We start from the raw sequence: 57,671 nt of genomic DNA, 5'->3' as shown, positions 1-57,671 counted from the left end.
ACGGATTTCAGGAAATTTTTCGCCACTTCGGTTTCCGTATCGAAATAACTGCGCACCCAGGCGGCAACGGTTTCCAAGGATTGTTTGTATAATTCGTTTTGTTGACGCGGCACGGCAAGAATGGCGATTTGCAACCGCAGACGGATATTTTCACGCAGATAAATATCCTGATTCGGCGCCAGCAACGCCTGCGTCATTTTATCCGTGCGCGGCGAAATGCGAATGAAATGGTTTAAGAAAGAAGTGGCGGTTCTTTGCAGATTGTTTTTCCAGTCCGTCACATCGTCGGAAACCTGTTCGTCCTGCGCCTGCGCGTCATCGCCGAAATTCACGTTCATCGCCACCAGTTCGTCTACGGAATTCGCCAGTTGCGATAAACGTTGCATGACCGCATTTTGATCCACGCTGTCTACGGATAACAATTGTTTTAAATCCGTATTAATGGCGGCGCGCACGGTTTTTGCTTCGGGTTCGGAAACTTTAGCCAGCACTTCGTCGGAAATTTTCAGCAAGGCGATGCTGGTTTCCACATCATTATCCAGCAGCAGTTTGCGTAATGCGTTGTTAAGCAGGAAATCCGCTTCGGACAGTAACCATTCGCTCGGCTGGGCGTTCATATTGCTTGCCGCGTTTGTCACCTGCGTTTGCAAGGCGGATAACGCCGTTTCCTTATCCGATAGCGAGCGTTCCAGAACGGCCAGTTTTTCATCGGTTGTTTTCAGCCCGTTCACCAGTTTGGTTAACTGCTCGTTATCCTGTGCGATATTCGGCAGAGTATTTGAAGCGTTCTCAGCCGCCGTTTTTTCGATTTGGCTTTCAAGTGCGGTCAATTTTTGGTTAATTTTTTCCACTTCCTGTTGACCGAAATAATAACCGGCGCCTCCGACGCCCAAAGCCACAAGCAAAGCCAGAAAAGCTAAGCCGGCACCGCCTTTCTTCACCACGACGGTTTCTGTTTTAGGCGCGTCCGTTTTGGGTGTGCCGTTGGATGAAGTATTCATTTTTTCCTTTTCCGCCCCTTGTTCACTTTTTGACCGCTCGGTTTTGGCATACTCTTTTTTCGCTAAAATCGGCTCGTCCGCCTTGATTTCTGCGGTTGGGATGTCTTTTTTGTCGCTCATCGTGTTTCCTTATTTTTCTGCTAATTCCGCTAACATTTTCACCAATGTTGCATTATCCGCTTTTGGTGCAATCAAAATTTGCCGTTTTTGCCAACCGGCCCGTTCGGCTGATTTGGCCACCCGCCAACTTGAAGTGACTAGTCGGCACTGCGTCAGCCAATCCCGTTCGCCGGCCGGCACAAAATCCGTTAAACGGGTTAAAATGTCACCGCTGGTTGCGATAATCGTGTTAATCCCGGAACGCTGACATAAATTCGTTTGTTCTATGGGATCATATTCTACGGGAACGCGTTGATAACATTCGACAATCTCAACCTGAGCCCCGCGTATCGCGGCTTGGGCGGGAAACAGTTCCCGGCCGCCGTTGCCGCGCAGAATCAGCACGGTTTTTCCCGTTAATTGCCGCATTTGCGGCAATGCCAGTAACCCTTCGCTATTTTCGTGTGCGTAGGGATAATGCACGGCTTGTTCGCTTTGTTCGCAAAAATATTCCGCCGAACTTTGCCCGACGGCAAAATAAGTTAAATCCTGACGCCAGCGGAATCCCGTATTACGCAGCGTTTCGGCGGCAAATTCCACCGCATTCGGCGAGACGGCGAAAACGAAATCGCCGGCTTTTAGCTGAGTCAGTTTATTCGGTAATTCGTTGAGTTCCCGACCGGCCGAAATGCGGAACAGCGGCATGTGCAACGCCGCTACGCCCGCTTTATTCAGCGCTTCCGTTAATTGTTCGCCGCGAGTGTCGGGGCGTGTGACCAAAACCGCCATAATTTAACCGTTGCTTAGTTTAATCGTTATACACGTCCGCCAGAATCTTGTCCGCGCCCTGGGCTAATAATTGTTCCGCGATTCGCACGCCTAAAACTTCGGCATTTTTGACCGCACTTTTCCCTTCGGCGCGAATGATTTTTGAGCCGTCCAACGCGCCGACTAATGCGCGCAAATGCAATTCGTCGCCGTTCAGCACGGCGTAACCGCCGATAGGCACCTGACAACCGCCCTGCAGACGATTATTCATCGCCCGTTCCGCTAAAACGCAAGCGGTGGTTTCCGCATCCGCCAGCGGCGCCAATAATTTTTGTACGCGCTCATCGCCGGTGCGACATTCGATGCCTACGGCGCCTTGTCCGGCCGCCGGCAGCGAAATTTCCGTTTCAATAAAGGAAGCAATCCGTTCGCGCATGCCTAAACGAATCAAGCCCGCCGACGCTAGAATAACGGCGTCATAATCGCCTTTATCCAGTTTGCTCAAGCGCGTCCCCACGTTGCCGCGCAGAGATTGAACCTTTAAATCCGGTCGCAGCGTTTTCAACTGACATTGGCGGCGTAAACTCGAGGTGCCCACGATCGCGCCGGGCGGTAGTTCGTGTAAAGAACGATAACGGTTCGATACGAACGCATCGCGCGGATCTTCGCGTTTACAGATAACGCTTAATCCCAAACCGGCGGGAAATTCCATCGGCACGTCTTTCATGGAATGCACGGCGATATCCGCTTCACCGTTTAATAAAGCGTTTTCCAGCTCTTTTACAAACAACCCTTTACCGCCGATTTTTGCCAGCGGCGTGTCTAAAATGACATCGCCTTTGGTGATCATCGGCACTAACTCAACGGTTAAATCGGGATAAATTTCAGTTAAACGATCTTTCACAAAATTTGCCTGCCACAGCGCCAACGGGCTTTGACGGGTCGCAATTTTTAATTTTTCCTGGCGCATCATATCCGGATCTTATTTGGTCATAAACTGTGGTTATCCTAACATAAAATTCGGGCGAATTGTTCAACATCTTGTTTGCGATCTTTATCCGATATATAGGAAAAATAAATCGGGGCGAGTTTGCTGTTCCAACAAAAGGCAGGCGGCGGCGAAGAGAACGGCAAAATTCGCGATGTTCAAAGACGGCGCTCAAATCGTACATATCATCGGCGCCATCATTGACAGCGCACAACAAGGAAAATGGGTCGTGGTGAAATAATTTTCGCTACGATAGCAATATAAAGTGCGGTCAAAAAAATCAATGTTTTTTTAACCGCACTTTCCTTGATTTTCGTCAAGGGATAAATTTGCTAATTCTGAGAAAAGTGCTAGAGTATTGCCGACTCCTCATTTACACAGGTAAGCTTTATTGAAGTACGATCTTGAGTTTGCCAGGAAGCAGGTTGCTGATTTGGAACGGTTTCGCTTCTTTCGGGCGTTATCCGGAACAACGGACGAATTCCGTTACGTTTTTCAGCTCATCGCTTTGCTTCTGCACGCCAATCATCCGAATTTGCCCGGGTTCGTCGCCAACGCGCCCACGGGAATCGCTGACTTCAAATTAACCGATTATCAGCGCCATTATTTACACGAGCTGCTGGCGCAATCGCCCGACGTTCAATTCTCTCAGATTTTTGACCGCACTTCCCACGCTATCGACGGCGTTTATGTGATGGGCAGCATTGCTTCCATCGCGCAAACTTCTTCGTCGGATTTGGATATTTGGGTGTGCCTGCGAAACGGCTTGAAAGCTCGCGAGCGGAAAAAATTGCAGCAAAAAGCGACCGCACTTCAGAACTGGGCGAAGCAGTTTGAAGTGGATGTCAATCTGTTTTTGATGGATCAAAACCGCTTCCGTAATTTTCAGTCGTCCGGCGTGATGACGGAAGAAAATTGCGGCTCGGCGCAATATATGCTGTTACTGGACGAATTTTACCGTTCGGCAATCCGGCTGGCCGGCAAGCCGCTATTGTGGCTGCATTTGCTGGTGGAAGACGAGAAAAACTACGAATCGGAAGTGGAAGATTTAGTCCGCCGCGGCGAAATCGATCCGCAGGAATGGGTGGATTTCGGCGGGTTGAGCAAATTTTCCGCCAATGAATATTTCGGCGCCGGTTTGTGGCAGCTGTATAAAGGGATTGATGCGCCTTACAAATCGGTGATCAAGATCCTGTTATTGGAAGAATATTCCTGGGAATATCCGAACACGCGGCTGATTGCCTCGGATTTCAAATTCCATTTATTGATGGATCACACCGAAGATCATCATTTTGACCCTTATCTTGAAATGCTCGAGCGGGTGACGAATTATTTAACCTACCGTAAGGATTTCAAACGGTTGGAAGACGTGCGCCGTTGTTTTTATCTGAAATCGACGGAAGACTGGTGGTATCATAGCGAATCCAACTGGCGGATGGAGCTGATTAACCGGTTGGCGCAGGATTGGGGTTGGTCGAAAGAAACGATTCAGGATTTGAATCTGCGCCCGTTCTGGAAAATCAAACGAGTGAAACAATCTTACGGCAAATTAATGCAAATGCTGATGATCAGTTATCGCAATCTGATCGATTTTGCCCGCAAACACCACGTGGATGCCAATATCGTGCCGCAGGATATCAGCATTCTTACCCGGAAAATCTATACCGCTTTTGAAGAACTGCCGGGCAAAGTTTTACTGATTAATCCGCAGATTTCCACGGATTTGTCGGAGCCTTATCTTACATTCGTTGAAGTCACCGCAACGGATCGCCCGGTGAAAAAAGGTTGGTACATGCTGAATCAGGCGCCCGAAATTTCGGGATTCAGCCATCCGCGTTACACGGAATACAGCGCAACCCTGCACAAACTGGTGGCGTCGGTGTATTTCAACGGACTGCTTACGCCGAACACTCAGTTATACATTCAAAGCCCGAACGTCAGCTTATCGACGTTACAGGAATTTATTACCAATCTGGCGGAAACCCTGCCCGTTCGCGTACCGCCGCCGACCAATGACGATTTACATCATCCTTGTGAAATTCGTCAGTTAATGGTGGCGATTAATCTCAGCTGCGATCCGACCAAACAACTGACGGACAGTAAAACGCCGATTCAACAAAGCGACTTGTTCAGCTTCGGCACAGAACAGCAGAATCTGGTGGGTTCCATCGATTTTATTTATCGTAATTTGTGGAATGAAATCCGCACTCTGCATTTTGAAGGACCGAATGCGATTCTGATGGCGTTAAAAGTGTTATCCAACAAAATTCATCACGGTTCGACCGCACTTGCCGATATTGCAGTGTACAGTTACAGCCGGCATTACCGGCGTTCTCTGGCCAATATTGTGACCGCTCTAATCAAAAAATGTATCGACATCCAATTGGGCATCAACCAACCTTCAAACACCCAAAGCATGTTGCGGGTGGCGGGGAAAAACTGGCAGTTCTTTTTTGAAGAACGCGGCATTAGCCTGCAGGAATTACCGGAAAGTCAGGTTCTGCCGGAAAATAATCTGGATGAGGAATTGCAGGCGGAAATCAATGAAAACGACAACGTTTTGCCTGTTCAGAGCGAACAGAATCCGCCGGAGAAATTACAATATCCGGCGGAAATCGACAGTTTTGCCAGTGAAGGTTTTTTACAATTTTTCTTTGAAGACAATAACGATGACACCTTCAATGTGTACATCCTGGACGAAAAGAATCACATCGAAATTTATCATCGTTGTGACGGTGAAAAAGAACAAAAAATCAACGAAATCAATCACATTTATACTAATGCGGATTCTTCCGGCAACAATCCGTACGGGATTATCCAACGGAATTTTAATTATCCGCAGTTTTACCGGATTATTCACAACCGCTATTATGAAGGCAGTAATCCGCCGGTTCATATCGTACCGTTCCAACGCCAGGCAAAATATACGTAATGCCGGCTTTCCGGAGAAACCCGCGTTTTATTCGCAACGTTTGGAAGGTTTGTTTCGCTTAGCGTAAAGTGCGGTCAAAAAACGTCGCTTTTTTTATGCGTAATCGCCAGTGCGATTACTTATGGCTTCGCCACCGTTGGCAAAGCCAACGTTCAAAAAGCGTTGCTTTTTGTGACCGCAGTTTACGGAAATCTCCCGGTCGCGGGGCGGTTCGCTAGATCATCACCACAGATTGGTCTATAATTCATCAAATTACAGGAAACGGGTACCGAAGATGACAGAAAAAACGAAAGTGCTATTGATTGACGATCATCCGTTAATGCGTCGCGGAATCAAGCAACTTATTGAATTAGATGAGATTTTTGAAGTAATCGGCGACGCGGGAAACGGCAACGACGGAATCAGTTTAGCCCTGCAGCTTGACCCCGATTTAATCGTGTTGGATCTCAATATGAAAGGGTTGTCGGGACTGGATACGCTGAAAGCGTTGCGCAACGAAGGCGTAGACGCGCGTATCGTGATTCTCACCGTATCCGACGCTAAAAACGATATTTTCGCGTTAGTCGACGCCGGCGCCGACGGTTATTTACTGAAAGATACGGAGCCGGATGTTCTGCTTGCTCAGTTAAAACGCATTGCCGGCGGCGAAGTGGTGCTAAGCGACAGCATCAAAGATTTGCTGCTTGAGCGTCATTCCAGCAAAGATCCGATTTATTCCCTCACCGATCGTGAAATGGACGTGTTGCAGCAAATCGCCACCGGTTTATCCAACAAACAAATTGCCGGCAAATTATTTATTTCGGAAGAAACGGTGAAAGTCCATATTCGCAATCTGTTGCGCAAATTAAATGTCCATTCGCGGGTTGCCGCCACCGTGCTTTACTTGGAGCACAAGGGCAATTAATTCCTCTTTGGCAAAAAGCACATTGAGAAATGTGCTTTTTTCTTGCCTGAAATAAAGAAAAAACTTGGATTTCACCGTAATTTGACGATAAAAGTGCGGGCAAAAAAAGCGACGTTTTTTGAACCCGGCTTTTGCGCCCGGTTTCTAAGCAAACAAATCCTTCGAATAAACCGCCGAGAATTTTATCCTCAAGGAGAAATATCATCAGGTTGCGCTCGAAACGGCGTAACTTGAACAACCCGCATTCAACCATTAGAATAGGTCGCAGTCGCATTGTTATCATCGGAATATTTATGACGTTTTTTACTCGTTTTGCCGCCTTTATTGCGGGTTTGACCGTTTTTTTGTGTCCGCACGCCGTGCTGGCCGAAGAGCCGGACACCGCAATCGACACGGAAACTCCCGCTACGGAAGACTCCGCCGAAGTTCCGGCGGCGGAAGAGACGGCATCCGCCGCGAAAGTGGATGTTCGGGTAGACGGTATTCGGGATTCCCGCTTAAGCGAAAACGTGCGCATTTATCTCGACGCCATGGATAAAAACGAGGCGGACGGTTCGGAGCGTCATCAATATTTGTTACGGGAAAATATCGCCAAAGCCTTACGGGTTTTCGGTTATTACAACAGTAAGATTTATTTCGATTTACAACCCCGGGCGGGTAAAAAGGATTTATTGATTGCCTCCGTGGATGTGGGCGAACCTGTGCGGATTGACGGCACCGATATTGAAATCTCGGGCGAAGCCGCCGAGGACGAAGCTTTTCAGAAATTGAGCCGAAACGTGCCGCAAAAAGGCGCGGTGCTGGAACACGAAGCCTATGACGATTACAAAAGTTCGCTGGAAAAGTTAGCCCGTCAGCGCGGGTATTTCGATGCGGATTTTCCGGTGCACGAATTACAGGTGATGCCTTCGACCAATCAAGGTTGGTGGCATTTGGTGTTTAACAGCGGACAACGTTATCATTACGGTGAGATTTCTTTCCGGGGTTCCCAAATCCGCGAAGATTATTTGCGCAACATCTTAAAAATCAAATCCGGCGATCCTTATCTGATTAACGATGTTTCCGACATGACCAGCGATTATTCGTCCTCCAATTGGTTTCAGTCGGTGCTGGTGAAGCCTACCCTGCACGAGGACAGCAAATTGGTGGATCTCGAAGTTTTGCTGCGTCCGCGGAAAAAAAACAGCATGGAATTGGGAATCGGTTACGGTTCGGATTCCGGTCCGCACACTCAAATCGGTTGGACCCGCCCGTGGATTAACAGTCGCGGACACAGCCTGCGTTCAAATCTGTATCTTTCTTCGCCGAAGCAAAATTTCGAAGCGACTTACAAAATGCCGTTATTAAAAAATCCGCTGAATTATTATTACGAATTTTCCACGGGTTTTGAACACGAAGACGACACCGAAACCGACACAAAATCCACCGCGGCAACCGTTGCCGCCTTGCGCTTCTGGAATCATCCCACGGGCTGGCAGTATTCCACCGGTTTGCGCGCCCGTTACGATAAATTCACCCAAGCGGATGTGAATGAAAACACCTTGTTGATTTATCCTACCGCTACGGTCAGTCGCTCCCGCATCAGCGGCGGCGCTTTCGCCAGACGGGCGGATATAATCAGTGCGACGGTGGATCTCGGGCGTAAAATGTGGGCGTCGGACGTAGATTTCTTCCGCATTCGCGCCAATGCGGGCTGGATTAAAACTTTCGCCACAAATCACCGTTTCTTAACCCGCGGCGATATCGGTTATCTGCATACCAACGAATTTCACCGAATTCCGCCTGCATTGCGGTTCTTCGCCGGCGGCGATCGCAGCGTGCGCGGTTACGGTTACAAAAAAATTGCGCCGAAAGATCAGCGCAACGGTAAATTATTAGGCGGTTCCCGTTTAGTGACGGGCACGCTGGAATATCAATATCAGGTGGTGAAAGACTGGTGGGCGGCCACATTTTTTGACGCCGGCTTCGCCGCCAATACATTCAGCACCGACGAATTGCGTTACGGCGCAGGCGTAGGCGTGCGTTGGGCGTCGCCGGTCGGACCGATAAAATTTGACATCGCCACTCCGGTGCGGGATAAAGATGACAGTAAAAACATCCAATTTTACATAGGTTTGGGCACGGAATTGTAGGACGGATAAATGACAGAACAGGAACAAAAACCGGCGCAAAGTGCGGTCAAAAAACGCGAAGTTTTTACAGCCCGCAAACCGTCCCGCATCCGCAAAATTTTCTGCCGCTCGTTACTTGCGGCGGCCCTGTTGGCAGGATTGATCGTTGCCGGTCTGTCCGCCGTTGTCGGAACCGAAAGCGGCACTAAGTGGGCGTTGGGTCTGGCGGATAAATGGCTGGACGGATTAACCGTCGGCAAAGTAAGCGGTCGGTTACAGCAGGGATTAACGCTTAAAAATGCGGCGTTCAGTACGGACGGCGTGGACGTGCGCGTGCCTTACGCTCATCTTCGACTGGACTTCGGTTGTTTGTGGCGGCGTGAAATTTGCGTGGAGGACATTCAAATCCGCCAAACGCAGGTTGCCGTTAATACCGATTTAATTCCGCCGTCGCAAGAAGAGCCGGAAGCGGAATCCGGTCCGCCGGAACGTCTGAATTTGCCGATTTCCGTCACGGTGAAAAATATCGGCATAGACGAAACCTCCGTGGCGATTGACAATAACCGTTTATCGCTGGCGCATTTCAAAAGTGCGGTCAGTTTAAACGGTAAAAACGGATTAACCCTGGCGCCGACTGTGCTTGAGGGCTTTAGTTTCCGCACAACGACAACGGCGAAAGAACAGGCGGAGCAAGCCAAACGCGAAGCGGATCAGGCGGCGGAAAAGGCTCAACCTATGGACTGGGCGGCGTTGGAACGGACGCTGACACCGGCATTTCTGGGCGAGCTAAACGAAATTATTTTACCTTTCGATATTCATATAACGGATATTGAAGGCAAAGATTGGTCTTACGAAGCCCGCCAGGATGACGTAATCACGCAAAATATCCGAATTCCCGAACTGCGTATCCAGGCGGATGCCACAGGCTACGATGTGGCATTGCAAACCTTTTCTGTCAACAGTTCTCTGGGCACGCTGAACGGTAGCGGCAAGATGCAATTAAACGGTGAAATGCCCGTGGATTTCCGCATTCATTCCGATGTGGAACCGATAATTTCGGATAAACAAACCCTTTTGCCGAAAAGTACTTTGGAGCTGACGTTATCGGGCGCGCTTAAAAATGTCACCGCACTGACATTAAATACCACGGGCGGGTTAAATGCCGCTTTGGTCGGTCAGGTTGAGTTGGCGAAAAACAAAATGCCGTTATCTTTACAGTTAACCGGCGATGCCGCGCAATATCCGTTCAGCGCGACCGACCCGCTAAAACTCAGCCATGTGAATTTACATGTGACGGGCAATCTGCTGGATTATCGCGCCACGCTCAGCGCGCAGGCGGAAGGCATGGGTGTGCCGCATACTCGCTTGGATTTCGCCGGCAGCGGCAAACTGTATGAAGCGACGATTGAAAAATTGCAACTGAACGCATTGGACGGTTCTCTGAATGCTAACGGTAACGCCGCTTGGAAAGACGGCGTAAGCTGGCAAGGCGCGGTGGATTTAAGCAAAATTAATGTGGGAAACTATGTTAAATCCTTTCCTGCCGTATTATCAGGCAAACTGTCCTCCGACGGTCAGGTGAACGGCGAAAACTGGCGAATCAATGTGCCTGAATTGGATATTAACGGTATGGTTAGCAAACGCCCGCTTGCGTTAACGGGGAAACTGACCTCCAGTCAAAGCGAATTGCTGAATTTATCGGATTTACGTCTCACTTACGGTGAGAATAAGATTACCGCTAAAGGTATATTAAGCGAAAAATCCGATTTCAGACTGGATATTAACGCGCCGGATTTGCGCGGTTTGGTGCCGGATCTTTCCGCTTCTCTGAACGGTAAAGTCGCTTTAACCGGGCGAATGACGGCGCCGGATTTAGAAGCGGATTTAACCGGCGGACAAATTCAGTTTCAGGATTTACATCTCGCCGCTCTTAAGGTCAAAAGTAAAATCAATTCCGAGCCGATGGTGCAGGGCAATGCCGATATTGCGCTGGACGGATTCCGTTACGGTGATGGCGTTCGGTTAAATCATGCGACACTGACTATCAAAGGCAATGAAAAAAATCACGAACTGCATTTGCACTCGCAGGGCGAGCCGGTGGCGGCGAATCTTGATTTAGCAGGAAATTTTGACCGCACTTCGCAGGTTTGGAAAGGCGTGATTCATCAGACCGATATTCACTCGCCGGTGGGCGAATTCAAAAATAATCAGTTACATGTGACTTATGATAACAAAGCGGTTAACGCTAATGTTTCCGCTCACTGCTGGACAAATCCCGATATTGAATTGTGCTTCCCGAAAGCTTTCAACGCCGGCAAAACCGGTGATATCGCCTTTGATTTGAAGAAACTCGATTTGAACTTGGTGAATAAATTAACCGGAAATGAGATGCTGAAAGGGCATTTGCGCAGTCAAGGCAACGTGGCGTGGTTTACGGATAAACCGCTGAAATTGGACGTGAAACTGGACGGCAATAACATTAATGTAGCGCAAAAGCTGGATTACCGCACCTTTAAGCTTGGCATTCCCAAACTCAGTCTGACCGCCAAAATGGAAAACAACAATCTGAATGCCGTATCGGATATTCAGTTGCAAAATCAAGGCGGCCTGACCGCCAATCTGGCTATTCAGGATGTGGCGCTAGGGCGGAAATTGGGCGGCGATTTGAATATTCATCGTTTGAATCTGAATTTGGTGAATCAACTGTTATCTAATGGCGAAAATGTGTCCGGCGATGTAAATGCCAATTTGAAATTTGCCGGCAATCTGGATAAGCCGCTGCTTAACGGCGATTTTCGCATTAACCGAATTAATGCGGTGGTGAATGCTATGCCGTTTAGAGTCAATAACGGCGAACTTGCTCTGCAATTCCACGGCAACCGTTCCACCTTAAACGGCTATATTCAAACGCCGGAAAGTCGTTTGGATTTGGACGGCGACGCCGACTGGGCAAGCCTGGAAAACTGGCGCACCAGAGTGCATGCCGAGGCAAAGAATTTTTATCTGAATATTCCTTCTATGGCGAAATTAAAAGTTAGCCCGAACGTGGAAATGAAAGCCGGCCCGACCTTGTTGGAGCTCACCGGTTTAGTAGATATTCCGTGGGGTCGCATTGCTATTGAAAGTCTGCCGGAAAGCGCGGTTTCCGTCAGCAGCGACGAAGTGATTCTGGACGACAGAACTTCGCGCGCCAAATTAACCTATATTCCCGCCGAAACCAAAGATGGCATGGCCATTCGTTCCGATTTGAAAATTCATATCGGCGACGATGTAAACATTAATGCTTACGGATTGAACAGTCAGCTGGAAGGTTTATTAGTGGTGAAGCAGGCGAAAGGCGCGCTGGGTTTGTACGGCGGTATTGATTTAAAACGCGGACGTTACGCGTCTTTCGGGCAGGATTTGCTGATTCGCAAAGGTTTAATCACTTTTTCCGGATTACCGTCACAACCCATGTTAAACATTGAGGCCATTCGTAATCCGGAAGCCATGGAAGATAGTAAAATTACCGCGGGAATTAAAGTTATCGGCCTGGCGGACGCGCCGGAAGTGACGGTATTTTCCGAACCGAGCATGCCGCAAGATCAAGCGTTATCCTACATTTTGACCGGTCGTTCGCTGGAAAACAGCGGGGAAGCCGGTTCGGGCGGATCCATCGGCGCCGCGTTATTGGGCATGGGATTGGCGAAAAGCGGCAAAGTTGTCGGTAATATCGGCGAAACTTTCGGTATTTCCGATTTGAACGTTGGTACGGCCGGCGTGGGTGATAGCTCCAAAGTCGTGGTCAGCGGCAATTTAACCAAAGATTTACAGATAAAATACGGCGTGGGATTATTTGACGGCTTGGCGGAAGTGACATTACGTTATAGACTATTACCGCGACTTTATCTGCAATCCGTTTCGGGCGTGAACCAAGCCTTTGATTTGTTATATCAGTTTGAATTCTAAGGGAATAACATGAACTATGAAAATTTAATGAAAAAAGCGACCGCACTTTCCTTAGAAAACGACAGGCATATCCGTGAAATTGCCGCTATCGATTTGGGCTCGAACAGCTTTCACATGATTATAGCGCGCATTGTGAACGGCTCCATTCAGATTTTATCCCGTCTCAAACAAAAAGTGCAGCTTGCCAAAGGATTGGACAAAAACGGCATCCTCGATCAGGAAGCCATTACCCGCGGCGTGAATTGTTTGGCGTTATTCGGCGAACGGTTGCAGGGATTTAAACCCGAAAACGTCAATGTAGTAGGCACTTACACGTTACGAAGTGCGGTCAATAATGACGAGTTTTTACGCCAGGCAAAAGCGGTTTTTCCTTACCCGATTAACATTATTTCCGGCGAAACCGAAGCGCATATGATTTACGCCGGCGTTTCGCATACCCAACCGGAAAGCGGACGCAAATTCGTGATCGACATCGGCGGCGGTTCTACGGAAATGATTATCGGCGACAACTTTACCCCGATTATCGCCCGCAGCCGCGATATGGGCTGTGTGAGTTTTGCCAAGCACTTTTTCCCGAAGGGTGAAATCACGCCCGAAGCCTTCGAACGGGCGCGCCGCACCGCTTTAGCGCGCATTGCGGATTTGGCGGAATGCTATCAGGCTTTGGGTTGGCAGCATGTATTGGGATCTTCCGGCACCATTAAAACCGTTCATCAGGTTATCGCGGCGAATCTCGATCCCGACGGCGTGATTACGGCGGGACGGCTGGATTTTTTGATTGAGCGCGTGCTGAAATTCGAACGTTTTGACGAATTAAAAATAGCGGGCTTAAATGACGAACGCGCCGATGTTTTCGTGCCCGGACTGGCGATTCTGAGCACCATTTTCGACACTTTCAATATCGTGCAAATGCGTTATTCCGACGGCGCATTGCGTGAAGGCGTGATGTACGGCCTCGATCAGAATTTTCAGGTGATGAACATTCGCCAGCGCACGGCGGAAGGACTGGCGGAACAATTTAACATCGACCGCTTGCAGGCGGAACGGGTGAGTAAATCCGTCGTACAGCTGGCGCAACAGTTCCATGAATGGCAAGCCTCGGAATTTGCCGACGAAATGCAGGAAATCATTCTTTGGGCGGCGTTACTGCACGAAGTGGGCATTGTGATTAATCACAAAAATATGCACCGCCATTCCGCCTATATTCTGGCCAATATGGAATTGCCGGGATTCGATCGGGAGCAGCAGCGTTTGTTGGCGACCTTGGTACGCCATCAGCAAAACGCTTTTCACAGCGATGAAATCGGACAATTCGCCCGCTACACGCCGTTGGACGTGCTGTCGGCGATTCGTTTGCTGCGTTTGGCGATTTTACTGAACAAATCCCGCCAGGCGACGGAAACCGCAGAAAAAATCTCGCTCAAAACCGACCGCACTTTATGGCAGCTGGAATTTGAACCCGCCTATCTAACCCGCAATCCGCTGGTTCGGCAGGATTTGAAACTGGAACAGAAAAATCTTATCGAAATCGGCTTGGAATTAAACGTCCAGTGATTTTGCTCGCCGCAAAAAGTGCGGGAAAAAAATGGCATGTTTTTACAAACCCGAAAAACGTCGGGCATAAAAAAACGTTGAAAAATTTGACCGCACTTTTGTTGTGCGGTCAGCGGTTTTTCGGATTATTTTTCAAAAAAGACTTTTTTCAGCGCCATTTCCAGTCCGCGGAACTCGGCCAAGCCTTTTAAACGGCCGATTGCCGAATAACCCGGATTGGTTTTTTTCTTCAGATCATCAAGCATTTGATGACCGTGATCCGGCCGCATCGGGATTAAACGAGTTTCGCCGTTTGCTTTGCGACGGTATTCTTCCGTCAATAAGGCTTTTACCACATTAAACATGTCCACGTCGCCCTGTAAATGCGAGGCTTCATGGAAGGTTAACGGATTTTCTTCGCGACAGGTAGAACGTAAATGCGCGAAATAAATGCGGTCGCCGAATTTTTCGGTCATTTTGACTAAGTCATTGTCCGCCCGAACGCCGTAAGAGCCGGTACACATAGTGAATCCGTTTGCCGGTAAATCGCAGGTATCTACATACCATTGCATATCTTCAATAGTTGAAACGATTCGCGGTAAACCTAAAATCGGCCGCGGAGGGTCGTCGGGGTGAACCGCCATTTTTATGCCGACTTCCTGTGCCACGGGAATAATTTCATTGAGGAAATAAGCCAGGTGGGTGCGGAATTTTTCCGGTGAAATATCTTTGTAGCGATCCAGTTGACCTTGGAATTCCTCTAAGGTGTAGCCTTCTTCCGCACCGGGTAAACCGGCGATAATGTTGTCGGTCAATTGCTTAATTTCCGCATCCGACATTTTTTCAAAATACGCTTGAGCCTGTTTTTGTTCTTCTGCGGTGTAAATTTGTTCTGCACCGGGACGTTTTAAAATATGCAATTCGAATGCGGCAAAAGCGATTTGATCAAATCGCAGCGCTTTTGAGCCGTCCGGCAATTCGTAAGCCAGATCAGTGCGGGTCCAGTCCAGTACCGGCATAAAGTTGTAACAAACGGTATCAATGCCGCATTGCGCCAGATTGCGTAAGGTTTGCTTATAATTCTCAATCCAGGTTTTGTAGTTGCCCGTTTGGGTTTTAATTTCTTCGTGAACCGGTACGCTTTCCACCACCGACCAGGTTAAGCCGGCGGCCTCGATAATCGCTTTGCGTTTTTCGATTTCTTCCACCGTCCAGATTTGTCCGTTCGGAATGTGATGCAGCGCATTCACAATGCCGGTTGCGCCCGCCTGACGAATATCGGCTAAAGAGACGGGATCGTTCGGTCCGTACCAACGCCATGTTTGTTCCATAAAAACTCCTTACTTAATCATTTAGTTAAAGGCCGACCACCACAGGATTCACGCTAAACAGGAAGCCGTCAAAGTCCGGATCTTCAATGTCGGATAACTCGAATAACTTTTGTTTTACGTTTTCCAAGTGCTGCCACATTGCTTTTTTCGCGAGTGCCGGGTTTTTTCGTTGGATGCCGTTTAAAATATTCTGATGATCCTGAAGCCAGGATTTACGGTATTCCCGATCGCTAATATGGGCGTGTAACCCTTGCCACATGGATGACTTGGCCCGATATTTCCAGAGATCCTTTTGTAATTTAATCAGAATTTCGTTTTGTGTGATTTCGGCGATCGCACTGTGAAATTCCTCATCGGCGGTATAATCTTTGTCGTCTTCGGCTAATTTCATCCGTTCTTTATTTAAGATTTCTTTCAATCTCAAAATATCGTTGCGAGTCGCTTGAATGGCGGCAAATTCCGCGATGCCGCTTTCTAATAACTGTCTTGCCTGTAAAAGCTCAAACGGGCCGACATCTTCATAAGATTCATCCTGATTTTCCGCAGAAGTCAGCGGCATGTTGATAACGTATACGCCCGAACCTTTACGCACTTCCACTAAATTTTCCAATTCAAGCATAATGATAGCTTCGCGAACCACCGTGCGACTAACATTCATTTTTTCTGCAAGATCTCGCTCAGGCGGCAATCTGTCACCAATCCGGTAAAGACCATCAATTAGTTCTTGTTTCAATATTGACCCAATTTTTTTATATGAGCGTAATTCTGCATTTTCAGCCATAATTAAATCTCTTTGATTTCTGCTAAACTTAATTCGGTACCTTTTTTAAATTCCGTTCCATTAACAATTAATTGTCTCGTTTCATTCGTCGGCAAAGTTAATTTTATTACTTGATAAGCCGGTTTCCAATGACCTTGTTTTTGAATATCCAGATAAACCGCCTCTTGCGTACTGCGCAATGTGATGTTTAATTGCAGATATTCGCCATTTTTATATCCGTAGGTCAAACCGTCATCATCATAAATTGACGTTTGAATTTCACCGCTTTGTTTTAACGGATAGATCGCAAGTTCCCGGATTGTATCCGCCTGCGGGTTGCTGTAAGCCATACGTCCGGACATTGGAATCACAGCGCCCGCTTTTACAAATAATGGAATACGTTCCAACGGTGCGCCGACATAAATTGTCTGACCCGCCTGGTAATAAGTTTGACCGTAAAAATCATACCAACCCGCATTATTTTGCGGTAAGTAAACCTCACGCTGACGTTGTCCTTTTTCTACCACGGAAGCGATAAGCAAATCTTTACCGAATAAGTAATCGTCCGTTTCCGCATAAGTATTGGCATCATTTTCGTGATCCAAGAAGGTTGGACGCAACATCGGCTCAAGTTCTTTATGTGACAGCCAGAAAATGTTGTAGATATAAGGCATTAATTTATAACGAAGTTTGATCGTATCACGAATAATATTGGTCACTTCAGGGTACATCCAAGGTTCGTTTACGGTTTTGTCATCATTCCACGAATGGATGGTAAAACGCGGGTGGAAAATTCCGTTTTGAACCCAACGGACGAATAATTCGGGTTCCGGTTTATCGCCTGAAAAACCGCCCACATCATGGCCGACATTGTATAAGCCCGATAAGCTCATGCCTAATCCCATACGAATGTTATAACGCAGAGTGGTCCAGTTTGTACGATTATCTCCCGACCAGGTTTGCACGTAACGGTTCATACCCGAACAACCGGAACGGGAAATCAGATACGGACGTTCGTTCGGCGCAAACTCTTTTTGCGCTTCATAAGAGGCTTTCATCATTAATAGCGGATGTAACGCACGAATTAATTTGATTGGAATTTCTTTCCCGAAACCGACGCATTTCGCATAATCATCCCAAATTTCATATTCGTTATTGTCGTTCCATGTGGATCCGATACCGCGTTCTAAAAGCTGTTCTTTAACGTTATCTTTCCACCATTGAATGGTTGCCGGGTTGGTAAAGTCCAGATGCGAGCCTTCGTCATCCCAGAATACCGAACGCTCGGGTAAATTACTTTCGGAATCCTTAATAAATAAGCCTAGATTTTGCGCTTCCTTATAACGGGGATGATCTTGCAGCATACAAGGTTTGATGTTTGCCGCTAAATGCATGCCCGCTTGGCGGAAATGAGCGGACATTTTCAACGGTTCCGGAATTTTATCGTAGTTCCAGTTAAACACGTAACGTTTGCCGTTAATGGAGGTGTAACCTGATGATAATTGGAAGGAATCACAAGGGATGTCATGTCGTTTGCACAAATCCACGAATTTTTTAAGTTGCTCCTGCGCATCGTCGGCATCCGTATAACTCATGGTGGAACCGCTATAACCCAGCCCCCAGCGCGGACCGAAGATCGTACCGCCGGTTAGTGCGGTGTATTTTTTGGTGACTTCCAGGGTGGTTGGTCCGAGAATAACGTAGTAGTCCATGTCCCCGTCTTCCGCACGATAACTTTTATAAGCAATGTGATAATTATCCAGTTCGTTGCCTAAATCAAACCAGCATTGGGCGAGATTATCGTAATAAATGCCGTAGCTGACATCGTTTTTACGCGTAATATAAAACGGTACGTGTTTATAAAGCGGATCGGTTTTTTCCGCATTGTAGCCCATGGCATCGAGATTGCGCATTTCAAAGCGACGACCTTTGCGATTTAAATCGCCGGCTTTTTCACCTAAACCGTAGCAATTTTCATCAAGGCTGCGGGTGATGAAATGTGCGATTTTATGGTTACTCACGCCAAACTGATAGGCGCCGGTCTTGCGTTCCTGAAATAACGGCAACCAGTGCCCGTTTTTATTGTATTGCCATTCGAGAGCGAGCGGCCGGTGAATGCGGACTTTTAATTTTTCCGTCGTTATCTCGATGACATCGCCATCTGATTTGAATTGATAGCTTGGCAAAGAGAAACCGTCCGTTGAAATACGTTGGCGACCTTCAAACGGCACGTCGTCCCGATTCGGCGAAATCGCCCAAGTGCGGTCTAATTTGAACGAGTTTTTTTGAGTAAACGCGACACGAATGACGTCCTGTTCCAACACGTAAAGGTGCAGCACATAATCACGTTCGCATTGAATATCAACGCGATTGCCTTCTTGTTTTAAAAACGTCGCTTGTTTTAATGTTTTCATTTAAATCCGTCCTTTAATAACCGAGTAATGTTTGCGGCAACCACAAGCTTAATTGCGGCACAAATGTCACAATAAACAGCGTTAAAATTAATACGGCATAAAACGGAAGTAACGGTTTGATGACTTTATCAATTTTCACTCCCGCCACCGAGCAGCCCACGAATAAGGTGGAGCCTACGGGCGGCGTACAAATACCAATGGATAAATTAAATGTCATTAAGATGCCGAAATGCACGGGATCCATGCCTAATTCCGTCACAATCGGTAAGAAAATCGGTGTAAAAATCAATAACGCAGGCGTCATATCCATAAAGGTACCGACGATGAGTAAAATGACATTGATAATCAAGAGGATGACGATTGGGTTGTCTGAAATGTTGAGCAACGCATCACTAATTGTGTAAGGAATATCCGCATTCGCCATTGCCCAGGACATGCCCATTGACGCACCGATTAATAACAACACGATAGAGGTTGTCACCATTGCGTCTAAAATGATTGAGGGCAATTCTTTCAGGCTGATTTCACGGTAAATACACATTGAAAGAATCAAGGTATAAATTACCGCAATCGCCGAAGCTTCGGTTGCGGTGAAAATACCCGCGATGATACCGCCGATAATCACAATCACGAGACCTAAGCTTGGTAAGGCGTCAAGGGTTTTGGTCGTGACTTCTTTAAAAGTCGGTTTCGGCGAAACCGGGTATTTATTTTTCTTCGCAATAAAATAGGCGATAAGCATAATGCCTAAACCCATTAAAATCCCGGGAATATAACCTGCTAAAAACAATGCGCCGATTGATGTACCGCCGGAAATCAATGAGTAAACAATGAAGGTATTGCTTGGCGGAATTAATAAACCGGTCGGTGAAGAAGTGATGTTAACCGCTGCGGAAAATGCCGGATCATAACCTTCTTTCTTTTGCAACGGCGCCATTGTTCCGCCCACGGCTGCCGCCGCCGCAACGGCTGAGCCGGAAATAGAACCAAACATCATATTCGCAAGCACGTTCACATGTGCCAGAGAACCCGGTAAACGACCACCGAGAACTTTTGCAAATTCAATTAAACGTAACGCAATTCCGCCGCGATTCATAATATTACCCGCCAAAATGAAAAACGGAATCGCAAGCAGTGAGAAGCTATCTAAACCGGACGCCATTTTTTGCGAGATTACCGCAATTGCCGATTCCACAGGTAGAGCGAGCAAAATAGTTAAAAATGATGATACGCCGATAGCGAAAGAAATTGGTACACCAATAGCAAGAAAAAAGAAGAAACTCCCCGCTAATGTGAGAATTGTTGTCCATTCCATATGAGGCTCCTTTAATTCTGACCGGAAAGTTGACGGATATCAGCAATTAAATCTCTTGCTAAGAAAATCAACATAAAAAAACCGCTGACGGGAAGCGCGAGATAAACCAACCCCATTTGAATTCCCAATACGGGAGAAATTTGCCCGGCCTCTATTGTATCTAAAACGAGTTTCATGCCGCCGTAACACATAATGACAACAACAAAGAAGATACTAACCGAATTAATAATGAACCGGAGTAACGCCTGTTTTTTAGGGGACGTTTCAAATTTCATTAATAATAAATCGATAGCCAAATGTTTCTTTTTTCCTAAACCGTAAGCGGCACCGACCAGTCCGACCCAAATAAATAAGAAACGGGCCGTTTCATCGGTAAATGCACTTGGCGCATTCAAAATATAACGAGAAAACACTTGCCAAACTACGGAAATGACAAGACCTATACATAATACGACGCAAAAAGTTGCGAGTATTCGGTTAAGTAAAGATATGAACGTTGTCATATAGTCTCCTTAACAATATCAATGAAGAGTCAAACCAAATGTCTTATGAAAAGTTTATTTATGATAAATTGGTAAACCAAATATACAGGTAATAGCTGCTGAAATGTACTGTTTTTTTATGAATTTTATTCAATTTGTGATGTGTATCACAAATTTAAATAAATTTGGTAGAGCGGTTTGTTGTTTTGGTCTAATATCTTTTGCGGCAATGGAGTTGTGAGCTATATCATTGCTAAGATTTTGAATCTTTTTCGAACGGAGAACATTTTATGTTAATTAAGAAACATGCAATTACCTTAGCTCTTGGCGGCTTGCTCGTCGCAACGATGTCCTTTTCTGTTACGGCAAAAACAACACTTAAACTTAGTCATAATAATGATAAAACGCACCCGGTACATATTTCTATGCAGGCTATGGCGGATGAAGTTAAAAAGGCGACGGATGGTGAAGTGGTCATTCGCATTTATCCAAACAGTCAATTGGGCAATCAACGTGAATCCATGGAATTGATCCAGTCGGGTTCTCTTGATATGGCGAAATCAAATGCAAGTGAATTGGAAGCATTCCAACCGCTTTACGGTGCGTTTAATGTTCCGTATTTATTCAAAGATAGCGCGCATTATTACAAAGTATTACAGGATCCTGAAATCGGCGGAAAAATTTTAGATTCCACAAAAGGCAAGGGATTTATCGGTTTAACTTATTATGATGCGGGTTCTCGCAGTTTTTATGCGAAAAAACCAATTAAAACTCCGGCGGATTTAAAAGGCTTAAAAGTTCGGGTACAACCAAGCCCAAGTGCGTTGGAAATGATGAAATTAATGGGTGCATCAGCAACTCCGTTAGCGTTTGGCGAACTTTATACCGCCCTTCAGCAAGGTGTCGTAGATGCGGCGGAAAACAATCCGACCGCTTTAACATTAATGCGTCATGGCGAGGTGGCGAAGTTTTATAGTGAAGATGAGCACACGATTATTCCTGATGTTCTGCTAATCAGCGAGAAATCCTGGGCCAAATTAACGCCGGAACAGCAAAAAATTGTGAAAGAAGCGGCGGATCATTCCATGATGACTCATAAGGATCTTTGGGCTAAAGCTACTCAGGAAGAAATTCAAAAAGCAAAAGATACGATGGGAGTCGAGTTCGTTAAAGTGGATAAACAACCCTTTGTCGATGCGGTAAAACCTATGCATGATAAAGCGCTTTCGGATCCGGTTATCGGCCCGATGGTACAAAAAATTGATGAAGCGCGATAATCATGAGTTATTAGGGCATGATTATCATGCCCTTTAATTTTAAATTATGGAGAAAGACGATATGACATTGGCAAAAAATCATAATTTTAAAGATAAAGTGGTAGTTATTACGGGAGCCGGCGGCGTGCTTTGCGCTTATTTTGCGAAAGAAATTGCCAAAACCGGTGCGAAAGTGGCGTTACTCGATATTAACCTTGAATCGGCACAAAAATTTGCCGCTGAAATCAGCGCGCAGGGATATATTGCAAAAGCCTATAAAACAAACGTATTGGAATTAGACAGTATTAAACAAACCCGCGATGCCATCGCCGCCGATTTCGGAACCTGCGATATTCTGATTAACGGCGCCGGCGGCAATAATCCGAAAGCCACGACAGATAATGAATTTCATGAATTGGATTTGCCGCCAGCGACCAAGTCGTTCTTTGATCTGGATAAAGCCGGTATTGAGTTTGTGTTTAATTTAAATTATTTAGGTACCTTGCTGCCGATACAGGTATTTGCCAAAGATATGGTGGGCAAAAAGGGAGCAAATATTATTAATATTTCCAGCATGAATGCTTACACACCGTTAACCAAAATTCCTGCTTATTCCGGCGCTAAAGCCGCGATCAGCAATTTTACTCAATGGCTTGCCGTTCACTTTTCTCATGTGGGAATTCGTTGTAATGCCATTGCGCCGGGATTTTTAGTGAGTAACCAGAATCGCGCATTATTATTTGACGCCGAAGGAAAACCAACTGCGCGTGCGCATAAAATTCTCACCAATACGCCGATGGGACGTTTTGGTGAAGCCAGTGAATTAATGGGCGGCATTCTGTTTTTAATGGATGAAGAATACGCCAGTTTTATCAACGGCGTCATATTACCGATTGACGGCGGTTTTTCCGCTTACAGCGGCGTTTAAGGAGTTCCCCGTGAAACAATTTATGGATGAGGATTTTTTGCTGTCCAATGATGTGGCGCGCACGCTCTATCACGACTATGCGAAAGATCAGCCTATTTTCGATTATCACTGCCATTTACCGCCGAAAGAAATTGCGGAGAATCGACAATTCAAAGATTTGACCGAAATCTGGTTAGCCGGCGACCATTATAAATGGCGCGCCATGCGTTCGGCGGGGTTTGACGAGAACCTGATTACGGGTAATGCTTCCGCTTATGAAAAATACCTGGTCTGGGCAAAAACCGTACCGCTTTGTATCGGTAATCCGATTTACCACTGGACCCATCTGGAGCTTCGCCGTCCTTTCGGGATCACGAATACCTTATTTAATCCGCAAAGTGCGGGCAAAATTTGGCAAGAATGTAACGAATTATTACGGCAACCCGAATTTTCCGCCCGCGGTATTATGAAACGGATGAATGTCAAATTTTCCGGAACGACGGACGATCCTATCGACAGCCTTGAATATCACAAAGCGCTTCAAGAAGACACCACTTTCGATATTGAGGTTGCGCCGAGCTGGCGTCCGGACAAAGCGGTTAAAATCGAATTAGACCAATTTAATGATTACATCAATCGGCTGGAACAGGTTTCCGATACGGAAATTCGCAGTTTTAACAGTTTGAAAAAAGCGTTATGGAAACGCTTGGAACATTTTGATCAACACGGTTGCAAATCCGCCGATCACGGTATAGAAATCGTGCGCTTCGCTCCCGTTCCCGACGAAAAAGAACTGGATCGCATTTTGCAATTACGCCGCAATGAACGCCCGCTGACCGAACTGGAAATTAGTCAATATTCGACCGCACTTTTCGTTTGGTTTGCTCAAGAATATTGCAAACGCAACTGGGTTATGCAAATGCATATCGGCGCATTGCGTAATAACAACACGCGAATGTTCAAATTGCTCGGCGCGGATGCGGGATTCGATTCCATAGCCGACCGCACTTTTGCGGAACCGCTTGCGCGATTATTGGATTCTATGGATCAAAACAACGAATTGCCGAAAACAATTTTGTATTGCTTAAATCCTCGCGATAATGAAATGATTGCCACCATGATTGGCAATTTCCAAACCGGAGGGATTGCGGGCAAAATTCAGTTCGGTTCGGGTTGGTGGTTTAATGATCAGAAAGACGGCATGAAACGCCAGTTACAACAGCTTTCTCAATTGGGATTATTAAGCCAATTTGTCGGTATGCTAACGGATTCGCGCAGCTTCCTGTCTTATACCCGTCACGAATATTTTCGTCGCATTCTTTGTGAAATGATCGGTAAATGGGTGGTTAACGGCGAAGCGCCGAACGATATGAACCTACTCGGCAATATGGTTAAAGATATCTGTTATAACAACGCAAACAGTTATTTCAAATAAATTAGTATAAATTTCAAAGTTTGTGATCACGCTCACGTTTTCACAAACTTTTTTTTGTTAATATGTTTGCATGTAATACTTGTATACTAGAATGTTTAAACATGAAAAGGAACGTGACTATGAAAAAAAGAACCTTCTTGAAAACATTATTAGCGAGTGTGGTGCTGTTTTCACTTTCTGCCTGCGACGACAAAGGTGGCAGTTCATCAGTTAAAATTGTGAAAGTTTCTTCTGTTGTTGCCCCAACCCACCCTTCGACCATTGCGTTAAAAGAAGTTTTTAAACCTATGATTGAAAGTAAAACCAATGGTAAATATCAAATCGATATTTATGATTCCGGACAATTAGGCGATGAAAAACAATCCTTTGACTATACCCGTCAAGGCATTGTGGATATGTCTGTGTTAGGGACAGTTATGTGGTCCGAAGTACCGAAAATGTCCGTACCGGATTTTCCGTTTTTATTCCGGGACGTGGCGCATGCCCGTAAGATTTATCAAGGCGATATCGGTCAGGAAATTGCCAGTAGTTTTGAAGAATCACAACCTATTAAATTTTTAGCTTGGATGCCGAATGGTGCTCGTGTCTTTTCTTCCAGTAAGCCGTTATCGAATCCGGAACAATTTAAAGGACAGAAAATGCGGATGCCGAATAACCCTATTCACGTCAAAGTAGCGGAATTGTTAGGTGCGAATGTAGCGATTATGGGATTAGGGGAAGTATTCACTGCTCTTGAACAAGGTGTAGTAGACGGTCAGGACAATCCTTTATCTACTTTTGTTCAACAAGGTTTTTATTCCGTTAACAAAAATATCTATGAAACCAATCATATGGTTTCTTCTTTGGAATTATTAGCGAACGCTAATTTCTGGAATGGCTTAAGTGATGAAGAGAAAACCATTTTTAATGAAGCGGCGAAAGCGACTTCGGATAAAAGCTGGGATCTTTATCAGGAAAGTATCGACGCAGATAAAAAATTAGTGCAGGAAAAAGGCGGCACAATTATCGTTCCGACGGAAGCGGACAAAAAAGTGTTAGTGGAAAAAATGCAGCCGCTTTATGACGATCTGTATAAAAAATACGATTGGGCGGAAGCTTTAGTCAATAAAGTGAGAGATGCTCAATAACCATCAGACGGAGTATTGAAGTATGAAAACTTTTATCGATAAATTGTTCAACGGCATTCAAATATTGCTAGGCGTGATGCTCGCCGTAATGATTGCCCTTGTGTTTTTTAACGTCATACTTCGATTCTTTTTCAATTCCGGTTTGGTCTGGTCAGAAGAAGTATCGAGATATGTCTTTGTTTACGTGATTTATCTCGGCGCGATTGTGGCGATGAAGGAAAATGCCCACTTAGGGGTAGATACGTTCATTAAAAAAGCACCGGAAAAATTGAAATGGCTGCTTTTCGTTCTGGGACGGTTCATCATTATTGTGGTTATGGCTATCTTGTTTAAAGGCAGCCTTGCCATGGTGATTCAATCTCATACGGCGAAAGCGGCAGCAACGGGTTTGCCTTTATCTGTTGTGTACGGAATCGGGTTATTGACAGGCGCAGCAATTATTTTAATTGCGTTACTGAATATTATTGATGTGATTAGAAATCCTAAATCTGTTCACCAAGCCGCATTAATGAGTGAATCAGATTCAGATTAGGAGAAAAATATGACCATTCTTATTTTCTTAGCCAGCCTCGTAGGCGGCATTATTATCGGCGTGCCGATCGCATTCTCATTGCTGTTTTCAGGCATGATGCTGATGTTTTATCTCGGTGGTTTTAATTCACAGATTTTATCGCAAAACCTATTTAACGGAGCCGATAGCTTCTCTATGATGGCAATTCCGTTTTTCGTAGTGGCCGGCGACTTAATGAATCGTGGTGGGTTAACTAATAAAATTGTTGATGCGGCGACCGCACTTGTAGGACATATTCGTGGCGGTTTGGGTTATGTAGCGATTGTCGCCATTCTGTTGTTCGCTAGTTTGGTGGGAAGTGCGGTGGCGTCTACTGCCGCTTTGGGGGCGATTTTAATTCCGATGATGGCAACTATCGGTTATAACCGTGATCGTGCCACCGCATTAATTGCTGCAGGTAATATTTTATCGCCGATAATGCCTCCATCTGTACCGATGATCATCTTTGGTGTTACAGCTGGTGTATCTGTGACAGATTTGTTTATGGGTGGCATTGCTCCCGCAGTTTATATCACTCTTATCCTTTGTGTCATTTGGGCTATTGTTTCCCGAAAAGATTCTGCCGTACCGTTACCGAAAAGATCATTTAGAGAAGTTGTGCGAGCAACTCGTGAAGCGGTTTGGGCCATTCTGATGCCTGTAGGTCTATTACTCGGTCTGCGTAGTGGTATTTTTACACCGACTGAAGCAGGGGTTGTGGCTGTTGTTTACGCACTAGTTATCGGCTTACTTGTATATCGTGAATTAACGTTCCAATCCATTAAAGAGTGTTTCATTTCTTCTGCTAAAGCCAGTGCGGCAATTATGTTCCTTGCCGCTGCTGCAATGGTATCTTCTTGGTTAATGACCATCGGTAACATTCCGCGCATTGTAACGGATTTACTTCATCCGTTTATCGGTTCATCGATTTTATTAATGCTGGTAATTGCCGGTTTGGTACTACTGGTCGGGACATCAATGGACGTAGTACCGACTATTCTGATTTTAACACCGGTGTTAATGCCAGCTGTGAAACAGGCGGGGATTAATCCGGTCTATTTCGGTGTGGTCTTTATTATTACCTGTGTCTTCGGCTTGTTAACGCCACCAGTGGGGACTGTATTAAATGTTGCCGCCAGTACAGGCAAAATCAATATAGAACGCATCGTACGTAAAATATGGCCTTTCTTACTTGCGATTATCTTAGTAATTATTATGTTAATCATATTTCCGAGTACATTTCTAGTGCCACTCGAATTTTTTACTAAATAAGGATTAATAAAATGAAAGCAATAAGTGTTTCTAAACCTTTTGAATTAACCGTTGCCGATGTGCCGGCTCCTACTGTAACAAAAGACGATGATGTGATTATTAAAGTGGCTTTCGGTGGAATCTGCGGTTCGGATATCGGAATTTATACCGGCGGTAATTCCCTTGCCAAATATCCTGCTATTATCGGTCACGAATTCGTGGGAACCGTGGTGGAAACAGGCAAAGCCGTGATGCATGTTAAAGTCGGTGATTATGTAGTGAGCGATATTGTTAACAGTTGTGGGCATTGTTATGCCTGCCGCACGGGTCATCATAATGTGTGTAAAAATTTGCAGGTTACAGGCGTTCATTCACAAGGCGGATTTGCTGAATATGCAAAAACCAGAGCAGATAATGTTTATTTGGTTGATACCGATAAAATTCCGCGTAAAACCGCTTGTTTAATCGAACCTTATGCCGTCGGCGTGGAAATTAATACCCGAGCATCTATTGCTGCCGGCGATAAAGTCGTGGTATTCGGTTCCGGACCTGCCGGTTTGGCGGTGATGCAGGTGGCGCGTGCTCGTGGTGCGGAAGTGCTGATTACCGATATTTTCGAAGAACGCCTGCAATTAGCGCGTGAGATGGGTGCTACCAAAGCGATTAACGTGAAAGATGTTGACATGCGCCAAGCGGTCAGCGAGTTTACCGATGACGAAGGCGCGCATGTGGTGGTGGATGCCGTTTGTTCTCCGCAAAGTATTCTTGACGCGTTGGATATTGTTGCTCCGTCCGGTCGTTTTGTGGTGTTGGGAACCGGCGGCACACCGTCAGAAATTCCGCAGGTCGCATTTACCAAAAAAGGCATTAATGTCTTCGGTACCCGTTTAAACAACAAACGCTTCCCGGAAGTGATTCGTTTATTTGAAGAACATAAAGTCACGCCGGAAAAAATGATTACGCATACGTATAAGTTTGAAGATATTGCAAAAGCCTTTGATGTAATCAAAAACGAAAAAAATACAGTGTGCAAAGTATTACTTGAATGGTAATAAAGTGCGGTTAAAAAAGGATTAATTTTATGAAAACAACATTTAGATGGTATGGTTTAGGTAACGATACAATTCCATTGGCGCATATTAAACAAATTCCAAGTATGACGGGTGTAGTGTGGGCATTACACGATATTCCCGCCGGTGAAGTTTGGCCGGAAGAACGTATCGCCGAAGTGAAATCTCAGGTTGAACCTTACGGATTAAGCATTGATGTGGTGGAAAGCGTTAACATTCACGAAAGTATCAAGTTGGGTTCACCGGATCGTGACGTTTATATTGAAAATTACAAAATTACCTTGCGCAGTTTGGGTAAATACGGCGTAAAAGTCGTGTGTTACAACTTTATGCCGGTGTTCGACTGGATCCGTACGGATTTATTTAAAGAAGCGGACGATGGTTCGACCGCACTTTTCTATGAACACGCCCGTATCGACGGTATTGATCCGAAAATATTAGTGAAACAATTTATGGAAAATTCCAAAGATCTCACCTTACCGGGCTGGGAACCTGATCGGTTGAAACATTTGGATAAATTGTTCGATCTTTATAAAGACATGACGGAAGACAAATTAAGAGAAAACTTAAAATATTTCTTAGAACAAATTATTCCGGTCGCAGAAGAAGCGGGGATTCGTATGGCAATTCATCCGGACGATCCGCCGTTCTCCGTATTCGGTTTGCCTCGCATCGTGAAATGTCATGAGGATTTCCAGAAAATCGTGGATATGGTAGACAGTCCGGCAAACGGCATTACCTTATGTTCCGGTGCCTTAGGTCCGAATCTGGAAAATGATTTGCCACAAATGATCCGCACTTTCCATAAACGTATTCCGTTTGCCCATATTCGTAACATCAAAGTGTTTGATAATGGGGATTTCTATGAAACCTCTCATTTAACCCGTGACGGTTCCTTAGATATTGCGGAAATTGTGAAAGCTTATCATGAAGTGGGTTTTGACGGGTATTGGCGCCCGGATCACGGACGTCACATTTGGGATGAAAAATGCCGCCCGGGTTACGGTTTATATGACCGTGCTTTAGGTATTATGTATGTCGAAGGGCTTTGGGACGCATACGAAAAAGGACGCAAATAATGAAACTCTCATATAACGCTTTAAATTCAAAAGAATGGCAGGAAAAGGGGTACCAATTACCCCAATTCAACATTTCCGATGTGGTAAGTAACACAAAACAACAACCGGTTTGGCTTCATTTGGGAGCCGGCAATATTTTCCGCGCCTTTTTAGCCAATTTGCAACAACGTTTGTTGAATCAGGGTGATGCGCAACAAGGGATTATCGTCGCAGAAGGGTTTGATTATGAAATTATTGAGAAAGCCTATCAGCCGTTTGATAATCTTTCCGTGTTTGCCAAGTTAAAAAATGACCATTCGGTCGATAAAATCGTGGTTGCCAGTATTGTAGAAAGTTTGCGCATGGATCCGGCTTTTACACAGGATTTCAACCGGTTGAAAGAGATTTTCCTGTCACCGTCACTGCAGATGGTTAGCTTAACGATTACGGAAAAAGGCTATTTAATCAAAGGGTTGGACGGTAAATATTATCCTGCGGTGAAAGCGGATTTTGAACAGGGACCGGCAAAACCGCAAAGTTATATCGGTAAGATTGTCTCGCTGTTGCATGAACGTTTTGTTGCCGGCGCGTTACCCTTGGCGGTAGTAAGCATGGATAATATGTCTAAAAACGGTGAAAAGCTGCAAAAAGTGATTTTGGAATTTGCCGAACAATGGAAAAAGTGCGGTCATTTATCACAAGATTTTTTAGATTATTTGAATTCGGATAAAATCAGCTTCCCTTGGTCGATGATTGATAAAATTACGCCGCGTCCCGATGCCGAAGTTCAACAACAATTACAAAACGACGGTATTGAAAATCTGGCACCGGTTGTGACGTCGAAAAATACCTACGTCGCACCCTTTGTTAATGCGGAAGAGTTAGAATATCTTGCCGTAGAAGATAACTTTCCGAATGGGCGTCCGAAGTTGGAAAAAGTCGGGGTGATTTTCGCTGATCGCGATACTGTCAATAAAATCGAAACTATGAAAGTAACCACTTGCCTTAATCCGTTACATACCGGTTTGGCAATTTTCGGTTGCTTGCTCGGATTCACCAAAATTTCCACCGAAGTACAAGATGCGGACTTATTGGCGTTAATTCGGAAATTAGGGTACCAAGAAGGTTTACCGGTTGTGACCGATCCGAAATTAATCAATCCGAAACAGTTTCTTGATGAAGTTATTAATATTCGTTTTTCCAACGATTTTATTCCGGATACACCGCAGCGTATTGCGACGGATACATCGCAAAAACTGGCTATTCGCTTCGGCGAAACGATTAAATCCTATGTGAAAGCCGGTAAATCAACGGATAGCCTGGTGGCGATACCTTTGATTTTTGCAGGTTGGTTACGCTATTTATTGGGGGTTAATGACGAAGGTCAGCCTTTTGAAAACAGCCCGGATCCGCGTTTAGCCGAATTAAAAGCAAAACTCGCTAATATAACGTTGGGAAGTGTAGTATCATCTGCAACCTTAAAACCGATTTTATCGGATAAAAGCATTTTCGGTGTGGATCTGTATGAAGTCGGCTTAGCAGGCAGAGTTGAACAATATTTCAACGAGTTATTGGTAGGCGTGGGGGCAGTAAGAACTGGCTTACATAAGTATGTAAATTAGGGTAGTAAAATGATAGAGTCAAAGCTTCGAGAATCCTCTCGGGATTATGCATACCGCGTAATCAGAGAAATGATTGTCAACATGGAGTTAGTTCCCGGAAGCAAAGTCAGTGAAATAGAATTAGCCAATTTATTGGGTATTAGCCGAACTCCCGTGAGAGAAGCATTAATTGATCTTGCTAGAAATGGAGCTGTTACCATACAGCCACAAAAAGGAACGTTTATTTCGTTAATTGATCCCGACCTCGTTGAAGAAGCTCGTTTTTTACGAAAAACCTTAGAGAAAGAAGTGATTTCACTCTTATGTGAAGATTTGTATCAAAAGGAGCTTCACATTTTAGATGAAAGTGTCAGTTTGCAGGAATTTTATCTGAATCAAGGTAATTATGAAAAATTTTTAGAGCTGGATAATGAATTTCATCAATTATTTTTCAAAATTACTAATAAAGATCGAATTTATGCGTTAATGAAGGGATTGAATATTCATTTTGACCGAGCTAGAACTTCTATCTTTAAGAAAAAACCGTCAATAAAAACACTTGAAGAACATAAAACTTTATTGAAAGCTATCCATGATCAGAATAAAGATGCGGCAACCCAGTGTATTGAGCGACATTTATATCAATATGAATTAGATAAGGATAGTTTTGAACAAGAATATAGCCAGTATTTCAATAGAAGAGGTTAACCATGAAACACCTAGCCCTAGTCGGTGAATGTATGATTGAACTGAACGGTGAGCCCTTTGGCGATATGCGCCAGACTTACGGCGGCGATACGCTGAATACGGCGACCTATGCGGCTCGCGTCAGCTTGCCGGAGCAGATTGAAGTCAGTTATATCTCCGCCTTAGGCACGGACAAACTCAGTCAGGGCATGCTGGAACGCTGGCAGGCGGACGGTATCAACACGGATTGCGTGCTGCGCGACAAAAACCGCTCGGCGGGTTTATATTTAATCCAACTGGATAAACAAGGGGAACGCACGTTCCTGTATTGGCGCAACCAATCCGCCGCCCGTTATTTGCTGCAACATCCTGATTATTCGCGGGTTTTATCGGCGTTGAAGCAAGCGGATATGATTTATCTCAGCGGAATCAGCCTGGCAATCCTGCCGGAAACCGACCGCACTTTACTGATTGAGCAACTGCGGAAATTGAAACAATCCGGCGTGGAAATTGCCTTCGACAGCAACTTCCGGCCGAAACTGTGGGACAGCCTTACACAAGCCCGAAACTGTTACCAGGCCTTATTGCCGTTGGTAGATGTGGCCTTAGTGACTTTTGACGACGAAGAAATGCTGTGGGCGGATAAGGATGAACAAGCGACTATCGCCCGTTTATCCGCATTCGGTATTCCGAAAATCATCGTAAAACGGGGCAGTCTTGGGGCGACGGTCTGTGAACAAGGCGAATGCACTTTTGTGCCGACGACGCCCGTCGAAAACGTAGTGGACACCACTTCGGCGGGCGATGCCTTTAATGCCGGTTTTTTAAACGGATATTTGCAAGGTAAACCTTTAACCGATTGCTGCCGACAAGGCAATCAATTGGCGGGCATTGTGATTCGGCACAAAGGTGCGATTATCGACAAATCCGCCACCGAGCATTTACGCCGGACATTTAATTAAGGACAGATTATGACTGACACAGAAATTATCGAAAAACTCGGACAATTGAAAGTCGTGCCGGTGATTGCGGTGGACGACGCGCAGGACATTATTCCCTTGGTTCAAACCTTGATTGACAACGGCTTGCCCGTGGCGGAAATCACCTTTCGTTCGGCGGCGGGAGAAGAAGCCATAGGTTTAGCCCGCCGGCATTTTCCCGATGTGTTAATTGCGGCGGGTACGGTATTAACGCCGGCGCAAGTGGTGGCGGCGAAAAACGCCGGAGCGGATTGCATTGTCACCCCGGGTTTTAACCCGAATATCGTCAAACTCTGCCGGGATTTGGATGTACCCATCATCCCGGGGGTCAATAACCCGACGGCGATTGAAGCGGCGCTGGAACTGGGAATAACGACCGTCAAATTCTTCCCGGCGGAAGCCAGCGGCGGGGTGAAAATGATAAAAGCGCTGCTGGGACCTTACGGCGATTTACAGATTATGCCGACCGGCGGGATTTCGCCAGCGAATATCAACGCGTATTTAGCCGTTCCGAATGTGGTGGCTTGCGGCGGTTCGTGGTTTGTGGACAAAGGATTAATCAAGGCGAAGAACTGGGCCGAAATCGGGCGTTTGGTGCGTGAAGCGGTTGAATTGGTTCGCTAATTCCGTTTCAAAAAACGTTGAAAAATTTGACCGCACTTTTAGCTCTCCAAAAGTTAGATGGGTTAGTTAAATACTGAGCTCTGTATTGGCAGGGCTCAGATTTTTTAAATCCGTTCTTGAATACGCCAAATATTCGTACCGGCCTGTAATTCGGCTATCGACGAATAATGTCGGTGATAAAAACATTCCGCTTTCAAAATCGCAAAAAACTTTCAATCACCGCATTATCGTAGCAATTTATATTAACTCGGCGCGTAATTTTTTCGTGACGTCAACCATGACTTTCAGTTGTTCGAGGGTTTCTTTCCAGCCGCGGGTTTTTAAACCGCAGTCCGGGTTGACCCATAAACGTTCTTTCGGTACCACTTGGAGCGCTTTGCGCAGCAAGTGTTCGATTTCGGCGGCGGTTGGAACGCGCGGGCTGTGGATGTCGTACACGCCCGGGCCGATGTCGTTCGGATATTTGAAATCGCCGAACGCCGTTAATAATTCCATGTCGGAACGGGAGGTTTCAATCGTAATCACATCCGCATCTAAGCCTGCAATGGCCGGTAAAATGTCGTTGAATTCGGAATAACACATATGCGTATGAATTTGCGTGTCATCTTGACAACCCATTGAACTTAAACGGAATGCTTCGCCTGCCCATTGTAAATAAGCGTCCCAATCGGCACGTTTGAGCGGTAAGCCTTCGCGAATTGCCGGTTCGTCGATTTGAATCACTTTAATGCCGGCTTTTTCCAAATCCGATACTTCATCGGAAAGTGCCACGGCGATTTGTTTACATACGGTTGAACGCGGAATATCGTTGCGTACGAAAGACCATTGCAAAATCGTGACCGGACCGGTTAGCATGCCTTTCATCACTTTTTTCGTTAAGCTTTGGGCATATTGTGACCAGCGTACCGTCATTGGCTCAGGGCGTACCACATCGCCATAAATGATCGGTGGTTTCACGCAGCGGGAGCCGTAGCTTTGCACCCAACCGAATTTGGTGAAGGCAAATCCGTCCAATAATTCGCCGAAATATTCCACCATGTCGTTACGTTCCGCTTCGCCGTGAACCAGCACGTCTAAATCCAATTTTTCTTGCTCACGCACGACCAATTCGATTTCTTTTTTCATCGCCGCTTCATAATCCGCAAGGGACAATGTGCCTTTTTTGAAAGCGGCCCGCGCGTGGCGAATTTCAGTGGTTTGCGGAAAAGAACCAATGTTTGTTGTTGGAAGCAACGGCAGTTTTAACCATGCATTTTGTAATTTGATGCGTTCCGCAAACGGGGATTTGCGTTGATCCGCGCCTGTCGGCAAATTCGCTAAACGTTCAGCTACCTCAGGACGATGAATATCTTTTGAAGTTGCACGGGCATCGGCGGCAGCCTGGCTGGCGTCGAGTTCCGCTTGTACGGCGCTTCTGCCTTGCTCAAGCGCGGTCTTAATGACGTCTAATTCCCGGATTTTTTGCAAACAGAAAGCGAGCCAGTTGTAAAGCTCCGGTTTGTTTGCCTGCAATCGGGTTTCCACGGATAAATCGTAAGGCGTGTGAAGCAGAGAACAGCTTGGTGCAATCCACAAACGCTCGCCCAGTTTGGCTTTTAACGGTTCTACTACGTCCAACACTTGGTTCAGGTTCGCACGCCAAATATTACGGCCATCAATCACGCCTGCAGACAAAATTTTGTGGTAATCCGCAAAGGCGGCAAGTTGTTCGGGCGCTCGCACTAAGTCAATGTGTAAGCCCGCAACCGGCAAGGCTTTTAATAACGCTGCGTGTTCGGCAACAGAACCGAAATAAGCGGCTAACAGTAATTTTGCGTTCACTTGTGTGCTTAATGTGGCGTACACGTCTTTATAAGCCGCAACCCATTGTGCCGGCAAATCGACGGTTAAGGCAGGTTCGTCAATTTGAATATAATCCACGCCTTCTGCCGCCAATGCGTTTAAGATTTCCACATAAACCGGAACGAGTTTATTTAATAAATCAAAGCGATTAAATGCCGAGCCTTTTTCTTTGCCTAACCACAAGAAGGTTAACGGACCGACAATGGTGGGTTTGACCTTCAAGCCAAGGGCTTTGGCCTCGCGAATTTGTTGCACGTAATGTGCCGGGTTGGCTTTGAATTGGGTATCCGCGTGGAATTCAGGCACGAGATAATGATAGTTGGTGTCAAACCATTTGGTCATTTCAATAGCAAACTGGTCTTTGTTGCCGCGCGCCAGTTGGAAATACTGGTCAAGGGTTAAATGTTGGCTGTCGAAACCGAAACGTGCAGGAATGGATCCTGTTGCCACTTGTAAGTCTAAAATGTGATCGTAGAGCGTGAAATCCGCCACAGCCACATAATCCGCATTTGCCGCCGCTTGGTGTTTCCAGTTGATTTCGCGCAAGGCTTTGGCGATGTCTAATAAATCCCGTTCGGCGATTTCACCGCGCCAATAACGTTCTTGCGCAAATTTAAGTTCACGTTTTGCGCCGATGCGCGGGAAGCCGGATAAATGAAATGTTGTCATAATAATTCCTCAATGTGTTTGATTTAGACGGCTAAACGTCCGTACGCAGGTTAGAATGACGGAAGCGGGGTTATTATGCAAATTAATAATTTTCTTAAAATTCATGAAAGAAATTAATGATTGTGTGTTTTGTTGCTTTGCGACGGCAATCATGAAAAAAAACGTCGTTAAAAACGACCGCACTTTTCGTTTCAAACGGAGCGTCGTGAGGCAATCATCTTTTTGCTTAAAAAGAAGGCGGTAGAAATAATCGGTCTCAATAAAGTTTTCGTCAAATAGGGTAAGTTAATTTTGCTAAAAACATGGATTATTCGGCTATGATTTTAGATTGTGATCCAGATCGAGTTTTTTGCCGGTTAAGGTCACTAATATAACCGTGCTTACCGTAGCAATTCACTATCAATGCTTGTGGTCCATTGATAAACGAAAAACAATATTGAGAGGGACAGAACAATGAAATTAAGCAAAAGAACATTTCTTAAATCTTTAGTCGCCGTATCTATTCTGACTGTGACGGGATTAAATTCTAACCCGGCATATTCCAGTTCGGCCGAACCGATCAAATTAGGCTTTCTGGTAAAACAACCCGAAGAACCTTGGTTCCAGACCGAATGGGCGTTTGCGGATAAAGCCGCCAAAGATCTCGGTAATGTGCAAATTATCAAAATTGCCGTGCCTGACGGTGAAAAAACATTAAACGCTATTGATAATTTAGCTGCTAACGGTGCAAAAGGATTTGTGATTTGTACGCCGGATCCGAAATTAGGTCCCGCCATTATGGCGAAAGCTCGCGCTTACGATTTAAAAGTGATTGCCGTTGACGATCAATTTTTAAATGCCGCCGGCGAACCGATGACCAATGTTCCGTTAATTATGATGGCGGCGAGTGAAATCGGTCAGCGTCAGGGCGAGGAACTTTATAAAGAAATGCAAAACCGTAAATGGGATGTGAAAGATACCGCGGTTTTAGCCATTACCGCCGATGAACTGGACACCGCCCGTCGCCGTACCGAAGGTTCTATCGGCGCGTTAGTAAAAGCGGGTTTCCCGAAAGAAAAAATTTATAAATCACCGACAAAAAGTAACGATATTCCGGGCGCACTTGATGCCGCCAATTCCATGTTAGTGCAACATCCGGAAGTGAAAAACTGGCTTATCGTGGGGATGAACGATAACACCGTATTAGGCGGCGTGCGCGCAACGGAAGGCCAGGGCTTTAAACCGGAAAATGTGGTGGCTATCGGTATTAACGGTGTGGATGCGGTTAATGAGCTTTCCAAGCCTAAAGCCACCGGTTTCTTAGGTTCGTTGTTACCAAGCCCGGATATTCACGGCTATCGCAGCGTTGAGCTTCTCACTAAATGGATCAGAGATGGAGTGGAACCGGAAAAATACATTGCCGTGCAGGACGTTGTTTTCTTAAAACGTGACAATTTCAAAGAAGAACTTTCTAAAAAAGGCCTTTAATAGTTGAAATCGGGGTCTGTTTATCGCCCGTAAACAGACCTCAATAAGGAGGACGAGATGCAAGTTCCATATTTAGAGTTTGATAATGTGAGTAAAAGCTTTCCCGGCGTTAAAGCATTACAAAATGTTTCCTTTAAATGCTATGAGGGTAAAGTTCATGCGTTAATGGGTGAGAACGGTGCGGGTAAATCCACCTTATTAAAAATTTTAAGCGGTAATTATCTGCCTACCGAGGGCAAATTAAGTGTCGGCGGTCGCCAGCTGGTTTTCCGTAATACTAAAGAAGCGCTGTTAGCCGGTGTCGCCATTATTTATCAGGAATTAAATATCGTGCCGGAAATGACCGTGGCGGAAAACCTGTGTTTAGGTCAGTTGCCGCATTCCTTCGGCATTGTGAATAAAGCGGAATTAATTGAGAGAACGCAAAAATATCTCGATAAACTGGATCTCAATATTTCGCCGGATATGCCCTTAAAGGAATTGTCTATCGGTCAATGGCAAATGATTGAAATTGCCAAGGCTTTAAGCCGGGGCGCAAAAATTATTGCATTTGACGAACCAACCAGTAGCCTTTCCGCTCCAGAAATTGAAAAATTATTCAGCGTCATTAACGAGTTGCGGGACGAAGGCAAGGTGATTTTATACGTATCTCACCGTATGGAAGAAATTTTTCGTATCAGCGATGAAATTACCGTGCTGAAAGACGGACAATTCGTGGAAACCTTTTCTGATCTTTCAAAAATCACCAATGACGATTTAGTGCGCAGCATGGTCGGACGCAATTTAGGCGATATTTATCATTATCGTCCGCGTGAAGTGGGCGACACCCGTTTAAAAATTACGCATTTATCCGGTCAGAAACTGAAAGGCGATTTTAGCTTAACGGTTCGAGCCGGTGAGGTTTTAGGCTTATTCGGCTTAGTCGGTGCGGGGCGTTCGGAATTATTAAAAGTGATTTTCGGTGCGGATCCGAGCATGTCGGGAACCATTGAACTGGACGGTAAAACCATTTCCGTACGCAGTCCGAAAGAGGCGATCGAACAAGGTATTGTGCTTTGTCCTGAAGATCGCAAAAAAGAAGGGATTATTCCAACGGCAAGCGTAGGGGAAAATATCAATATCAGCGCCAGACGTTCTCACAATTTCCTCAAATTCATTATTAATGAAAAATGGGAAAAGAAAAACGCCGAACAACAGCGGCAGCAAATGAATGTAAAAACGCCGTCGATTCAGCAGCTTATTGTGAATTTGTCCGGCGGTAACCAACAGAAAGCCATTTTGGGGCGTTGGTTATCGGAAGATATTAAAGTGTTACTGCTCGATGAACCGACCAGAGGCATTGATGTAGGCGCGAAATCCGAAATTTACGATTTAATTTTTAAATTAGCCGACCAAAAATTAGCCATTATTGTGGTTTCCAGCGATCTGCCCGAAGTTATTGGCGTGTCCGATAGAATTATGGTCATGCGTTCCCGTCAAATTACCGGTGTAATAGAACGTGCGGATGCAACGGAAGAAAAAGTATTAAAACTTGCTATGGTAGAAAGCAAAGCGGCTTAATGTAGGAGATTGATTATGACTTCAACAACTCAAGAAAAAAGTGCGGGTTCATTCAGCAAAATCTGGAACGCTTACGGCATGCTGTTAATTTTTGCAGTCATTTTTGTCTGCTCTTGCTTATTTATCCCGAATTTTGCCACCGTTGTAAATATGAAAGGGCTGGGCTTAGCCATTTCTATGAGCGGAATCGTTGCCTGCGGTATGCTGTTCTGCCTGGCCGCCGGCGAAATTGACCTTTCCGTGGCTTCCGTTATCGCGTGCGCCGGAGTTGTCACGGCGGTAGTCATTAATATGACGCAAAGCGTCTCGGTCGGTATTCTTGCCGGTCTTGGTTTAGGTATTGCGGTGGGGCTAATTAACGGCTTTGTGATTGCGAAATTAAAAATCAACTCGTTAATCACCACACTCGCCACTATGCAGATTGCCCGCGGTTTCGGTTATATTATTTCGGACGGTAAAGCGGTGGGTATCACCAAAGAAGAATTCTTCGAATTGGGTTATCAGGATATTTTCGGTGTGCCGTTACCGATTGTTTTTACCATCATCTGTATCGCTATTTTCGGTTTCTTACTCAGCAAAACCACTTACGGTCGCAACACGCTGGCTATCGGCGGTAACCAGGAAGCCTCTCGTTTGGCCGGTATCAACGTAGACAGAACCAAATTGATTATTTTTGTGGTATCGGGTTTTGTTTCCGCACTTGCCGGCGTGATTCTGGCCGCCCGCATGACCAGCGGTCAACCGATGACTTCCGTAGGGTTTGAACTGGTGGCGATTTCGGCCTGCGTATTAGGCGGCGTGTCGCTGAACGGCGGGGTGGCAAAAATTTCATTTATTATCGCCGGGGTGTTAATTCTCGGGACTATCGAAAATGCCATGAATTTACTGAATATTTCACCGTTTGCCCAATACGTGGTGCGCGGTCTCATCTTGCTGATTGCGGTCATTTTTGATAAATATAAACAAAAATTTATCAAATCCTAAGGTTGAGGAATGAAGCAACGGCACGAGGTTCAACAGGAAACCAACCCATTATTGCCCGGCTATCGGTTCGGTTCGTATTTAGTGGCGGGTTGTACTCCTATCGAAAAAGGTAATGAAGTGGATTTCGCCATTCGTCGCCCGAACGGCATGAAAGGCTACATTATTAATCTCACGACCAAAGGTGAAGGCACGGTATTTGAAGGCGACCGTGCCTTTACTTGTTCGAAAGGGGATTTATTGCTCTTCCCGCCCAATGCCGAACATTTGTATTATCGTTCGGAATCCGCCGAATCCTGGCATCATCAATGGATTTATTTCAGACCCCGTTCTTTCTGGGCGAACTGGCTGCAATGGAGCCATGTATCGGATCACGTCGGGCGTCTCACCGTTAGCGATTCGGCAACCTATGAGGAAATTTTGGCATTATTTAAGAAAATCGAATGGGAATACAGCACCAAAGATATTTTCTCCGAAGCCATGTCCATGTGTTTATTGGAACAACTGCTGATTAAATGCATTCAGTTGGATCCCGTCAACAGCCAGAGAATGCTGGATCCCCGCATTTTGGAAACCTGCCATTTTATTTCCGCCAATTTGCATATTAATCATAAAATCAGCGAAATTGCCGAGCATATTCACATGTCGCCTTCCCGTCTGACGCATCTTTTTGTGCAGCAAACAGGCTCGAGCATTATCAAATGGCGGGAAGAACAGCGCATGATCAAAGCGCAGCATTTACTCCATACGTCCGGCGCGCCGATTTACGCCATTGCAAGACAATTAGGCTATGATGACCAACTTTATTTTTCCCGCCTGTTTAAACGTTATTCCGGGCTAAGTCCCTCCGATTACCGTAATTCCCGTTAGCCCGGGCGCATAAAGTGCGGGCGAAATTTGATGAGTTTTTGAAAAAGTGATCCGGCTCTCATCTTGTTTCTCGCAGCCGGATTATCCATATATATAGCTTATTCCACGCTAACGATTCTATGCAATAAGATCTACTCTACAGTCTGACGGCGTGGCATAAACGCATTGCCATCACTTTTGTTACGACAGAATCGGGAGTAATCAATATGCAAGAGGCAAAAACCGCAATTGCTTCAGGCGAGGCATCCATCGGAATCGAATTCGGTTCCACTCGGATTAAAGCCGTGCTGATTAATGGCCGCGGCGATATTCTGGCAACTGGTGGCTTTACCTGGGAAAATCACTTTACCGACGGAATCTGGACGTATCCGCAAAGCGAAATCCGCCAAGGGCTGCAACAAGCCTACCGAGATTTGGCAAATCAGGTGCAGGAACGATACGGCACGGCGCTTACCCGCGCCAAAGCTATCGGTATCAGCGGCATGATGCACGGCTATTTGCCTTTCGATAAGCAAGGTAACCAGCTGGTTGAATTCAGAACCTGGCGCAATAATATTACGCAAAAATCTTCGCAAAAATTGACCGCACTTTTTAACTACAACATTCCCCAACGTTGGAGTATTTCTCATCTATATCAGGCGATCTTAAATCAAGAGGAGCATGTGGGAAAAATTGACTATCTCACGACGCTGGCGGGTTACGTGCATTGGCAGCTAACCGGTGAAAAAGTGCTCGGTGTGGGCGAAGCGTCCGGCATGTTTCCCATTGATCCGCAAACCGGCGATTATGATCAAAACATGCTCGAGCGGTTTGACGATCTCATTGCGCCGCAATCCTATCCCTGGAAAATCGACTGCATTTTACCGCAGGTATTAACGGCCGGGCAGACCGCCGGTTATCTAACGGAACAGGGCGCAAAATGGCTCGATCCGACGGGGCGATTACAGGCGGGCATTCCGTTTTGTCCGCCGGAAGGCGATGCGGGAACCGGCATGGTGGCCACCAACAGCATTAAAACCAATACCGGAAATATTTCCGCCGGCACATCGGCTTTCGCCATGATTGTGCTGGAAAAAGCGCTTTCCAGAGTGTATGAACAATTGGATATGGTCACCACGCCGGCGGGCAAACTCGTCGCCATGGCGCACGCCAATAACTGCAGCTCGGACATTAACGCCTGGATTCGCCTTTTCGGCGAAACGTTAAAGGCCTTTGGCGCGGAAGTTGAAACGGATAAGTTATACGAAACTCTTTTCCTGCAGGCCTTGGACGGAGACGCGAACTGCGGCGGTTTATTGTCTTACGGCTTCTATTCCGGCGAACACAGCGTAGGCTTAGCCGAAGGTTGCCCGATTTTTATGCATCCGGCCAATGCCCGTTTTACTTTGGCTAATTTTATCCGAACCCATTTATACGGCGCGTTCGGCGCTATGAAATTAGGCGTCGATATTCTTATTCAACGGGAAAAGGTTAATATCGCGCAGATTCTCGGTCACGGCGGTATTTTCAAAACCCCGAATGTCGCCTCAAAAATTCTTGCTTCGGCGATTAACGTTCCGGTAGCCGTAATGAAAACCGCAAACGAAGGCGGTGCTTGGGGAATCGCGTTGCTGGCAAATTATTTAACCGCTTATCAGGCGGGGCAATCTTTAGAAGATTACCTCGACGACCATATTTTCGCTCAAGCCGAAATATTCGTTTCGCAACCGGATGAAGAAATGGCGAAAGGCTACGCGGAATTTATGCAATATTATCAACAAGGCATTCCCGTTGTGCAAACGGCGGTCGATACCTTGCGTCATGCTATTTAAAACGAATCAGGAGAATATTATGGAATTTCTTAAAAAACTGGAAGTGTGGTTTGTAGTCGGCAGTCAGGACTTATACGGCGATGAAGCGCTTAAACAAGTGAACGCCGATGCGGAACAGATTAGCCGCTATTTAAACGACCAACATCCTTTTATCCGAATCCAATTAAAACCGCTGGCTACTACGCCGGAAGAGATTCTGTCCGTCTGTCGGGCGGCGAATTATGAAGAGAACTGCGTGGGCGTGATTGCCTGGATGCACACTTTCTCGCCGGCGAAAATGTGGATTGCGGGGCTTTCCCGTTTAAATAAACCGTTGTTGCAATTCCATACTCAATTAAACAAATATATTCCCTGGAACGAAATTGATATGGATTATATGAATCTGCACCAAACCGCTCACGGCGACCGCGAATTCGGTTTCATGGTGTCCCGTTTGCGCAAACCGCGTACCATTGTGGTCGGTCATTGGCAAAGCGAATCCGTGAAACAAAAACTCGATCGCTGGATGCGGGTGTTGGCGGCCATTTACGACCAACAACACCTGAAAGTGGCGCGCTTCGGCGATAATATGCGCGAAGTGGCGGTAACTGAAGGGGACAAAGTGGAAGCGCAAATCAAATTCGGTTATAGCGTGAACGGTTACGGCGTATATCAGTTGGTCGACAGCATTAATGCGGTCAATGACGAAGAGGTTGCGGCGCTGGTTAAAGAATATGAAGCCGCTTATCGGTTAACGGACAGCTTAAAAGAAGGCGGAGAAAAGCGCCAATCCCTGATTGACTCCGCCCGCATTGAATTGGGTTTAAAAGCATTCCTGGATAAAGGCGGATTCAAAGCCTTCACCGACACCTTCCAGAATTTATACGGCATGAAACAGCTTCCGGGGTTAGCGGTTCAACGTCTGATGGCGCAAGGTTACGGTTTCGGTGCGGAAGGCGACTGGAAAACCGCCGCATTGGTGCGCGCGGTTAAAGTGATGAGTTACGGTTTACCAAATGGTTGCTCGTTTATGGAGGATTACACCTACAGTCTGGAAGACAATAACGAAGTGGTGCTTGCCGCACATATGCTGGAAGTTTGTCCGTCTATTGCGAAAGATAAACCGGTTCTCGATATCAAACCGTTGGGCATCGGCGGCAAAGACGATCCGACTCGCCTGATTTTTAGCGGCAAAGCGGGTAAAGCCACCGCTTCTACCATTGTGGATTTAGGTCATCGTTTCAGAATGATTACCGCCGAACTGAACGCCGTGGATAAACCGCAGGATATGCCGAATCTGCCGGTTGGTCATGTTTTCTGGAAATTAGAACCGGACTTTGACACCGGCACCCAGGCCTGGATTTTATCCGGCGGCGCTCACCACAACGTATTCAGTCTGGATATTGATGCGGAAATGCTGAGAACCTTTGCGGAGTATTTCGACATTGAATTTATTCATATCAACGCAAAAACGGAACTGGCGCAACTGAAAAATGAATTACGTTGGAATGAAGCGGCGTATAAATAAGGACGAAACGGCATAGTGCCGGGCATTGGCTTTACTATGCCGTTTCAAAAAACAATGAAAAAATTGACCGCACTTTTAAGCAAAAGTGCGGTATTTTGAGTAATTAACGGAAAGGCTTTCCGTTAATTACTGTAATAACTCGGCGGCTGGTAAATTGAGTGGCCGACTTCTTCCACCAAACCGATAATTTTTCTGAAAGATTCTAAAAGTTCTTCCTTGTTATTGGCAACATAATAATATTTGCCCACACATTTTTCCCATGCCGCCTTTTGTGTTCCCGACGGACCGTAACCAAAAGCGACAAAACCGATACGGGTCGGTTGTTCCAGATAGGTTTTATCCTGCAATGAATCCAGTTTACTTTTGATTTTTTCGCACATGCCTTGGTTGATTAGATTACTTGTAATATTTAACGAACTGTTGGCATCACTAAGTTGATCCGCTCCGTCGGAAAGCACCAAGATAATTCGCTGTGTATTGGCGCCTAATTTGCTCGGTTGAGCTTCTTCATCAGGATTGGTATTCGTTAATAAATTTGCGCCGATCAATAACCCGGAACTGGATAATGTCGCCCCTGTAGCCTGAACCTGATTAAACCGATTGATAAGATCGGTTGATTCATTCTTTTTCGCCCAGATATAAGTGGAATTAATACGGGTTGCATTGCCTAAGCACCATGAATTTTTATTAAAATTCATCAGATAGTCAGAATCTTTTCCGTTAAAAGAATCGATTGAGTCAATAGTTTTATCGTAATCGACGAATAAATCGAAAAACTGTGCTAATGTGGCATAAGAATAACGTTGTTGACTCTTGCCTATATAAGAAAGCAGTTCGGAATAGCGTATAGTAGTCGTATAGTAATCATAATAGTAGTTATTACGGACCGTTATGCTTGGTTTTATTTCATAAGGTAAATAACATTTAGCAGAATTACTTTGCTGCTGCGCACCAAAAGCAAACGAAGTAAAACCGATTCGGTTATATTTACTGATTATTTTGCCTTCTTCAGTATTATTTTGCTCAAGCAACTCTTTCGCAATTGAGGAAACGACATCCCGAAGAATGGTTATTTTAGCAGTGCCATATCTTCCGTCCACACTGGAATTCATGGAACCGCTTAAGTCCGTCACCAGCATTAAATCAATCGGGATAATTTCATCCAGATTTTTCTGTACGTAGATTTTATTTGCATTAATGGTGGTGGTTTCGGCAAAGCTTAAGCCGTTATTTTTACCGAGATAAAGCCAGGAAGGACGTTCAAACTTACCGGAAATTTCGCAAGCGATACTTTTCAGTTGTTCGCCGTTCGGACCTTTTAGGTTATCGCATTTGGGGACATACTCATCCTCAATGTCTTTACTATCTTTAAAGTAAGTGGATGGATAATAGTAATGACGGACTATGCCTCTAATCAACTCCAGATTACGCTCTTTTTTTTGTTCTTTAAGTTTCTCATCATATGATAATCCTTCTTTCGTTACTATCTGACGAAGCACATCCTCATGCTCTTCATTTGTTCTGGAATAGTTATTTTCCGCCATTAACGCCAATCCCGCTTGTTCGATTCCCTGTGAAAAGCGGGCTTTATCCAGCAGCATTCCCGAACCGTCAACGGTTAAGGCGACGATACCCAGCAAGGCGAAGGACATAATTGCCATCATTACCGTATAGGCGCCACGTTCATTGTGATAAAACCAGCGTAATAACGCAGTGTAATTCTTTATTTTCATCATCCATTCCCTATTCTGAATATTAACGGGAAACCGTAATGGAGGAAGAACGTACCGTTTCATCCATATTTTTTGCCACGCCCGGAACTAGTGTACTGAAAAAGCTGTAATTCGGTACGCAAACGGTAACCTGGTATAAGGGGATTTTTCTTGAATTATTCATTTCGGAACGCGGCGAAAGATTAACCAGGTTTTGCAAGGCTTCATAAGGCTTGCATTTATCCGTATCACCGATTATCCGATAGGTGGAGTTTTCCGGCGCCAGGTACTCTAAAACCACATAGATTTTTTTGCTGCTGTTTTTATCGCCGAACGCCATTCGGGTCGCCAATGATTTGAATTGGGTAACGTCACGATTATTTACCCGTTCGGTGGCGAGATTTTCGTTGCCGTTATATAACTGAGTCCGTTCGCGCAAAATGTTAGCCAGCGAGTAGGAAATATTATCCAGTCTACCGGCGGTCGAACGCAAAATNNCGCAAAATTGCCAAATCCGCCATAAAAGCCAGAATCAGAATAAGCAGAATCAGCATGAATACGAATTCGATCGTCACGGATCCGCTTTGTTGGCGAATAAAACGGCGCAAAAGGTTAGTATCTGAATTGGTCTCGTTCATATTCCTGCACCACAAAAATTTCCCGTTTAAACATCGGGCTAATCCATTCCTGAGCGATAAAAGGCAGCGGCACTAAAAACCGATAACTGTAATTCAGGCTGTAACGTGCGATACTGGCGTTTGCACCGGTCGGCGAAACGGCTACACCGTTAACGACGGTAGGTTGTCTGAAGACCTCATTCACCAAATCATCAACGGATTCCGCATATTCCACTTTCGCCTCCACCTTTTCGTCCCGAACCTCAAAAAGCGCTAATACGGGGTTACCCTGTTGCCGGTGCTGTTCAGTTAAAATCCGTTTGAACAATGCGGCGTAATCGTTATTTTCCGCCCGTTGGTTTTTAGTTATCCGTACGGTTTCCGTTAACAGATAATCCCAATAAGCGGTAAATAATGTTAAGCGGGCGAGTTCGAGAATCATAAACACAACCATAAAGAAAATACCGACGGTTAAGGTAAATTCAATGGTGGAAACTCCTTTCCGGCAAAATAACAGTTGTTTTATTTTGTTCATTTTTCCGCCCCCGATTGTGGGTTAAAGGATTATCTTCTAGGCCGTACCGGTGTGCCGGTATTGCCCACTTTTTCGGTATTTTTTAAGGCGTTGACCAAATCTTTCGGTGAAGTGTTTAGGTTTTCTTTTTTGATGATATCCAGTGCGTAATCCGTATCTCCGCTCTTAACCAGGGCGAATACCAGATTATGAACCAGACGCTGTTCTTTTACGCCGTTCAAATATTGCGGTAATAACAAGTTCACCGCGCCTCTGTATTCGCCGTTAATGATTTTCAGCATGGCGAGATTATTAATAGCAATCACATCGTTAATAAAATGTTTTCTGGCGGCATGAATATCCTGTTCGGCGCTTTTATAGTTGCCGAGTTGCGCATTAGCAATACCGCGTAAATTATAGGCTTCGGAAATATGCGGATGTTTATTTATCAGCATAGTGGAAAGATCAATGGCTTCATGATATTTCTTCAATTGAATTAAATTACGAATCTGTAATACGGTCGCCGAGGTAAAATAAATATTTTTCTCATCCAGTAAAGGCTGTAAGTAATCCAATGAGGATTGGCTGTCTCCTTTTTGATAATAAGCTAATGCCAGCTTATAACGTACGGCGTTATTTTCTTCCGTTTTTAACTGTTCGCGGTAAAGGGAAATCAAACCGCTGTGATTATTTGTGGATTGATAGAGTTTTTCTTTTGCGGCAATACTTTCGGATTGACTCATAGGAAGAACCGAGCAACCGCCAAGAGCAAAAATTAAAGATAAAAATAATACTTTTTTTGTTGAGTTGTTAAACATTTGGAAATACCCTCATCACACCAGGTGCGACAATTAAAATAATAATCGGAAACATAATGAATATAATCAGCGGTACGCTCATCTTCGCGGAAAGCGTACCCAAGTGTTCTTCGATAGTCAGCAGTTGCAGTTCCCTCATATCCGATGACAATTGCAATAAATGACCGTAAATTGAAGAACCGAAATTTAAACTTTGCTGCAATACGGTAGTAAACATTCGAATTTCCCGGGTCGGTAAGGAGACCGCCAGAGTATCCAATGCCGAGAGTAAACCGACAATTTCCGCTTTGCGGATAACTCGGAGCATGACATAACTTAAATCGGGATTCAGCACTTTAAAGTCTTCGGCAACACGTAATAAAGCCGCATTAATGGTCATCCCGGTTTGCACGCAGATCGCTACTAAATCCACAAAGCTGGGCAGATCCGTCATCATATTTTTAATTTTGCGTTTCAAGATCATATTGGCTAAAGAGCCGGGTATTAATATCGTCAACACAAAAATAACCGCGCCTGCAATTGCCAACTCTTTTCGATCCGACTCCGGATTAAACAATACGTAAATTCCCGTTAATAACAGAGTAATAAACAGTTTCAGTTTAATATTCTTATCTACTTCGTTTAATGTATTTAATAATTTATTATTCGTAATTAATAACTGTTCTAATTCTACCTGTTGTTTATTTTTGTTACCCTGAGGTTCTTTGTTGGCTTTTTCTTTCGGGTAGGTACCGGAAAGAATATCTTTATTACGGGTTAATTTTTTCTTATTTGAAACCGCTAATAAAAATATGATAAAGCCTGATAATATCAGTGAAAGATAAAATAATAAGGATCCCATTTTCATGTCGCTTTCCTCATTAACCACCAGATAATCAGCATGCCCAGTACTTCACTGCCTAATACGTAATACAGAATCATCCGCCCGCCCGGATCGTTTAATAAAAAATCAAAATTTTCCGGCATCATAAATTTCATGAAAATAAAGAATGCCACGGGAAACGATGCCACAATCATTGCCGACATTCTGGCTTCGGAAGTCATTGCGCTTTTCTTTTTTTCCATTTTTTTGCTGTCCGCAATAACTCGTCCCAAACGCATGATGACTTCCCGCATTTGTCCGCCTTTATCCAGATTTACCCGAATAATAGTGATAAAGAAATAATATTCTTTATAAGGATAACGGGTGTAACTGTCTTCAAACACCGAAGTCGGATCCTCGCCGATGGCCAGACGTTTATGAACGTTGGTAAATTCTTCCCCGATCTGTCCGCTAATGTCTTTACCGCAGCGTTCCAGCGCTTGCAATAAGCCTGCGCCGGAGGAAGTTGCGGAGTTAAGAATCTGAATCACTTCGGGAAACATTTCTTCAAATTCCTTTCTGTTCCGCCGTTGTCCCAGTTTCCATACGATAGTCAGGAAAAGGAAAATAAATACGGCTAAAAAGATAAATTTATCTATTTTCAGATATAAATAATTCAGAACATGGAAAAAGAAAAATATAATTATGGTTAATAATATATTTCTCAGAAAATTCCGTTCGTTGCCGGCGGTAAAATAATATTTCCAGAGCGTAACTTTAAGTTTTACCTGATCAAAATATTCGCTTAATTTTTTAAAGGAATTATCATGCTGATTAACTTTCTTCTTGGCGGAACTCAGGCTAATCGCCGTATAAGCGAATAGCAGCAAACCGAAAATTATTATCAGATAATATAAAGTCATTGCGAGTTCCCGAATATACTTTGTAATTCGCTACTTAAATTAAATATTTGCGCATTCTGGTATACCACTGAATTGGATAATAACCCGTGAGAAATAAACTCACCGATGATTTTCCCGTTTTCATCACGGTATTTGCTCGGCTGATAAGTAAAAATATCCTGCAGGACGATATGTCCGCTTTCCATTCCCATAATTTCCGTAATATTGGTGATTTTTCTCGAACCGTCATTTAAGCGGGAAGCCTGCACAATAATATTTACCGCGGCGGCGATATTGCGTCGAATCGCTTCCAAGGGTAATGACGCGTTCGACATCATCACCATACTTTCCAGACGGGAAGTGGCGTCGCGCGGGCTGTTGGCGTGCAGGGTAGACATTGAACCGTCATGGCCGGTATTCATCGCTTGTAGCATTTGGAACGCTTCCGCACCGCGACATTCCCCCACAATAATCCGCTCGGGACGCATACGCAGCGCATTAATCACCAAATCCTGCATGGTAACGGCGCCGGTTCGCTCGACCCCGGCAATACGGGTTTCCAGACGCACCACATGAGGCTGCTCTAAACGTAATTCCGCCGTATCTTCTAAAGTAATCACTCGTTCCGTATGGGAAATATAATTGGATAAAGCGTTTAATAAAGTGGTTTTACCCGAACCCGTCCCGCCGGAAACGATTATGTTTACCCGGGAGCGGGCGGCGATAATCAGAAAATTTGCCATTTCCAGCGTCATAGAGCCGAAATTCACTAATTCCTGTAAAGATTTCTTATTTTTGCTGAATTTACGAATGGAAATAGAGGTTCCGTCTAAGGCGATAGGCGGCACTACAACATTAAGACGGCTACCGTCCGGCAAGCGGGAGTCCACCAGCGGCGAACCGTCGTCGATGCGTCGTCCGACTCGTGCCACCAATCGCTTGGCAATATCCGTAAGCTGTTCGTTATTAATAAATTGTTTATCGGTTTTTTCCAGAATACCGGCGCGTTCAACCCACACGTCGTTCGGGCCGTTCACCAGAATATCGTTAACCGTGTCATCTTCCATTAATTCCCGTAGCGGACCGTAACCGGTGATTTCATCAGCGATGATCTGCGCCATGGTTGAAGCATCAAGGGCGGTAAGGTAGTGACCGTGCTGATTGCTGACCTGATAAACAATCTGCACCAGTTCGTCAACCAATTTGCCGTATTCGCTCTGGATTTCGTCGAGTTTTTCAATATCCAGATTGCTCAACACTTCGTTACGGAAAAAAACCTGTTGTTCTTTGCTTAACATAGAATGCCTTCATCTCTAACGATTGAATAACAAACGGTAAAGTCCTATGAACAAACTTTTATTTTCGTTGTTCAAATTATTCCGCGACAATACGCCGATAATTTTCATTGCCAGGCTGTAAAAAGATTTTTTATGGGCTTTGCTTAAATTTAGCCCCATAACGGTTTTAGCCTCGGTGTTTTTAATAAAGGGAATCACTGCGTCAACCTGGGTTCCCAGTAATGTCTCGATATCCGATTTGGCCATTAATTTCTCGCTTTTCGGTTTATGATCGGAAATGCAAATAAACACTCTGATAGCCTGATTGGTACGGCTGCGAATCCGCTCGCATTGTTCCAAAAATTGTTTAGCCACACGCAACGAAGCGATTCGTCGTTCCACCACTAAAACAAAACTATTGCTGTATTCAAAAAACTCGGGATAAAGATCCTTATCGATATTAAAAATCGGTTGATCGTAAATAATAAAATTATATTTTTCCGTGACTTTATCGTTCAGTTTATGAGGAATACCGTTAAAAAGATCGAGATATTCGTCGTATTTGGAAATATCGCCCTGTAATTTTTTATCGAAGGCCAGATCCAAATCCTGTGAACCGTTAGGGCCTTGCGCCAATAACACCGGTACCTTTTTATTGCTGATAATCTGATTTGCAATATGGATGCTGATCAAACTGCTGCCGATCCCGCCCTTGCAACCCAGAACGCATATTTTCACCGTATTTCTGGTATGCGGAAGGCTGACTTTAGCGGAGCTGATCTTATCCATCATTAAATGCAGTTGAGTACCGGCATGGAAATATAAAATTCCGGCATTCGCCAGATTCTGCGCCAGAGTGATGGAATCCGAAGTACCTATGGCGCAAACCCAGAGATTTTGCGGTACGATGGCGTTGATATGCTTGGTAATTAAGCCGATATCCGTTTCATCTTTTATATCTACAATCATGCCGAGAATATCTTCCGCATTAAATCCGATATTTTCCGAAAGAAAATAGCGTTTAAGCTGTTCGATATTTTCAAAACCGCCGGTGCGCAATAGTTGCGAGACATTGTTTTGCATTTCCGCACAATCCGATAACACCACGATTTTACGGGCGCCGACCGGATTCGCTTTGTTTTTATCAAGTAATAGCATGATCAGTTTTGCCCGTAATTATTGGATAAACCCGCCGTTTTTCATGAAATTTGAGGTTAGGGTTTTATGGTAAACGTTCTTAAACGGCGTGACGTTGAAAAAACGCTCCAGGGTGCCGGTTTGATCAAATGACGGATAAACCAAATTTTCCACATCTTTCGGTTTGACTAAATTCACTGTCGCCACCACCACTAATTCCTTGGTTTCGCGGGAAGTGGTCACACTGCGGAAAAATGCGCCTAACACCGGAATGTCGCCCAATAACGGCACCTTGGAAAGTCCTTCCAGATCGCTGGAACTCAGCAAGCCGCCGATAATGAAGCTTTCGCCGTCGCCCACTTCAAAGGTGGATTTGGAACGGCGGGTCTGGAAATAAGGAATATCCCCCACATCCGCATAGGTATAATTGCCCGATAAAGTGCTTACTTCCTGAGCCAGCGCCAGGCGGATCCGATCGTTTTTCTGCACTTTGGCGCCCACCATTAGCTTCACCCCGAAATCTTTATAAATAATCGTGGCGTTGCCCTCGCTGTCCCGCTGGGCAAAAGGAATTTCTCCGCCCACTAAAATATCCGCGGTTTCACCGGACAGCATCGAAATATTCGGTTCCGCCAAAATTCTACCGTTATTGGAATTATTCACCGCGTTGATAAATGCACTGAGGCGATCCGCATTAATCAATGCGATTGAACTTGTCGTACCGTCAAACGCCGCCTCGTATAAGTTGCTGCCGGAACTCCAGTTTGGCAGGACGGAACCGGATAAATGTTCCCATTTAATACCTAAGGAATCCGAGAAGGTTTTATTCACTTCCGCCACCGTTAATTTCACATTGACTTGGGTGACTTCGCCGATATTGGCATTATTGATCACGCCGTTATATTCGTATTTATCCAGGAACGGTAATTTTTCATCGGACATCCCGTTACCGCGTTTTAATGTGGTTTCCGTCACTTTCGGCGTGACACCGATAGCCTCGCCCACAATACGGTTCACTTCTTCGCTTTCCTGCTGGGAATTGGCATCTCCTTCGATCACATAGGCTTTGCCCACTTTCTTCACTTCCAACTTAGTATTCGGGAAACGGGCTTTAATTTGTTTGTTGGTATCGACGATATTGTTAATAAAGGCGTTCACCGTCAGGGAATCCGATAACAGAATTTTGCCGTTTTCGTCAAAGGCGGTAACATCCGTGGTGCCTTCCTGTTTGGCGAAAACCATAAAACTGTAATCGTCCACAATTTCATAATCCGCCACTTCGGAAGAAGAGACAAAAATCGTATCGATTTTTTTATCCAGCACGAAAAATTTGCTTTTGCCTTGTTCCAAATACAGTTGTTTGGCGAAAGCCGTGGTAGCGCAGGTCATCATTAATGCGGTTAAACCGGCGGTAATCGTTTTTCTGATTATTTGTGTGTAAGTCGGCATAAATTATTGACCTCTCAATTTTCTGACATAAATGCCACGATGGTTGGTTGCGCCCTGTGGTGGTTCGTTATTCGGCAGCACAATTAAATTGGCGTCCTTAGGTAAGGAATAAAGTTTTTTCATTTGTTCGGCGTCCAGTTTAACGGTTACGTAACCGAAGATATTTCTATCCTTGTCTAATAACTGTTCGTCCTGGGTATAAATTTTGGTTTGCAATACCACGGCGTTGTCGATCAGTCTGATTAAGGTGTTGCGCTCCGTCCGTTTTTCGTCGTTCATCGCTTGCTGGCTGGAAATGGAAACGACGACGCCGTTTTTTAAGCTATCGAAAATATAGCGGTCAGCATATTTGATATAAATGCGATAAGGCACTTCCCGTTTAGGATCGAGACTGGAAAACAAATAATCGGGATGTTGCGGTGAAAGCAGCAGATTGGCGGATAAAAAAGAACCCGCCTGCAGCGGCTGTTTAACCAAATATCCTTGCAGAGAATAATTGTCGGTGTTTTCAAATAAGGGTTTTAAATCGAATTTCAGCCGGGGATCGTCGCTGTCCACGGAGAGTTCGTTAAACGCGTAATCGCCCGCCTGTAATAAGGCGCCTTGCGGAACGGAACGGGTGGTTTGCGCCAACAGAACGGCGGTTTGGCGTTTGGCGGCGGGTTGTTCGCCGGCGGTTTGGTTTTGGGCCGGGGCGCTTTGGTTTTCATCGGGAAACATAAAAAACAGCCCGCTCAGCCCCATGGCGAGGATAAGGAATGAGATAATAAACAACACTCTGTAATTCATATTATATCCTTTTCCGCCCCGTTACAGGTGCCGGCCCTTAGGAAGCGTATAAAAATAAGGTGGCGAAATAGCCGAAACTGATGGCCACGCCGTAAGGCAAGCCGTTTTGTTTAATGGATTGGCGGAAAAACAGCCAACCGATAATAATCAACAACAAACCGCAAAGTGCGGTCAAAAAAAACAAAGAAATCAGTTGTTCCGAAGGAACGGCAAGCATTAACACCGCAATTAATTTGGCATCGCCGCCGCCCATCACATTCAACGTAAATAAAATAAAACAGACGGCAAGCCCGATAATTCCTTGCCACACAAACACCTGTTCGTATTTCAGCCAACTTAACGCCGCCATGGTGAAAAACAAGCCGATAATCACCCGGTTGTCGATAATTCTTGATTTAATATCCGTGAAACAAAGGTAAAGCAATTGCAACGCAGCGATTAAATCAAGCCCTATAATCAGTTGGTGGGTTAGCATGATGGAAGTAACAATTTTTCTGTTAGTTTATTAAGGACGGCACAAGCAAAAATACCTGTGCCATCAATGAAGAATTATTACTGACCACCAAATGTAGGTGCATTAGTTCCTACACTATCCTTTAATGACTTAAATTTCGCTTTTAACGCACCAACGAAACTATCGGTGCTATCTGAGAATGCGAATACGATAAACGCTGCCATAACCACAGCAATCAAACCATATTCGATTGCGGTTACGCCTTTATGATCCTGTTTGAAACGACGGATAGCTTCCGTTGTTGCAATATAGGCTTTAGTTGTGAAATTGGTTAACATAGATTTCTCCTAAATGTATTGAGATTTTTCTTATAGCTGATGGTGATCCGTTTTGATCACCGATTACATAATTCACCACTTTAGCTACACTTTGTAAATTTGTGTAAAAATTACATTAGCGACAACTAAAACAACCTAAAGTTGTGTAAAGTTATGTAAGCATCGCGATCCTAGCAAAATAAAAATTCGAATACAATACTAACCGCTTGTAATCAAGCTTATTTTTTGAGCAAAAAGAGCCGGTTAGCGGAAATAAATCGATCTTTTTGGGGAAGTTTATCAGTTTTGAATGTCAAGTTAATGTAAATTTGATCGAATTTTTCACATGATATAAAAAAACCGCGCCTTTTTATCGGCGCGGTTGAGATTATCGCTTCGCCGCGCACAAAAGTGCGGGCGATTTTTTCAATGTTTTTTCGTTAACGCGTGCTGGTGCTGGTGGTGGTGCGGTTGGCGCGTTTGCGATCCATTTCCGTTAAGAGTTTTTTACGGATGCGGATGGATTGCGGGGTGACTTCCACCAGTTCGTCGTCATCGATAAATTCGATGGCTTGTTCAAGGGTTAACTTGATTGGCGTGGTTAACTGAATCGCGTCATCTTTACCGGAGGCGCGCATGTTGGTCAGTTTTTTGCCCTGCAGGCAGTTTACGGTTAAGTCGTTGGAACGGCTGTGAATGCCGATGATTTGACCTTCGTATACTTCCTGACCGTGTTCCGCCATTAATTTGCCGCGTTCCTGCAAGCCCCACAACGCGTATGCCAGCGCTTTGCCGGTGGCGTTGGAAATCAGCACGCCGTTTTTGCGTTGACCGATTTCGCCCGGTTTGACGTCGTCGTAATGGCTGAAGCTGGAATAAAGTAAACCCGTTCCCGAAGTCATGGTCATAAATTCGTTGCGGAAACCGATTAACCCGCGGCTTGGAATCACGTATTCCAAACGGGTGCGGCCTTTGCCGTCCGGGATCATGTCTTTCACTTCGCCTTTGCGGATGCCCAATGCTTCCATCACCGCGCCCTGATGTTGTTCTTCAATGTCGATGGTGACTTGTTCGAAAGGCTCCAGTTTGCGGCCGTTTTCTTCTTTATAGATAACTTTCGGGCGGGACACCGCTAATTCGTAGCCTTCGCGGCGCATGTTTTCGATTAACACCGATAAATGCAGTTCGCCGCGGCCGGATACGCGGAATTCGTCCGGGTTCGGGGTTTCTTCCACGCGTAACGCCACGTTGTGCACCAATTCTTTGTTTAACCGTTCGAGAATCTGACGTGAGGTGACGAATTTGCCTTCCTGTCCGCAGAACGGTGATGTATTGACGCAGAAGAACATGGTGACCGTCGGTTCGTCCACGGTTAACGCCGGCAAGGCTTCCACGGCGTTAATATCGCAAACGGTATCGGAAATATTTAATTCGCCCAAACCGGTAATCGCCACAATGTCGCCCGCCTGCGCCAGATCTTCTTCGTAACGTTGTAAGCCCAAATGTCCCAGCACCTGACCGATTTTACCGTTACGGGTTTTGCCGAAGCTGTCGATAACGGTGACGGACTGATTCGGTTTCACCGTTCCGCGTTTAATGCGACCGATACCGATCACGCCGACGTAGTTGTTGTAATCCAGCTGCGAAATCTGCATTTGGAACGGTGCGTCCAATTCCACTTTCGGCGGTTCCACGTATTGGACGATGGCTTCGAATAACGGCGTCATGTCTTGCGCCAGTTCATCGTGTTCCAAACCGGCCACGCCGTTCAAAGCGGAAGCGTAAATAATCGGGAAATCCAATTGTTCATCCGTAGCGCCCAGGTTTACGAATAAATCGAAAACCTGATCCACCACCCAGTCCGGACGCGCGCCGGGGCGGTCGACTTTGTTGATCACCACGATCGGTTTCAAGCCGTGGGAAAACGCTTTTTGGGTGACGAAACGGGTTTGCGGCATCGGGCCGTCGAAGGCGTCCACCACCAATAAGACGGAATCCACCATGGAAAGCACGCGTTCCACTTCGCCGCCGAAATCCGCGTGTCCCGGCGTGTCCACGATGTTAATGCGGTAGCCGTTCCAGTTAATCGCCGTGTTTTTGGCCAAAATGGTAATGCCGCGTTCTTTTTCCAGATCGTTCGAGTCCATTACGCGTTCGTCGCTATCGCCGTTACGCGCCGCTTCCAAGGTGCCGGATTGCTGTAACAGTTTGTCGACCAGCGTGGTTTTACCGTGGTCAACGTGCGCAATAATCGCAATATTGCGCAATTTATGAATATCTAATTCTGCCATTTAAAATGTTCTTAATTGTTTAACGAGTAGTAAAATAATGAAAATTTTATGCGAAATCGCAAAACGATTTCCCACCCTTTCGGGGCCGTCGGCCAAGCCGACCTTCAAAAATCTTCGATTTTGTCACCGCACTTTATCTGTCATGGCATGAGCCGCGGCGGCGAAAGGTCGCAAATTATACAACTTTTTCCGCCGCCGGGCTATCTAAAATCGGAAAAACAGTTTGAATTTTCACCGCACTTTATTGACTAAAACGCAGCGTTTATTCGTTTAATACCGGCGGACCCCGATTTTTTACGAATATTGGCACGGAACGGATTATGTGGTATTTCCCGCCGGGGGAAAATGTTTTAAAATAACCGCAATTTTACAGACCTTACAACAGGAGTTTTTTTATGGCTAATGCAGCAATTGAACGCGTGTTCAAGTTAATAGAAGAGAACGACGTAAAGTTCGTGCTTCTTCGTTTTACTAACATTAAGGGGAAAGAACACGGCGTGTCATTACCTGTCAGCGCAATCGACGAAGATTTCTTCGAAGACGGCAAAATGTTCGACGGTTCGTCCGTAGAAGGTTGGAAAGCCATCAACAAAGCCGACATGCTGTTAATGCCAATCGCCGAAACCGCCGTTGTTGACCCGTTCGCTCAAATTCCTACCTTATCTATCCGTTGCAGCATTTACGACCCGAACACCATGCAAAGTTACGACCGCGACCCGCGTTCCATCGCTATGCGCGCGGAAGAATATATGC

Annotated in this window: 47 protein-coding genes (1 of these 47 running past the window's edge); 25 read left to right on the top strand and 22 right to left on the bottom strand. The window is 45.3% G+C overall.

The window, feature by feature from the left end:
• The 3 genes in view from P7M01_RS06940 to hemC are tightly spaced (at most 19 nt apart) and all read right to left on the bottom strand, a layout consistent with a single transcriptional unit that may run on beyond the window.
• Window positions 1-1,121, bottom strand: the 5' portion of a protein-coding gene (locus P7M01_RS06940) for a uroporphyrinogen-III C-methyltransferase (protein ID WP_394853435.1). It extends 301 nt beyond the left edge of the window; only the first 1,121 of its 1,422 coding nucleotides appear in the window; it begins with the start codon at window positions 1,119-1,121; its stop codon lies beyond the left edge, outside the window.
• 9 nt (window positions 1,122-1,130) lie between these two features.
• Window positions 1,131-1,889, bottom strand: coding sequence for a uroporphyrinogen-III synthase (locus P7M01_RS06935; RefSeq protein ID WP_202936643.1), 759 nt, complete (start codon window positions 1,887-1,889; stop codon window positions 1,131-1,133).
• A gap of 19 nt (window positions 1,890-1,908) precedes the next feature.
• Window positions 1,909-2,838, bottom strand: coding sequence for a hydroxymethylbilane synthase (gene hemC / locus P7M01_RS06930; RefSeq protein WP_317483324.1), 930 nt, complete (start codon window positions 2,836-2,838; stop codon window positions 1,909-1,911).
• Between the two features lie 16 nt (window positions 2,839-2,854).
• Between hemC and P7M01_RS06925 the strand changes: the two genes are divergently transcribed.
• The 6 genes from P7M01_RS06925 to ppx all read left to right on the top strand — a co-directional run bounded on the left by P7M01_RS06925 (window position 2,855) and on the right by ppx (window position 14,305).
• Complete coding sequence (locus tag P7M01_RS06925) at window positions 2,855-3,097, top strand: hypothetical protein (protein WP_317481371.1); 243 nt, start codon at window positions 2,855-2,857, stop codon at window positions 3,095-3,097.
• A 150-nt stretch (window positions 3,098-3,247) separates the two neighbouring features.
• Window positions 3,248-5,788, top strand: a complete 2,541-nt coding sequence (locus tag P7M01_RS06920) for a class I adenylate cyclase (RefSeq protein ID WP_317483308.1) — start codon at window positions 3,248-3,250, stop codon at window positions 5,786-5,788.
• Between the two features lie 274 nt (window positions 5,789-6,062).
• Entirely contained in the window at window positions 6,063-6,692 is a 630-nt protein-coding gene (gene narL, locus P7M01_RS06915; protein WP_202936645.1) for a two-component system response regulator NarL, read from the top strand.
• Window positions 6,693-6,985: 293 nt separating this feature from the next.
• Complete coding sequence (gene tamA, locus P7M01_RS06910) at window positions 6,986-8,824, top strand: autotransporter assembly complex protein TamA (protein ID WP_317483634.1); 1,839 nt, start codon at window positions 6,986-6,988, stop codon at window positions 8,822-8,824.
• A 9-nt stretch (window positions 8,825-8,833) separates the two neighbouring features.
• The gene (tamB, locus tag P7M01_RS06905; protein ID WP_317483633.1) at window positions 8,834-12,751 is read left to right on the top strand and encodes an autotransporter assembly complex protein TamB; all 3,918 of its coding nucleotides are present in this window, start codon (window positions 8,834-8,836) and stop codon (window positions 12,749-12,751) included.
• A gap of 9 nt (window positions 12,752-12,760) precedes the next feature.
• Window positions 12,761-14,305: an exopolyphosphatase gene (ppx, locus tag P7M01_RS06900; RefSeq protein WP_317483632.1), complete on the top strand. Its 1,545-nt coding sequence runs from the start codon at window positions 12,761-12,763 to the stop codon at window positions 14,303-14,305.
• A gap of 125 nt (window positions 14,306-14,430) precedes the next feature.
• Here ppx and uxuA (P7M01_RS06895) read toward each other — a convergent pair whose 3' ends face one another.
• From uxuA (P7M01_RS06895) to P7M01_RS06875, 5 genes are read right to left on the bottom strand one after another with little or no spacing between them, the layout of a single operon-like run.
• Window positions 14,431-15,615 carry a mannonate dehydratase gene (gene uxuA / locus P7M01_RS06895; protein WP_317483631.1) on the bottom strand — a complete coding sequence of 395 codons (1,185 nt, stop codon included), beginning with the start codon at window positions 15,613-15,615 and terminating at the stop codon, window positions 14,431-14,433.
• Between the two features lie 25 nt (window positions 15,616-15,640).
• Window positions 15,641-16,396 (bottom strand): FCD domain-containing protein, encoded by a 756-nt coding sequence (locus P7M01_RS06890; RefSeq protein ID WP_317479484.1) that lies wholly within the window; start codon window positions 16,394-16,396, stop codon window positions 15,641-15,643.
• A 2-nt stretch (window positions 16,397-16,398) separates the two neighbouring features.
• Window positions 16,399-18,789, bottom strand: coding sequence for a glycoside hydrolase family 31 protein (locus P7M01_RS06885; RefSeq protein WP_317483630.1), 2,391 nt, complete (start codon window positions 18,787-18,789; stop codon window positions 16,399-16,401).
• A 13-nt stretch (window positions 18,790-18,802) separates the two neighbouring features.
• A complete protein-coding gene (locus P7M01_RS06880) occupies window positions 18,803-20,104 on the bottom strand; it encodes a TRAP transporter large permease (RefSeq protein ID WP_317477648.1) in 1,302 nt (433 codons plus the stop codon).
• An 11-nt stretch (window positions 20,105-20,115) separates the two neighbouring features.
• Window positions 20,116-20,607, bottom strand: a complete 492-nt coding sequence (locus tag P7M01_RS06875) for a TRAP transporter small permease (RefSeq protein WP_202936653.1) — start codon at window positions 20,605-20,607, stop codon at window positions 20,116-20,118.
• A 269-nt stretch (window positions 20,608-20,876) separates the two neighbouring features.
• Here P7M01_RS06875 and P7M01_RS06870 point away from each other — a divergent pair, with 269 nt between their 5' ends.
• From P7M01_RS06870 to P7M01_RS06815, 12 genes are all read left to right on the top strand, one after another.
• Window positions 20,877-21,863: a TRAP transporter substrate-binding protein gene (locus P7M01_RS06870; protein WP_317481458.1), complete on the top strand. Its 987-nt coding sequence runs from the start codon at window positions 20,877-20,879 to the stop codon at window positions 21,861-21,863.
• 61 nt (window positions 21,864-21,924) lie between these two features.
• On the top strand, window positions 21,925-22,770 hold the full coding sequence (locus P7M01_RS06865) for an SDR family oxidoreductase (RefSeq protein WP_317483636.1): 846 nt from the start codon (window positions 21,925-21,927) through the stop codon (window positions 22,768-22,770).
• Window positions 22,771-22,780: 10 nt separating this feature from the next.
• Entirely contained in the window at window positions 22,781-24,184 is a 1,404-nt protein-coding gene (gene uxaC, locus P7M01_RS06860) for a glucuronate isomerase (RefSeq protein WP_317483629.1), read from the top strand.
• A 119-nt stretch (window positions 24,185-24,303) separates the two neighbouring features.
• Window positions 24,304-25,311 carry a TRAP transporter substrate-binding protein gene (locus tag P7M01_RS06855; RefSeq protein WP_317483628.1) on the top strand — a complete coding sequence of 336 codons (1,008 nt, stop codon included), beginning with the start codon at window positions 24,304-24,306 and terminating at the stop codon, window positions 25,309-25,311.
• Between the two features lie 22 nt (window positions 25,312-25,333).
• Complete coding sequence (locus tag P7M01_RS06850) at window positions 25,334-25,843, top strand: TRAP transporter small permease (RefSeq protein WP_317483627.1); 510 nt, start codon at window positions 25,334-25,336, stop codon at window positions 25,841-25,843.
• A gap of 9 nt (window positions 25,844-25,852) precedes the next feature.
• On the top strand, window positions 25,853-27,133 hold the full coding sequence (locus P7M01_RS06845) for a TRAP transporter large permease (RefSeq protein WP_317483626.1): 1,281 nt from the start codon (window positions 25,853-25,855) through the stop codon (window positions 27,131-27,133).
• An 11-nt stretch (window positions 27,134-27,144) separates the two neighbouring features.
• Window positions 27,145-28,164 (top strand): zinc-binding alcohol dehydrogenase family protein, encoded by a 1,020-nt coding sequence (locus P7M01_RS06840; protein WP_317483625.1) that lies wholly within the window; start codon window positions 27,145-27,147, stop codon window positions 28,162-28,164.
• Window positions 28,165-28,193: 29 nt separating this feature from the next.
• Window positions 28,194-29,261 carry a mannonate dehydratase gene (gene uxuA, locus P7M01_RS06835; RefSeq protein ID WP_317483624.1) on the top strand — a complete coding sequence of 356 codons (1,068 nt, stop codon included), beginning with the start codon at window positions 28,194-28,196 and terminating at the stop codon, window positions 29,259-29,261.
• Window positions 29,261-30,862 (top strand): mannitol dehydrogenase family protein, encoded by a 1,602-nt coding sequence (locus P7M01_RS06830; RefSeq protein ID WP_317480003.1) that lies wholly within the window; start codon window positions 29,261-29,263, stop codon window positions 30,860-30,862. Before uxuA (P7M01_RS06835) ends, P7M01_RS06830 begins: the two co-directional genes overlap by 1 nt.
• Before the next feature lie 9 nt (window positions 30,863-30,871).
• On the top strand, window positions 30,872-31,549 hold the full coding sequence (locus tag P7M01_RS06825; protein ID WP_317480002.1) for a GntR family transcriptional regulator: 678 nt from the start codon (window positions 30,872-30,874) through the stop codon (window positions 31,547-31,549).
• A gap of 2 nt (window positions 31,550-31,551) precedes the next feature.
• Complete coding sequence (locus tag P7M01_RS06820; RefSeq protein ID WP_317483623.1) at window positions 31,552-32,490, top strand: sugar kinase; 939 nt, start codon at window positions 31,552-31,554, stop codon at window positions 32,488-32,490.
• A 9-nt stretch (window positions 32,491-32,499) separates the two neighbouring features.
• The gene (locus tag P7M01_RS06815) at window positions 32,500-33,132 is read left to right on the top strand and encodes a bifunctional 4-hydroxy-2-oxoglutarate aldolase/2-dehydro-3-deoxy-phosphogluconate aldolase (protein ID WP_317483622.1); all 633 of its coding nucleotides are present in this window, start codon (window positions 32,500-32,502) and stop codon (window positions 33,130-33,132) included.
• 237 nt (window positions 33,133-33,369) lie between these two features.
• Here the strand turns inward: P7M01_RS06815 and metE are convergent, their stop codons facing one another.
• Window positions 33,370-35,643 (bottom strand): 5-methyltetrahydropteroyltriglutamate--homocysteine S-methyltransferase, encoded by a 2,274-nt coding sequence (gene metE / locus P7M01_RS06810; RefSeq protein WP_317483621.1) that lies wholly within the window; start codon window positions 35,641-35,643, stop codon window positions 33,370-33,372.
• 453 nt (window positions 35,644-36,096) lie between these two features.
• On the opposite strand from metE, the gene P7M01_RS06805 reads away from it, so the two are divergent.
• From P7M01_RS06805 to araA, 6 genes are all read left to right on the top strand, one after another.
• On the top strand, window positions 36,097-37,110 hold the full coding sequence (locus P7M01_RS06805; RefSeq protein WP_238398841.1) for an arabinose ABC transporter substrate-binding protein: 1,014 nt from the start codon (window positions 36,097-36,099) through the stop codon (window positions 37,108-37,110).
• A gap of 57 nt (window positions 37,111-37,167) precedes the next feature.
• The gene (gene araG / locus P7M01_RS06800; protein WP_317477879.1) at window positions 37,168-38,670 is read left to right on the top strand and encodes an L-arabinose ABC transporter ATP-binding protein AraG; all 1,503 of its coding nucleotides are present in this window, start codon (window positions 37,168-37,170) and stop codon (window positions 38,668-38,670) included.
• A 15-nt stretch (window positions 38,671-38,685) separates the two neighbouring features.
• The gene (gene araH / locus P7M01_RS06795) at window positions 38,686-39,654 is read left to right on the top strand and encodes an L-arabinose ABC transporter permease AraH (protein WP_202936662.1); all 969 of its coding nucleotides are present in this window, start codon (window positions 38,686-38,688) and stop codon (window positions 39,652-39,654) included.
• 9 nt (window positions 39,655-39,663) lie between these two features.
• Window positions 39,664-40,521 carry an arabinose operon transcriptional regulator AraC gene (gene araC / locus P7M01_RS06790; protein ID WP_202936663.1) on the top strand — a complete coding sequence of 286 codons (858 nt, stop codon included), beginning with the start codon at window positions 39,664-39,666 and terminating at the stop codon, window positions 40,519-40,521.
• A 206-nt stretch (window positions 40,522-40,727) separates the two neighbouring features.
• Complete coding sequence (locus P7M01_RS06785; RefSeq protein WP_317481465.1) at window positions 40,728-42,332, top strand: xylulokinase; 1,605 nt, start codon at window positions 40,728-40,730, stop codon at window positions 42,330-42,332.
• A 19-nt stretch (window positions 42,333-42,351) separates the two neighbouring features.
• A complete protein-coding gene (araA, locus tag P7M01_RS06780) occupies window positions 42,352-43,839 on the top strand; it encodes an L-arabinose isomerase (RefSeq protein WP_317483620.1) in 1,488 nt (495 codons plus the stop codon).
• A gap of 122 nt (window positions 43,840-43,961) precedes the next feature.
• On the opposite strand, the gene P7M01_RS06775 is transcribed toward araA, so the two are convergent.
• From P7M01_RS06775 to typA, 13 genes are all read right to left on the bottom strand, one after another.
• Complete coding sequence (locus P7M01_RS06775; RefSeq protein WP_317486333.1) at window positions 43,962-45,572, bottom strand: TadE/TadG family type IV pilus assembly protein; 1,611 nt, start codon at window positions 45,570-45,572, stop codon at window positions 43,962-43,964.
• A 22-nt stretch (window positions 45,573-45,594) separates the two neighbouring features.
• On the bottom strand, window positions 45,595-45,990 hold the full coding sequence (tadF, locus tag P7M01_RS06770; RefSeq protein WP_317477874.1) for a tight adherence pilus pseudopilin TadF: 396 nt from the start codon (window positions 45,988-45,990) through the stop codon (window positions 45,595-45,597).
• 173 nt (window positions 45,991-46,163) lie between these two features.
• Window positions 46,164-46,703 (bottom strand): TadE/TadG family type IV pilus assembly protein, encoded by a 540-nt coding sequence (locus P7M01_RS06765; protein WP_202936669.1) that lies wholly within the window; start codon window positions 46,701-46,703, stop codon window positions 46,164-46,166.
• A gap of 29 nt (window positions 46,704-46,732) precedes the next feature.
• Window positions 46,733-47,500, bottom strand: a complete 768-nt coding sequence (locus tag P7M01_RS06760) for a tetratricopeptide repeat protein (RefSeq protein ID WP_317477873.1) — start codon at window positions 47,498-47,500, stop codon at window positions 46,733-46,735.
• Window positions 47,493-48,347 carry a type II secretion system F family protein gene (locus P7M01_RS06755; protein ID WP_317474981.1) on the bottom strand — a complete coding sequence of 285 codons (855 nt, stop codon included), beginning with the start codon at window positions 48,345-48,347 and terminating at the stop codon, window positions 47,493-47,495. The genes P7M01_RS06760 and P7M01_RS06755 overlap by 8 nt, the downstream gene beginning before the upstream one ends.
• Window positions 48,344-49,225, bottom strand: coding sequence for a type II secretion system F family protein (locus P7M01_RS06750; RefSeq protein WP_202936672.1), 882 nt, complete (start codon window positions 49,223-49,225; stop codon window positions 48,344-48,346). The genes P7M01_RS06755 and P7M01_RS06750 overlap by 4 nt, the downstream gene beginning before the upstream one ends.
• Window positions 49,222-50,502, bottom strand: a complete 1,281-nt coding sequence (locus tag P7M01_RS06745; protein WP_202936673.1) for a CpaF family protein — start codon at window positions 50,500-50,502, stop codon at window positions 49,222-49,224. Before P7M01_RS06745 ends, P7M01_RS06750 begins: the two co-directional genes overlap by 4 nt.
• A gap of 15 nt (window positions 50,503-50,517) precedes the next feature.
• Window positions 50,518-51,639, bottom strand: a complete 1,122-nt coding sequence (locus P7M01_RS06740; RefSeq protein WP_317483617.1) for a pilus assembly protein — start codon at window positions 51,637-51,639, stop codon at window positions 50,518-50,520.
• 18 nt (window positions 51,640-51,657) lie between these two features.
• A complete protein-coding gene (locus P7M01_RS06735; protein ID WP_394853434.1) occupies window positions 51,658-53,067 on the bottom strand; it encodes a type II and III secretion system protein family protein in 1,410 nt (469 codons plus the stop codon).
• Window positions 53,068-53,070: 3 nt separating this feature from the next.
• Window positions 53,071-53,856, bottom strand: coding sequence for a flp operon protein C (locus P7M01_RS06730; RefSeq protein ID WP_317483616.1), 786 nt, complete (start codon window positions 53,854-53,856; stop codon window positions 53,071-53,073).
• 37 nt (window positions 53,857-53,893) lie between these two features.
• On the bottom strand, window positions 53,894-54,331 hold the full coding sequence (locus P7M01_RS06725) for an A24 family peptidase (RefSeq protein ID WP_317483615.1): 438 nt from the start codon (window positions 54,329-54,331) through the stop codon (window positions 53,894-53,896).
• Between the two features lie 77 nt (window positions 54,332-54,408).
• Window positions 54,409-54,648, bottom strand: coding sequence for a Flp family type IVb pilin (locus P7M01_RS06720; protein WP_317483614.1), 240 nt, complete (start codon window positions 54,646-54,648; stop codon window positions 54,409-54,411).
• A gap of 419 nt (window positions 54,649-55,067) precedes the next feature.
• Complete coding sequence (typA, locus tag P7M01_RS06715) at window positions 55,068-56,918, bottom strand: translational GTPase TypA (protein WP_317477868.1); 1,851 nt, start codon at window positions 56,916-56,918, stop codon at window positions 55,068-55,070.
• Between the two features lie 395 nt (window positions 56,919-57,313).
• Between typA and P7M01_RS06710 the strand changes: the two genes are divergently transcribed.
• Window positions 57,314-57,671: glutamine synthetase beta-grasp domain-containing protein (locus tag P7M01_RS06710; RefSeq protein ID WP_317486332.1), on the top strand; the 358-nt coding region annotated here is incomplete at its 3' end.

This window comes from Exercitatus varius (assembly GCF_029577735.1).
Classification (GTDB): Bacteria; Pseudomonadota; Gammaproteobacteria; order Enterobacterales; family Pasteurellaceae; genus Exercitatus; species Exercitatus varius.
The sequence above is the reverse complement of the archived record's forward strand: the minus strand, read 5'-3'. Positions and strand labels throughout refer to the sequence as shown.

What these genes read in the sequence shown, in the direction of transcription:
- P7M01_RS06880 (WP_317477648.1), bottom strand. Translation starts at nt 20,104, where the DNA reads ATGGAATGGACAACAATTCTCACATTAGCGGGGAGTTTCTTCTTTTTT.
- araC (WP_202936663.1), top strand. Translation starts at nt 39,664, where the DNA reads ATGAAGCAACGGCACGAGGTTCAACAGGAAACCAACCCATTATTGCCC.
- ppx (WP_317483632.1), top strand. Translation starts at nt 12,761, where the DNA reads ATGAACTATGAAAATTTAATGAAAAAAGCGACCGCACTTTCCTTAGAA.
- P7M01_RS06725 (WP_317483615.1), bottom strand. Translation starts at nt 54,331, where the DNA reads ATGCTAACCCACCAACTGATTATAGGGCTTGATTTAATCGCTGCGTTG.
- tamB (WP_317483633.1), top strand. Translation starts at nt 8,834, where the DNA reads ATGACAGAACAGGAACAAAAACCGGCGCAAAGTGCGGTCAAAAAACGC.
- uxuA (WP_317483631.1), bottom strand. Translation starts at nt 15,615, where the DNA reads ATGGAACAAACATGGCGTTGGTACGGACCGAACGATCCCGTCTCTTTA.
- uxuA (WP_317483624.1), top strand. Translation starts at nt 28,194, where the DNA reads ATGAAAACAACATTTAGATGGTATGGTTTAGGTAACGATACAATTCCA.
- P7M01_RS06735 (WP_394853434.1), bottom strand. Translation starts at nt 53,067, where the DNA reads ATGCCGACTTACACACAAATAATCAGAAAAACGATTACCGCCGGTTTA.
- P7M01_RS06785 (WP_317481465.1), top strand. Translation starts at nt 40,728, where the DNA reads ATGCAAGAGGCAAAAACCGCAATTGCTTCAGGCGAGGCATCCATCGGA.
- P7M01_RS06815 (WP_317483622.1), top strand. Translation starts at nt 32,500, where the DNA reads ATGACTGACACAGAAATTATCGAAAAACTCGGACAATTGAAAGTCGTG.
- metE (WP_317483621.1), bottom strand. Translation starts at nt 35,643, where the DNA reads ATGACAACATTTCATTTATCCGGCTTCCCGCGCATCGGCGCAAAACGT.
- P7M01_RS06720 (WP_317483614.1), bottom strand. Translation starts at nt 54,648, where the DNA reads ATGTTAACCAATTTCACAACTAAAGCCTATATTGCAACAACGGAAGCT.
- araH (WP_202936662.1), top strand. Translation starts at nt 38,686, where the DNA reads ATGACTTCAACAACTCAAGAAAAAAGTGCGGGTTCATTCAGCAAAATC.
- P7M01_RS06825 (WP_317480002.1), top strand. Translation starts at nt 30,872, where the DNA reads ATGATAGAGTCAAAGCTTCGAGAATCCTCTCGGGATTATGCATACCGC.
- P7M01_RS06745 (WP_202936673.1), bottom strand. Translation starts at nt 50,502, where the DNA reads ATGTTAAGCAAAGAACAACAGGTTTTTTTCCGTAACGAAGTGTTGAGC.
- araG (WP_317477879.1), top strand. Translation starts at nt 37,168, where the DNA reads ATGCAAGTTCCATATTTAGAGTTTGATAATGTGAGTAAAAGCTTTCCC.
- P7M01_RS06740 (WP_317483617.1), bottom strand. Translation starts at nt 51,639, where the DNA reads ATGCTATTACTTGATAAAAACAAAGCGAATCCGGTCGGCGCCCGTAAA.
- P7M01_RS06820 (WP_317483623.1), top strand. Translation starts at nt 31,552, where the DNA reads ATGAAACACCTAGCCCTAGTCGGTGAATGTATGATTGAACTGAACGGT.
- P7M01_RS06830 (WP_317480003.1), top strand. Translation starts at nt 29,261, where the DNA reads ATGAAACTCTCATATAACGCTTTAAATTCAAAAGAATGGCAGGAAAAG.
- typA (WP_317477868.1), bottom strand. Translation starts at nt 56,918, where the DNA reads ATGGCAGAATTAGATATTCATAAATTGCGCAATATTGCGATTATTGCG.
- P7M01_RS06730 (WP_317483616.1), bottom strand. Translation starts at nt 53,856, where the DNA reads ATGAATTACAGAGTGTTGTTTATTATCTCATTCCTTATCCTCGCCATG.
- P7M01_RS06840 (WP_317483625.1), top strand. Translation starts at nt 27,145, where the DNA reads ATGAAAGCAATAAGTGTTTCTAAACCTTTTGAATTAACCGTTGCCGAT.
- P7M01_RS06755 (WP_317474981.1), bottom strand. Translation starts at nt 48,347, where the DNA reads ATGAAAATGGGATCCTTATTATTTTATCTTTCACTGATATTATCAGGC.
- P7M01_RS06760 (WP_317477873.1), bottom strand. Translation starts at nt 47,500, where the DNA reads ATGTTTAACAACTCAACAAAAAAAGTATTATTTTTATCTTTAATTTTT.
- P7M01_RS06890 (WP_317479484.1), bottom strand. Translation starts at nt 16,396, where the DNA reads ATGGCTGAAAATGCAGAATTACGCTCATATAAAAAAATTGGGTCAATA.
- P7M01_RS06865 (WP_317483636.1), top strand. Translation starts at nt 21,925, where the DNA reads ATGACATTGGCAAAAAATCATAATTTTAAAGATAAAGTGGTAGTTATT.
- P7M01_RS06765 (WP_202936669.1), bottom strand. Translation starts at nt 46,703, where the DNA reads ATGAACAAAATAAAACAACTGTTATTTTGCCGGAAAGGAGTTTCCACC.
- hemC (WP_317483324.1), bottom strand. Translation starts at nt 2,838, where the DNA reads ATGCGCCAGGAAAAATTAAAAATTGCGACCCGTCAAAGCCCGTTGGCG.
- P7M01_RS06850 (WP_317483627.1), top strand. Translation starts at nt 25,334, where the DNA reads ATGAAAACTTTTATCGATAAATTGTTCAACGGCATTCAAATATTGCTA.
- P7M01_RS06935 (WP_202936643.1), bottom strand. Translation starts at nt 1,889, where the DNA reads ATGGCGGTTTTGGTCACACGCCCCGACACTCGCGGCGAACAATTAACG.
- narL (WP_202936645.1), top strand. Translation starts at nt 6,063, where the DNA reads ATGACAGAAAAAACGAAAGTGCTATTGATTGACGATCATCCGTTAATG.
- P7M01_RS06775 (WP_317486333.1), bottom strand. Translation starts at nt 45,572, where the DNA reads ATGAAAATAAAGAATTACACTGCGTTATTACGCTGGTTTTATCACAAT.
- P7M01_RS06875 (WP_202936653.1), bottom strand. Translation starts at nt 20,607, where the DNA reads ATGACAACGTTCATATCTTTACTTAACCGAATACTCGCAACTTTTTGC.
- P7M01_RS06855 (WP_317483628.1), top strand. Translation starts at nt 24,304, where the DNA reads ATGAAAAAAAGAACCTTCTTGAAAACATTATTAGCGAGTGTGGTGCTG.
- P7M01_RS06885 (WP_317483630.1), bottom strand. Translation starts at nt 18,789, where the DNA reads ATGAAAACATTAAAACAAGCGACGTTTTTAAAACAAGAAGGCAATCGC.
- P7M01_RS06750 (WP_202936672.1), bottom strand. Translation starts at nt 49,225, where the DNA reads ATGACTTTATATTATCTGATAATAATTTTCGGTTTGCTGCTATTCGCT.
- P7M01_RS06845 (WP_317483626.1), top strand. Translation starts at nt 25,853, where the DNA reads ATGACCATTCTTATTTTCTTAGCCAGCCTCGTAGGCGGCATTATTATC.
- P7M01_RS06805 (WP_238398841.1), top strand. Translation starts at nt 36,097, where the DNA reads ATGAAATTAAGCAAAAGAACATTTCTTAAATCTTTAGTCGCCGTATCT.
- araA (WP_317483620.1), top strand. Translation starts at nt 42,352, where the DNA reads ATGGAATTTCTTAAAAAACTGGAAGTGTGGTTTGTAGTCGGCAGTCAG.
- P7M01_RS06870 (WP_317481458.1), top strand. Translation starts at nt 20,877, where the DNA reads ATGTTAATTAAGAAACATGCAATTACCTTAGCTCTTGGCGGCTTGCTC.
- tamA (WP_317483634.1), top strand. Translation starts at nt 6,986, where the DNA reads ATGACGTTTTTTACTCGTTTTGCCGCCTTTATTGCGGGTTTGACCGTT.